Source organism: Veillonella fallax (assembly GCF_020687175.1).
In the GTDB taxonomy this organism is placed as follows: Bacteria; Bacillota; Negativicutes; order Veillonellales; family Veillonellaceae; genus Veillonella; species Veillonella fallax.
Genome location: NZ_JAJEQD010000001.1, coordinates 1 through 57,671, shown reverse-complemented (window position 1 = coordinate 57,671; position 57,671 = coordinate 1). Strand labels below are relative to the sequence as shown.

Sequence of the window (57,671 nt, the reverse complement as noted above, 5' to 3'; positions counted from 1 at the left end):
AATGCTCTAACATCTTTACAAGTTCCCCACTTTCTTCTCCAATAGAGATCATTTGCCAGATAAAGGAATTTCCAATACTCTCAGTTCTCAGGCTCTCTTCAAAAGAATGGCCTGATAATAATTTTGCCTCTACCTTTTCACTACATTCGGCACCATACATATTGCCCCATAAAGGTCTTGTAATATTCATAGTGTGAATAATAGAAATTCCAGAATCTAACAAAAGCGCCCAAACTTTTAGCATACTTGTATAGTAAATGCAGGTCATCCATTGGTATTGGTGAGCCAACTGCCAAAGCCAACGATGTACTTTGCGTTTTATACTATGTTCATGATATGCAAAGACCATAGCCCCTAGGACTACACAATGCAGAATAACAACCCCTAAGGGATGATTCTTTAGCCCTTGTCCTAATGCAAAGAGGGCTCGCGTCATCACTGGTAATGTAATATGCATGGTAGTAAAAACCTTTTCAAAGGATGGAATAATAAACAAGATGGTAACAAGAAAAAAGATATTCATTAATACAAGTAAAAATAATGGATAGGAAATAGCACTGATAACCTTTTGCCGCAGCTGTCGCTCCCAATCATAGTGACGTGATATATATTGCAAGCTTTCTCCTAATGTACCTGCAGCCTCTCCACTTTCCAATAAAGCCAGTGCAATGGCAGGACAACCTTCACTCCGCAATGCTTGAGACAACGTTTGACCACGCTCAATCGATTCATATAAGGCTGTATACAAAAGGCCTCTCTTTCCATGACATAATAACTGTAATGCTCGTCGTAAAGGCACGCCAGATTCGATGAGTAGTCCTAATTGATAGGTTACATCTACCACCATAGTATGATTCCACTTATGTTTCTTCTTATTTACTTGTAAAGTGATTTTATAAATCTTATAGCCATCTCGTTTTAACCGTGTGCCAACCTCCTGTTCTGAATCCGCCCATATTAAACCTTTTATCGTTTCGTTATTCTCATCTTTTACGACATATTCATAAGCCTCCATACCTTCACCTACGATAATTGTTGATCCAATAATGTATGCAGTTGTTGCTGAGAGCCATATTGTACCTTCGCATCTCGTACGGCCATCTCTAGTGTTTTCATAGGTAGTTGTGTTTCTTGAATAGAAATGATTTGTGGTTCCTTACGAGTACGTATCAAATTCGCTACCGCATGCGTGTTTAGCAAAATATCCCGAATGGTAATGAACTTTTTATTCCATCGAAGGAGCCGTTGACATATAACGGCACGTAGTACTTGTGATATTTGACTACGCACCTCCTCTTGTTGTTCTCCAGGGAATAGTGAAATCATACGGTGAACAGCCATTACAGCCCGCTGTGTATGCATAGTTGCCATCACAAGATGACCTGTTTCTGCTGCATGAAGTGCAGCCTCTAAGGTTTCACGATCTCGAAGTTCCCCCACCATAATGACATCTGGATCCTCCCTCAATGCATCTCGAATACCATCAGACATAGACTTAATATCTGCACCTAATTGGCGTTGATGAATTAACGATTTCTTAGGTTTAAACTCAAATTCGATGGGGTCTTCTAAGGTGATGATGTGACGCTCCATTGTTTGATTTATATAATCAATACAGCAAGCTAAGGTAAAACTTTTGCCACTGCCCGTAGGACCACAGACGAGCAATAAACCATCATGAGATTCACATAATTTTTGTAGGAGTTGACCTTCACTATTATCATCCAGTTTAAGTTGTTGATGACACAATAAGCGCAATGTGCCACATATAGTTTGATTAGCTCGATACAGATGAACACGAATACGTACACCACAACAGGAACAAGCCTCATCAAGAGATTGCCATTCATACGATGCTATACCACAACGTCTCAAAATATCTTCAATCAACGTAGTGGTACATACAAATTGAGTGGCCTTTAATCCATCACCATGTCTCAAATAGATAGGCTCACCACATTGTAGATGAATATCTGTTGATGATAAGTGTATAGCCTCTTCAACAATAGTTTCTAAACTTTCACTATTACAGCATGAGTCCACAACGATGCACCTCCTCTATAGATGTAACATGCTGAGCTACGGCCTCACGGGCAGAATCTTCTAAGGACAGTAATACATGTGCCTCTAATTGATCCCACTGAGCCAAATTAGTAGGTATCTCTAAGTATTCAAACAGAGCAGTCCGTCCGTGATACGATGTACCATCAAATATTCTAACTAGACGCTGTGCAATAGCCCCCATCAAGGTGGCGCGTATTAAATACGGTTCTACCCCCATATCCATGAGCCGCGTTACGACGCCTATAGCTGTATTGGTATGAATGGTGGATAATACGCGATGTCCGGTTAATGCTGATTTAACAGCCAGCTCCGCCGTCTCCTTATCACGAATCTCACCAATCATAATCGTATCTGGATCTTGCCGCAGCACAGACCTTAACCCTTTTGCAAAGGTAAAGCCGATTTTTTCGTTAATACCAATTTGAATGGCTCCTTTAATTTCTGCCTCTACAGGATCCTCAAGGCAAATAAGCTTTGTTTCTTCTAAATTCAACATGCGGAGCATCGCATATAAGGTAGCAGTCTTGCCGCTTCCCGTAGGTCCACAGATAAGTAACAATCCATAAGGACGTTTTAATAGCTGTTCAATATGATCAAAAATATCTGCACGCATACCTAACGCTTTTAGATCTTTATGACTTCCTTCATTACCCATGAGCCGACAGACTAATGTCTCACCATATAGACTAGGCAATGTGGATACGCGCATTGTTACCGATGTATCCTTATGACTCCATGCCCAACGACCATCTTGAGGCAATCTCTTTTCACTAATATCTAACGTACTACATACCTTGATACGGTTAATAATAAGTTCTGCCTCTTCATTTGATACAGTCATATGCGTTTGTAACAATCCATCTTGTCGTAATCTAATTTGTACACCACTTTTAGTTGGATCAAAGTGAATATCGCTGACATGATGCTCTAATGCATACAGAATAATATCGTCTAATGTTACATCTACATACATGGTCACCTCCTATACCTTGCGGTATGTTTTTACCTCACACTAGCGTATGGCGTTATATGGTTCGACATCACATCTTTAATTCCTCTTTTATTTTTGAAAATCCACGAAGCGAAAACTTTTTTATTTTAGGCATACAAAAAAGGCGCCCCGAAGGGCGCCCTTATTGGATTATTAGATATAACGTAACTTATTTTAAGTTATAGAAAACGTCATTACCTTTATATTGAGCTGTTTCGTATAACATTTCTTCAATGCGAAGCAATTGGTTATATTTTGCTACACGTTCAGAACGAGCAGGTGCACCTGTCTTAATTTGACCAGCATTTACAGCTACCGCAATATCAGCGATAAATGTATCTTCTGTTTCACCAGAGCGGTGAGATACTACACATGTATAGCCAGCGCGTTTAGCAAGCTCCATAGCATCGAATGCTTCTGTTAAAGTACCGATTTGGTTAACTTTTACAAGAATGGAGTTACCTACACCAAGCTCAATACCGCGAGCCAAACGTTTTGTGTTAGTTACGAATAAATCATCACCAACAAGTTGTACGCGATCGCCAAGGCGTTCTGTCAACAATTTCCAGCCATCCCAATCTTCTTCAGCAAGACCATCTTCGATGGATACGATTGGGTATTTACCTACTAAGTATTCATAGAACTCTACCATTTCAGCAGCTGTTTTAACTTTGCCTTCACCAGCTAAATTGTATTTACCATCTTCATAGAATTCGGAAGATGCAGAGTCAAGAGCTAATTTGAAGTCTTTACCAGGTTCATAACCAGCCGCTTTAATAGCTTCACAAATGACTTCTAATGCTTCTTCGTTAGATGCTAAGTTTGGTGCAAAGCCACCTTCATCACCTACGGCAGTGCTAAGGCCTTTATCATGAAGTACAGATTTCAATGTATGATATACTTCTGCACAGCTACGAAGAGCTTCTGCGAAGGAAGTTGCGCCGACAGGCATGATCATAAATTCTTGAATGTCTACGTTATTATCTGCATGTGCGCCGCCGTTCAAGATGTTCATCATAGGAACTGGTAATTCTTTTGCGTTGAAACCGCCAAGGTATGCAAATAATGGCAAATCTAAAGATTCAGCTGCCGCACGAGCTACAGCCATGGAAACACCAAGAATTGCATTAGCACCAAGGTTAGATTTATTGTCTGTACCGTCTAATTTCAACATCAAGTTATCGATAGCTACTTGTTCAGTCGCATCATAACCAATAATGGCAGGACCGATTTTAGCATTAACATTGTCGATAGCTGTTAATACACCTTTACCAGAGTAACGGGATTTATCACCATCACGTAATTCTACAGCTTCAAACTTACCTGTAGAAGCGCCGGATGGAACAGCTGCTGTTGCAATAGTACCATCTTCTAAACATACTTCAACTTCAACAGTTGGATTACCGCGGGAATCTAAAATTTCTCTTGCAATGACTTGTTCAATTACTGCCATTTCTTCACCTCATAAAATCTAATGGAATGACTGTCATACGACAATCATTATATATTGAGCTAAACCATATAGGTTATAACTCTAATTAACTATAAATATAGTGAAAACTCTATATTATGCTTTTTTTACCAAACTATGACCAGTCATAGATTTTGGTTGATCTATGCCAGCCAAGTCTAATAATGTTGGCGCAATATCACATAATTTACCAGATTCTAATGTAGCTGATTTTAGAGTATCACTCATTAAAATTAACGGTACCAAGTTCGTTGTATGTGCTGTATGCACCTTACCTGTTTCATGGTTAACCATAAGCTCTGCATTACCATGGTCTGCGGTAATCAACAAATGACCCTTTTTATTACGTATAGCCTCTACGATTCGACCTAAACAAGTATCTACTGCTTGCACTGCTTTAACAGCTGCTTCAAAGCTACCTGTATGACCGACCATATCTGGGTTTGCAAAGTTCAAGATAATCATGTCATATGTTTCATCTTGAATAGCTTGTACAACCTTATCAGTCACTTCATAAGCGCTCATCTCAGGTTGTAAATCATAAGTTGCCACTTGAGGTGATTTTACAAGGATGCGGTCCTCGCCTTCAAATGGTTCCTCTTTACCGCCGTTGAAGAAGTACGTTACATGGGCATATTTCTCTGTTTCAGCAATACGCAATTGACGATAGCCACCTACACTGAGTACTTCGCCTAATGTTTCTGACAAGATGTCTTTTTCGTACACAATATGAACTGGTAAGCCATCTTCATATTTGGTCATGGTCGCCATATACAAGGATAATGGTTCACGGTTAAAGCCATCAAATTCTGGCAATACTAAGGCTTTTGTAAGTTCACGCCCACGGTCTGGACGGAAGTTACAGAAGATAACAGCATCACCATTCTTGATAGTTCCTTCAGTGTCAATCACTGTAGGAAGAACAAACTCATCAGCTGCATCCTTATCATAAGATTGTTGTACCGCTTCACAAGCTGATGCGGCACTTTCACCTTGACCATGTACAATAGCATTGTAAGCAAGTTCCACACGGTCCCAACGATTATCCCGATCCATTGCATAATAGCGACCACTAACGGTGGCAATTTTACCACAGTTTAGCTCTGCCATATATGCTTCTAAATCTTTGATATAACCTTGTGCGCATTGAGGTGCTACATCACGACCATCGAGCAATGCATGTACATATACATGTTCAATACCATTGTCATGAGCGCCTTTAATAACAGCCTTGATATGTTCTAAAGAACAATGCACATTGCCATCAGAAACTAGGCCAATAAGATGTAAGCTTTGTTTTTTGCCTACTTCATACAGTTCCTTTATAACAGGGCGATTATAGAACTCGCCAGACTCAACGTCTTTAGTAATACGAGTTAAATCTTGGTACACAATACGACCAGAGCCAAGGTTTAAATGACCAACCTCAGAATTCCCCATTTGGCCTTCTGGAAGGCCTACCGCTAGTCCTGATGCTTCTAATTTTGTATGTGGATACGTATCCCATAATTGATTAAAACAGTGCGGCTTCGCCTGTACCACAGCATTGGTTGTATCTGATTGATCTCCCATGCCAAAGCCATCTAAGATGACTAGCATTACGGGAGCCTTTAATTTAGCCATTTTTAACCTCATATTAAGCGCCTATTTGATTCGCCGCTTTAATAATATCAATAAATTCATCAACTACTAAAGATGCACCACCTACGAGTGCCCCATCAATATTAGGTTCTCCAAGGATTTCGAGAGCATTTTCAGATTTAACACTACCACCATATTGGATGCGCACAGCATCAGCAGTCTCATCATCGTATAAAGAACGTATGTAATCGCGAATTTCTTTACATACCTCTTCAGCTTGATCAGCAGTTGCTGTTTTTCCTGTACCGATAGCCCAAATTGGTTCGTACGCAACAATCAATTGGCTAACTTGTTCCTTAGGAACATCAACCAAAGCACCTTTAAGTTGAGACGTAATCCAGTCAAGAGTATGACCGGACTCACGTTGTTCTAAACTTTCACCAACACAGACAATAGGTGTCAAATTATGATGGAATGCACTTTTAATTTTTGCATTTACAGTCTCATCTGTTTCACCATAATATTCACGGCGTTCAGAGTGACCAATGATAACATAATTAACGCCTACCTCTGTAAGCATAAGTGGTGAAATTTCACCAGTAAATGCACCAGCATCATGATAATCCATGGTTTGTGCGCCTACTGCAATAGCTGTATCGCGTGTTAATGCTACTGCACGTTCAATAGCTGTAAAAGGCGGGCAAACAACTACATCACAGGATAATTCCATATCTTGTAACACGCTGTTAAACGCTTCGATCAGGATAGATCCAGACGCAATGGTGCCATTCATTTTCCAATTTCCTGCAATAATGGGTTTTCTCATATTATGCCTCAGACAATGCAGCAATACCTGGTAGGATTTTACCTTCTAAGAATTCCAAGGATGCGCCACCACCTGTGGAGATATGGCTAATCTTGTCTGCTAAGCCACTTTTTTCAATAGCCGCTACAGAGTCACCACCACCAACGATAGTCATCGCATCGGATTCAGCTACAGCTTTTGCTACCGCATTTGTACCAGCTGCAAAGTTTTCCATTTCAAATACGCCCATAGGACCATTCCAAATAATAGTCTTCATTGGCGCCAATGCTTCTACATATAGCTCACGTGTTTTAGGGCCAATATCTAGAACCATCCAACCATCTTCAATATTTTCAACGTCAACGATTTTAGTGTTAGCATCGTTGCTGAAAGCATCAGCTACTACAGCATCGATTGGAGTCAATAATTTAGCCCCTGCTACACGTGCTTCCATAACAAGGTCTGTAGCGATAGCTTCTTGACCTTCTTCAAATAAGGAGCTACCAATGTTACAGCCTTGTGCTTTAATGAAAGCATTAGCCATACCGCCACCGATGATCATGACATCAACTTTAGGTAATAAATTAGAAATTACAGAAATTTTATCTGTTACCTTAGCACCACCGATGATAGCTGCCATAGGTGTTTTAGGATGTACAACCGCTGCACTTAATGCTTCAATTTCTTTTTTGAGCAAGAAGCCTGCTGCCATAGGAATATAGTCAGCGATACCAACTACGGACGCTGCATTACGGTGAGAAACACCAAATGCATCGTTAATAGCTACATCAGCAAGAGATGCTAATTGTTTAGCAAACTCAGGATCATTTTTAGTTTCTTCATTGTGGCAACGCAAGTTTTCAAGCATCAATACATCGCCAGGTTGCAATGCTTTTACAGCTTCTTCAACCTTATGGCCAATGCAGTCATCTACGAATGCTACTGGTTTATTAATAAGCTCAGATAAATGTTTTGCACATGGTGCTAAAGACATTTCCGGTTTTCGTTCCCCTTTTGGACGACCAAAGTGAGAAGCAAGAATAACCTTTGCCCCTTTTTCAATTAAATAATTGATAGTAGGCAATGCACTACGAATACGAGTGTCATCAGTGATGATACCGTCTTTCATAGGAACATTAAAATCAACACGAACAAATACTGTTTTGTTGTCTACTTGTAAACCATCGATTGTTAGTTTCATCAAAGCCTCCCGATTATAAGCCTTTGCTTGCTACGAATGCTGCCATATCGATAAGACGTTCGGAGTAACCCCATTCGTTATCATACCAAGAAACAACTTTTACCATGTTGCCATCCATAACCATTGTTAAATCAGCATCAACAATGGAGCTACGAGGATCAGAGCTGAAATCACAGGATACCAATGGCACATCGGATACACCAAGAATACCTTTTAATTCGCCAGCTGCTGCTTTGCGGAATGCTTCGTTGATTTCTTCTTTTGTAGCTGGTTTTTCAAGTTCGCAAACAAGATCTGTAGCAGATACATCTGGAGTAGGAACGCGCAATGCAAAACCGTCTAATTTACCTTTTAATTGAGGCAATACTTTTGCAACCGCTTTTGCTGCACCAGTTGTTGTAGGAATGATAGACATTGCTGCTGCACGAGCACGACGAGGGTCTTTATGACGTGCATCAAGAATTTTTTGGTCATTTGTATAGGAATGAATTGTAGTCATCATACCACGTTTGATACCGAATTCATCGCATAAAACTTTAGCAAATGGAGCCAAGCAGTTTGTTGTACAAGATGCATTAGAAATAATATGATGTTTTGCAGGATCATACATATCTTGGTTAACGCCCATAACCATAGTTAAGTCTTCGTTTTTACCAGGTGCAGAAATCAATACTTTTTTAACAGTAGGTTGATTCAAATGAACTTTTGCTTCTTCTGCGTCACGGTATTTACCAGTACATTCCATAACGATTTCAACGCCTTCTTCAGACCAAGGCAATTTAGAAGCATCGCGGTCATGGAATACGCGGATTTTTTTACCGTCAACATAGATATTGTCATCATCAAATGTTACTTCATTAGGGATTGTGCCATGAACAGAGTCATATTTTAACAATAATGCAGTACCTTCATTATCGCCAGTAGCATTGATTGCTACAACCTCTACGTCAGGATTATTAATCGCTGCACGTACTACACATTTACCAATACGACCAAAACCGTTAATACCAACTTTTACTGCCATTGTTAGATCCTCCTAATAACAAAAATATTCTAACAAAATATTTAACTACTAACTTCATTTATAATGCTGAAATTTGTAACAATTGACGCATGCCTTCTGCAGCTTGCTCATCGATGATTAGTATGCCTTTTTGACAAGCTCTCATAACACCTATAATGGCACTCGATTTATCTTGTCCACCAGCCACAGCAATCACATTGGGAATTTTTGCAACATCAGGAAGAGATAAACCAATATTATTAGTGGAATAAATCAACTTACCATCTATATCGCAATATTGACCAAGAGCTTCGCCAACAGCATGATTATCTACTAACTGCTTACGCACATCATCAGCTATATGGCGTTGATCCGCCATTCTCATAGCTGTACCAATACCAAACAAGAGTACGTCAGTCCTACTAATAAGATCACCAATTTCCTTGATTTGAGGTTCGCAAGTCATGAGCATATGCAATGAGTCTTGTGAAAGTCCATCAGGCAAATGGAGCATTTTATAGGTACCGCGAAGCCGTTCAGCAAGTACCGAAGCAATTACGTTAGCTTGATATTCTACAACCTCACCAACGCCACCACGGGCCGGTACAACAATAGGATTAAATGGTAATACAGGCATTTCCTCAGCTACTGCAGCCATTGTACTACCACCACTGATGGCAACTACAGAGTCCGGTTCTAATAATTCCTGTAATAACTTTGCTGCTGCAAAGCCTAGTTTTTTTACCATCAACGTTCCTTCTGTAGGAGTGATGATAACCCTATCGATATGAAGTGCTTCAGTCAATCGATGTTCTAGCTCGTTAATACGATCTAATTCATTTAAAAAATTTCGCAACTTTGGAACAATTGCATATCCCTCATCAGTGAGAAAAATCCCTGGTTTATAAATGTCTACAAGACCATTAGCACGCATTAGCTCAATATGACTTCTTACGGTTCGCTCTGGAAGGTCCGTTGCAGTAGCTAATGTTCTACGGCCTATAGGCTCTTCATAAACTAGGTGGTTTAATATTTTGTATCGCTCCTTTAATACACTAACGATTTCAGGAACAATACGTTCACATATCATTAGAAACTCGTTCATCGGGTCCCTCCTTTACCCGTTGGGATTGTATGAATCGTTTTTCGTCCCATGTGAACAAAATTCGTCCCACCTAAAATAAAAAAATACTTTTACATTTGTATTGTATACCCTATGTAGATTTTATTCAAGACTTTATACGTAGAAAACGACATAATTTAGGGATTTTATACAACTTTGTACCTAAATTATGTCGTTTGTATATGTTTATTTTATTTTGTACCGAAGATACGGTCACCAGCATCGCCTAAACCAGGCAAAATGTAACCATGATCATTAAGTTTTTCATCAAGAGCCGCTACGTAAATAGGAACTTCAGGATGTTCCTTATTTACTGCTTCCACACCTTCAGGAGCCGCAACAAGACACATTAATTTAATGTTTTTAGCGCCTTTTTCTTTTAGCAAGGTAATAGCTGCTGCCGCACTACCACCAGTAGCGAGCATTGGGTCTGTTACGATGAAGTCGCGTTCACCTACGTCAGAAGGTAACTTGCAGTAGTATTCTACTGGTTTTAATGTTTCTGGATCACGATATAAGCCGATATGACCAACCTTTGCAGTTGGAATCAAGTTAAGCATACCATTTACCATACCTAAACCAGCACGAAGAATTGGAATAATGCCCAATTTTTTACCTGCAATACGTTTGCCAGTCATTTTAGTTAAAGGTGTTTGAACCTCTACATCCTCTAATGGTAAGCTACGTGTAATTTCATAGCCCATCAACATCGTAATTTCATCAAGTAATTGTCTGAAATCTTTAGAGCCTGTTTCTGCATCACGCATCAATGTAACTTTGTGTTGAATCAATGGATGTGTCATAACATTAACTTTCATGACTGTCCTCCTATAAATAATTTATATACCCTATCGGTATCCATTTAATATTCATATTTACTCTATCACAGATTGATAAATCATGCCATAAAAATATTAAAAGGGATGTGATAATACACATCCCTTTTATCGTATTTAAGCCTTATGTAATTTTAATAAGATTAATCCAAAGATTAGTACAATGGATACGCTTCGCAAAGTGCTGCTACGCGTTTGCTTGCTTCTTCATGAACTGCTTTATCTTCAGGATTTTTAAGAACAGTTGCAATGATATCTGCAATTTCTTCCATATCTTTTACTTGTAAGCCACGTGTTGTAAGCGCTGGTGTACCAAGACGGATACCGCTTGTTACAAATGGGCTAGCAGGATCGAATGGAATTGTATTTTTATTACATGTAATACCTACTTCATCAAGTAAATGTTCTGCTTCTTTACCTGTTAAGCCAGTATTGCGTACATCTACCAACATAACGTGAGTATCTGTACCACCAGAAACGATTGTTAAGCCTTTTTCTTGCAATGCAGCAGCCAATGCTTTTGCATTATCGATAACTTGTTGTGCATATACTTTGAATTCTGGTTGTAATGCTTCACCAAATGCAACAGCTTTAGCAGCGATAACATGCATCAAAGGGCCACCTTGAATACCAGGGAAGATTGCTTTATCGATTGCTTTAGCATATTTTTCTTTGCAAAGAATCATGCCACCACGAGGGCCACGCAATGTTTTATGAGTTGTGGTAGTAACGATATCAGCATATTCTACTGGGTTTGGATGTAAACCTGCTGCTACAAGACCTGCAAAGTGAGCCATATCTACCATGAAGATAGCATCAACTTCATGAGCTACATCAGCCATTTTTTTGAAGTCGATTTGACGGCTGTAAGCACTACCACCAGCGATGATCAATTTAGGTTTTGCTTCTAATACGATTTTACGGAACTCATCATAATCGATTTGTTGAGTTTCTGCATCTACACCGTAAGGTACTACGTTGAAATATGTACCAGATACGTTAACTGGAGAACCATGTGTTAAGTGACCACCATGGGACAAGTTCATACCCACAATAGTATCACCAGGTTGTAATAATGCGAAATACACGCCAAAGTTTGCTTGAGAACCAGAGTGAGGTTGTACGTTAGCATGTTCTGCACCGAACAATCGTTTTGCACGTTCAATAGCTAATGTTTCGATAACATCAACATTTTCACAACCGCCATAATAACGTTTACCAGGATACCCTTCTGCATATTTGTTAGTCAATACGCTACCTTGAGCTTCCATTACTGCTTGAGAAACAAAGTTTTCAGAAGCGATCATTTCTAATTTATCGCGTTGGCGTGCTAATTCTTGATTGATAACAGCTTGAATATTAGGGTCTTGTTTTTCTAAGAAACTCATGAGTATCCTCCTCGTGCAAAACGAATATATATAAGTAATGATGTATTATTTCTCTAATGCTTTAATTTTCTCTACACGGCGTGCGTGACGACCACCTTCGAACTCTGTTTCCATAAAGATGGCTACAATATCGTTAGCTAGGCCAGGACCAATAACGCGTTCCCCCATAGTGAGAATATTTGCGTCATTATGTTCACGACATGCATGAGCAGAGAATGTATCATGACAAAGAGCAGCGCGAATACCAGCAATCTTATTTGCTGCAATACCGATACCAATACCAGTACCACAAATCAAAATACCTCTGTCTGCTTGACCAGATACGACAGCATTTGCCACAGGTACAGCAATATCAGGATAGTCGCAAGAATCAGCCGTATGACAGCCAAAATCCTCTACTTCATGTCCCAATGCATTTAATAATTCCTTAACGGATGCTTTTAAATGTAATCCGCCATGATCACAACCGATTGCAACTTTCATAATTTCATCTCCTACGCCTTCTGAGGCACTGATCTAAGACCAGCCTCTACTAAGTGATAAATTTGTTCCGCACATTTATTATATACGGTTTGATCAGATCCATATGGGTCAGTAACATCACCATCTTGACCACCCCACTCGGAAATCGTTTTGATTTTACCTTCCTCAAACGGGAATTGTCGAAGTAGTACAGATTTGTGATCTTTCGTCATACCAATGATAAGATCTGCTGCATTCACGAGTTCCATTGTCAATGGTCTCGATTCATGATCAGAAATATCTGCAATGGAACGGATAGCTTCAACGGCTTGTTCAGTTGGCTTTGCTCCATAGGCGGCAAATAGACCCGCTGATACAGTCGTCACATCCTTATGTTGCTCCGCTGCAAGGGCCCGTGTAATACCTTCAGCCATAGGGCTACGGCAAGTATTACCGGTACACACAAATAAAATATTCATAATAACATCCTTACTTAATCACATTTTGTGATTACTTTATACATTATAGCAAATTCATCCAATATGTAAAGACATATTTCTATTATCAGTGGACATTTTTATGCTAGTAAATTTACTTATAAATGATATGATGACTAGATGCCTTTTCCATACGATTCATAATAGCAACGCCAAAACCATCATCATTAACACCTTCTGCTAAGATTAAGGTAACATGATTTTCGTTAAAATGTAATAGGCTTTTGTAAAAGTCATGGCCTAATGATAAGGCATCACCATGATGGCCAAAACAATGGCACATAAAGCGTGTATCGTCTTTAATCAGGTCGTATGTTTCATGACTGACCAAACAACCGATAGGACCTTCTATACCTTCTGAAAGCTCCTTAAACGTAGATGCTATAATCTCTGGATCACCTACAACAACTGTCATAGGTGCATCAGGCGCATAGTGCGTATACTTCATACCAGGAGCCTTAGGCTTAGTGGTAGCATTAACTAGCGCAGTATCATACTCAACAGTAGCCACAACATTTTCAAGTTGAGCTTTTGTAATTCCGCCCGGTCTCAATATAATGACCTTATCATCATGTACTTCCACTACAGTTGACTCTACACCAATCGTACACGGACCAGCATCTAAAATATAGGAAATACGGCCATTCATATCATGGTAAACATCTTGTGCCGTTGTAGGACTTGGACGACCAGATATATTTGCACTAGGAGCCGCTACAGGTACACCAGCGCGTTCTAATAATGCACGGCATACCTTATGATCAGGGCACCGCAATGCCACGCGAGGTAATCCACCAGTAGCACGATCTGGCACTAAATCAGATTTAGGCAATGTAATCGTTAAAGGACCTGGCCAAAATGTATCCATTAATAGTTGTGCCGTATTTGAAACCTCTGTTACCAAAGGTTTTATACTTTCACTATTAGGAACATGCAAGATAAGAGGATTATCTGAAGGGCGACCTTTTGCAGCATAGATTTTATCCATTGCCTCTGGATCAAGACCATTAGCACCGAGTCCATATACAGTTTCAGTAGGAATGGACACCAATTCCCCATTACGTAAAGCGCGAGCGAGCATATCTAGTTCTTGTTCTGATGGATTTGTAATAATTTGAGTATCCATATTATCCCTCATATACTGCGGTTACAACACGGTTATTACCACCAAGATCAGCGATACACTGAATGTTAGAGTAATGACCAGCTTCTTTTAATAAAGCCTTTACCTCTTCTGCTTGATCGTAACCTATTTCAAAGGCTATACGGCCTTGTGGTTTTAAATATGTACCGCACGCTTTAGCTAAAATACGATAGAATTCTAATCCATCTTCACCACCAAACAAGGCAATATGAGGCTCATTTAATACATCCTGAGACAATAATTTAGCATCCCCTGTACGGATATATGGTGGATTCGATACGATAAGATCAAACTTTTCAGCTTTACCATCTAAAGCAGAAAACATATCGGACTCTAACAATTGAACACGATTATTTAAGTTAAATCTTTCACTATTCTCCTCAGCCACTGTCAAGGCATCCGTAGATATTTCAAGACCTACACCACACGCATTCGGCAAATAGTGTAATAGACTGAGTAATATCGTACCAGGGCCCGTACATACATCAAGTATACGCACATCGCTATCTTTTGGATACGTGCCTAGTATATGCTCAATCAAGGTTTCTGTATCAGGTCGTGGAATCAATACCTTATCATTAACCTTAAAGGTCAATCCCATAAAGTCTTTTTCCCCAATTATGGCCGCTACACAATGCCCCTTAGCTCGTTGTTGAACGAGAGGTCTGAAAGCATCTAGCTCCTCTTGAATAAGCGGTTGGTCATAATGGGTATATAGATAAATACGATCCTTGCCTAAAACGTGAGAAAGCAGTACTTCCCCATCAAGTCGAGGTGTATCCATCTCCTTGCTTTGAAAGTACTGCTCTGTCCACTGGAGAATACGACCGATTGTCCAAATCTCCTTATACATTTGTATTAGCCTCCTGCATTTTTGCCGCTTGGTCAGCTGCATTTAAGGCTTGAATGATTTCATCTAGATCGCCATTTAAAATAGCATCTAATTTATACAATGTTAAATTAATACGATGGTCTGTTACGCGACCTTGAGGGTAGTTATAAGTACGAATACGTTCACTACGGTCGCCGGTACCAACTTGGCTCTTACGGTCTGCGGCCATGCTAGAAATAGCCTCTTGTTCAGCTTGGTCTTGCAATTTAGCACGCAATACACGCATAGCTTTTTCACGGTTTTGTAATTGAGAACGTTGGTCTTGGCATGCGACAACGATACCAGAAGGTAAGTGTGTAATACGAACAGCAGATTCTGTTTTATTGATATGCTGACCGCCCGCACCACTTGCACGATATGTGTCGATTTTCAAGTCTTTTTCATTAACTTCAATATCAACATCTTCCATCTCTGGTAATACGGCTACTGTAACGGTAGATGTATGCACACGGCCTTGTGTTTCTGTAGCAGGTACACGTTGTACGCGATGTACACCAGATTCAAATTTCATCTTAGAATATACATTTTCACCATCTACAGAGAAAATAACCTCTTTAAAGCCACCAAGTTCTGGTTCATTAGCATCGATAATCTCACAACGCCAGCCTTGGCTTTCCGCATATTTTGTGTACATGCGGAACAAATCGCCTGCGAACAATGCCGCTTCATCACCGCCAGCACCACCACGAATTTCGATGATGATGTTTTTATCATCATTAGGATCCTTAGGCAATAAAAGAATTTGCAATTTCTCTTCTAATTCCTCTTTTTGAGGTTTTAGCTCTTTCAATTCCTCTTGTGCCATTTCGCGGAATTCTTCATCCATGGATTTATCTTCAATAACTTCCATAGCTTCATCAATACCAGCTAATACTTTTTTATAAGTACGGAATGTTTCAACTGTTTCAGATAATTGAGCATGTTGACGTGTTAATTTACGCCACTCATCTTGGCGCGCAATCACTTCAGGGTCACTGATGCGCTGCTCCAGGTCCATAAATTTATCTTCAATAACTTGTAATTTATCTACTAGCATGTTTATTCCTCTTCATAAGCATCACTCTCAGGAGGGCGAACCTCTTCAAGAGCTCGTATAGCTACTTCAATTTGATCATCTTCTGGTTCACGTGTGGTCATGTATTGTAATGCAAGACCAGGTTTGATAAGAGCTTGCACAAAGGAATGCTCACTACGACCAGCAAGACGAATGACCTCGTACGCAATACCTGCCACTACTGGCATAAGAAGTACGCGGCTTACGATACGTTCTAACAAATTAGGCCAACCTAAAAAGGCAAATACAAAGATACTTACAACCATAACGATAAGTAAGAAATTTGTGCCACATCGCGGATGTAAGCGACTTTGTTTGCGAACATTTTCTACAGTGAGAGGCAAGTCTAATTCATAAGTATGAATCGTTTTATGCTCTGCCCCATGATATTGGAAAACTCGTTGAATATCCTTTGTAAGTCCAATTCCCCAAATATAAAGTAGGAAAAGAACTAAACGAATGACACCTTCAATGAGATTTAATACAACATGATTATCCTGTACACCAGGAATAAATTTTACGATAAATGTAGGCAATGCCAAAAATACAGCTATCGCAAAGATGGTGGAAATAACCATAGTAATGGCAATTTCACTATTAGACATTTCTTCCTCTTCATCACCAGCGGCCTTAGCAGAGAAGGACAATGCCTTCATACCAATTACGAGGGATTCATAAAGAGCTACACAGCCCCGAAGAAATGGTTTTTTCAAAATTGGATATGTGTCAGCAATAGATTTTGTAGGCTCTTTTTGAACTACAATGGTTCCCGCTGGCTCTCGTACAGCTGTTGCTGTAATGCCAGGGCCCCTCATCATGACACCTTCGATCACAGCTTGTCCACCGACAAACTTTTTAATACGTTCTGTGTTCACAAGAGCTCCTCTCATAAACAAATAGAGGCAGAGCTCATAGCCCTGCCCATAGATGCTACATTACATGACAAATTATTTGCCGTAACGTTTGTTAAATTGTTCAATACGACCACGAGCTTGAGCTGCGCGTTGTTGACCAGTGAAGAACGGATGGCATTTGGAGCAAACGTCTACACGAAGGTCTTCTTTTACAGAGCCAGTTTTGAATGTGTTGCCACAACCGCAAGTTACTGTAGCTTCTTTATAGTCTGGATGAATACCTTGTTTCATTCTATACACCTCTTTCCGACAATCAATATTATTCTTATAGATTATAGCATGACACTTGTACAAATGCAAGTTGCCAATACTATTCCTTGGATGCTTGTTTTTCTTCAATAGACTCAGCTAGAATGGTCTCTAAGTCACTTTCATTAAGGATATCACGCAATGCGATGAGCTCCTCTAAAGAAAGGGTAATACCTTTCTTCATGCTTGTATATTCACTATCCCAAGCGCGAAGGTCAAACTTAGGATTATATTTGCCCCAGCTAGTACATGTTAATTGTTTTTTCCAACCGTCTTTATCTTCAGATAAAGTACCGATAACTTTGAAGATTTCAAAATTAATAACTGCCATGAGTCAGTCCTCCTTTCTTACACATCTGTGTAGTATGGTTCATACCTACTATATTTAGTAGTTCATATTTTTTAGGATACGATATATTTTAAACTAAATATCAGACTTTTACAATTAGTTTTTATAATCGCTATAGTCTTCAATATCAATAGATGTAGTAGGAGGCATTACTTGAGCACCTAATTCATCTACCGTAGATTTCCAATTTGTAGCTGCTTCTGTAACAGCCTTGATATAGGCTTCATCAGCAGCCTGTACAGATGAAATTAATTGAGCTTCATTATTAACATCTAATACGCGGCGACGCACGCTGCTAAGCATATAGCCGAAAGACTCATCTGTTTGAACGAGCATGGAAATCTCTTGAATCAATGTTTGACCCGTAGTACTACAGAAGTATGCATACCACATATATGCCAATTCAGCATCTGGGAACATCCAGTAAATATCCTCTGCTGGTGCCTCTGTAGTAATATCTACATCTACATGATCCGCGTAACGTTTGAATGTTAGGAAATAAGCACCACTTTCCACAAGAGCATTACGTCCTAATGCAGAAACTCGGCTGTCGATACAGTAAATACCATCTTGACCTAAGGCTACATCAGTTTGACCGCCTGGCAATAAAATAGAGCGTAAAGACAAGCCATAATTTAATACTGTGAATACCGGTAATTGAGCAAATACACCATGAGGCAATGGAATATAATTAATCGTTTTCCACTCATCTCCTACGCGTTCACGCAAGCCAACGCGCATCTTTTTAACATCGTATTTACCATATACAATTTCATAAGCCCCTAATGGAGTCCATTCACGGATTGCTTCTACACGCTTTTGATTCAAGAAGAATTGCAATGCCATATTATTTAAGCCCAATTGGTTTTGTGCCATTGTAGCAGGTAAGAATAATTGTGCAGTCCCTTCTGGAACAAGATTATGTAGTCCATTTGCCACTTCTTCCACAATATCTTCAGAGGATTGGAACATGCCAACCGTACCTGTAAAGATATGGTCAAAATAGCTACGATGAGGCCATTGATTAATAATTTGTGCCATTGGGTATAAACGTGTCAAAATGCTATAGCACACTGGAGACGCCGTATAAAGAACGACTTTTTTATCTTCATAAGATTGAAGAATCTCTTCAACCATGCCTGCATATTCTTCTACATAAGCGTAAAGAACGAGTTCTCCCGTTTTGCTATGGGCTTCGATACTTTCACGAACAGGAGTTTCCCAAATAGTGCCTACATCTAGACCATCCAAGATACCTGTATCGCTAATGAAATCAAATAATTCAACTCTAAAGGATGGACCATATAGAGCTTGGAATGTATTCAAATCATATGGAACAGGACCAAAAGACTCGACTGTGGATTTTTCTGCTAACGCATATAAATCATCTGCTGTTACACCCCACTCACGGGAGCTAGCATTACTAGAAATCAATTGATCTAGTACTTTAAAACGCATTAACTCATTTACAATATCAATTCCCTCAATGCCATGAGTCGCACAAAGGGCAATAAATTCTTCGTTATTTACTTTCATATTAAACCTTTCCCGCCGAAGGGCATACATGATTTAAAAAACATTCTTCACATAAAGGCTTACGAGCCTTACATAATTTACGGCCATGATAAATCAACCAGTGATGAGCAGCAGCCCAATCCTCTTTAGGGATAGCCTTTTGCAATTTCTTCTCCATCTCTTCTGGAGTTTTAGCAATACCCAATTTTAATCGATTAGCTACACGGAATACATGGGTATCTACCGCAATGGCAGGCGTACCGAACAATACGGACACCACCACGTTAGCTGTTTTACGACCCACACCTGGTAATTCTACTAGTTGATCAAATTCTCGTGGTACCTCACCATGGTATTGTTCTACCAAAATTTGACAGGTAGCAATTAAGTTTTTCGCTTTAGACTTATAAAGACCGCAATCTTTAATAAGAGTTTCTAGTTTTGTAACCCCTATTTCAAGCATTTTAGCAGGATGATTTAATTCAGGGAACAATCGTTTCGTAACAATATTAACCCTTTCATCCGTACATTGTGCAGATAAAACAACGGCTACTAATAATTCAAATTCATTTGTATACTCAAGGGCAGGTTTTGCATCAAAATAATGTTCTTGCAATAATTTTAATTGCTCTGCCTTTATCGCTTTTGTTACACGCATACAGCTCTCCTTTCTCACTTGTGAAAGTACAGACGCGTACAACTTATATCTTACCATACGTATTCATTTAGTTCTATGTTATAATAAATCATGTTATTCTAATATAGAATACAGGAGGTCAATATGAGTAATATTAACGATACATTAAAGCGCATAAATGAACTAGCAGCAAAGAAAAAATCTGGACAACAACTAACACCAGAGGAATTAGCAGAAAAAAAAGAACTTTATGAAATCTACTTATCATTCATTCGAGGGCAAATTACAGATACTTTAGATCGCGTTGAATTTGTAGATCCAGAAACCGGTGAACGAACAGCTCCTAAACGAGCTTTAGAAAATTTAGCTAAAGAAGCTGACCAAGATATTAAAGAACATAAAGATATTCATTAATATATAAAGCGTACGCATAAATGATAAGTCAATTATGCGTACGCTTTTCTATTACCCACAAAAAGTCCGCTTGATATATCAAGCGGACTTTAGTATTAGTAAAACTTATGTATTATAGCTTGCCAAGACGTTTCATAGCATTGTAAATTTTTTCAGCAAGGCCTGTCATTTGGAATTTAGGAATACCACATGCTGCAACGCGAATACCGTTAGCTAGAGCAATAACATAAATATGCTCTTTCTTCAATTCTTCACAGATAGCATTAGCAGAATCTGTAGGAATCGTAATGAAGAAGCCACCACGGTATGGTAACATAGGAAGACCTACTTGTGCTGCTTCTTGTTTAAAGATATCTGCACGATCGCGGATTAATTGATAGTAGCTATTGCGTTCAGCTTCATATTCTTTAAACTTAGCTGGATCAGCCACAATATTTGCCATTGTACGCATTGCTGGACGACAAATATTAGACCATGTAGCACGGCTAGTAGATTTGTTGATTTCTAAGAATTCATCAGCAATTTCTTCGTCATCAGAAATACCAATCAAAGCCCCTACACGTTGACCATACATAGTGAAGCCTTTAGACAAGCTATAGCAAACACATGTAAGAATCTCTTTTGGCAAATGACTAAATTTACTAAAGAATGAACGAACCTCTTCTTTTTTACCAGAGTAATCAAGGTAAGCCACATCAATGCCGATGATCACATTATTGCGACCAATAGCAACGAGTTCTTTTAAGAAGTTAAGAATGGATTCCCAGTCTTTATCCTCAATTGAGTAGCCTGTTGGGTTATTACCAGGTGTATTAAACAAAATTACCACATTTGTTTGTTTAGCAGCTAATTCATTTACACGATTTTGGAACGCTTCATGGTTAAAGTTATTATGTTCATCAAATAAAGAATACGTAACAAGTGTACGACCTACATCACTGCAAATTACTCGATAGGCACCCCAGTACCAATCAGCAGTCAACACTTCATCACCAGGTTCTGTGTAGTTATGAACTAAGTGATGAATACCGCCAGTACCACCTGCAGTAGCAATACTACGGATATGACCTTCTGGACGAGATTGTCCAAAGCATTCTTTCTCTGCAGCAGCAAGGAACTCGGGTACACCTGCGATTGGTGCATAGCCAATATGTTCAGAGTCAGGAAGGCTTAAATATTCATCTTTAACGGTTTTAAGGAATACTAATTTACCATCTTCATCATGAATCGCACCTAATGTACCGTTAACAACGTTCTCACGACCATTTTCTTTAGCATCAGCTTGGGCTTGGCCAGCAGTTACAAAGATTACATCTTTAAGTTTTTTCCCTTTTGCATGCTTTGCAGCAACACTTGTCATAACTTACACCATCCTATCTAAAATGAATTATTACATATTTATCATACCTAAACTTATTTAATTATACAATGAGTATTTAGAAAATATATTGTATACATAAGAAATAATACTGATTATAAGCTGATTTATTATAAAATTAAGGTATATAGGATATATACAATATCCTATACAAAATAAATTTATAAATAACATCCCTACAGATATCTATTTTTATAAACGTACAAAAAAAGACCACTCATTAGAGTGGTCTTTAGTTATCCTTAGAAGGAGTAGCCTACACCAGCGTGTAAACCTTTTGCAGTTTTATCGTTGTTGTTTACGCTATATTTATCATAGCCATAGTATACGTTCAAGTCTACATCAGGGCGAACTTCATATTGAGCACCTACTTGGTAAGTTTGCTTAATATCATTACCCCAACCAGCTTTAGCAAAGCCGTTAACTTTTTCTGTCAATGGTACATGGCCAATAACACCTGCTTGGAAACCTAATTCAGTATCATTTGTACGAATTGCAGTACCAGCACCATATACGTTTACGTTTGGATGCACTTTATATACCAATGCTAATTGATGATCTTTAATGTCGCCATTTTTTGCATTCAATTTATCATAGGAATATTGTACAGCTGTTTTATCGGAAAGATCGTGTTGCAAAGAAACACCGAAACCATCGTTGCTATTGCCGCCACCTTTAGATACATGTTGTTTAAATGCATAATCAGCTTGTACTTTAGTGGAACCATCGCTAATTTTTGTTACAGGTGCTGCTGCGAATGCGCTACCTGCCACAACTGTAGCTGCTAGAGTTAATAATACTAATTTCTTCATTTGTACCTCCTATACACATATCTCAAGATATGTCTTACTAAGTTACTTATTTACGAATGTTTTAATTATACACTCTATAAATTAGCGTTTCATGAATACAGGGATATCAGGGATACCGCTGTTTGTTGTTGTAGTGGATGCTGGACGAGATGTTGTAGTTGTTTTACCGAATTCTGGTACGCTTTTAGCGTTATTGCCAAAACCAGTTGCTACAACCGTAACTTGAACTTTATCGCCTAAGCTTTCATCGATAACAGAACCGAAGATGATATTTGCATCAGGATCTGCTGCATCAGAAATAATTTGAGCTGCTTCATTCACTTCAAAAATACCCAAATCGGAGCTACCAGAAATGTTAAGCAAGATACCTTTTGCACCATCAATGGAAGTTTCCAACAATGGGCTATTAATTGCCATTTTAGCAGCGTCTGCAGCACGGTTTTCACCTGTACCTTCACCAATCCCCATCAATGCTTCGCCTTGATTAGTCATGATAGTTTTAACGTCTGCAAAGTCAAGGTTGATTAAACCAGGAATTTGAATCAAATCAGAAATACCTTTGATACCTTGACGAAGAACTTCATCAGCTTTACTAAAAGCATCAGATACGGAACATTTTTTGTCTACTACTTGTAATAATTTATCATTAGGAATAACGATGATTGTATCAACTTTTTGAGTCAAGAACTCAATGCCTTTTTCTGCTGCAGCACGACGACGTTTGCCTTCAAATGCGAAAGGTTTAGTTACAACGCCTACTGTTAATGCACCAACTTCTTTAGCACATTCAGCTACGATAGGCGCAGCACCAGTACCAGTACCACCGCCCATACCAGCAGTTACGAATACCATATCAGCACCTTCAAGTGCTTTAGTGATTTCTTCACGACTTTCTTGAGCTGCTTCTTCACCGATTTGTGGGTTAGCACCTGCACCAAGACCTTTAGTAACTTTTTCACCGATTTGAATTGTTACATCCGCCTTGGACAATTCAAGCACTTGGTTTTCTGTATTAACAGCTAAAAATTGAACACCTTTAATTTGGTTATCAACCATACGATTAACGGCGTTATTACCGCCACCACCAACACCGATAACTTTAATATTTGCAAAATCAGACATTGAACTTCCTCCTCTTATCGTTATCTATTGCATCAATATACGTCCCAATGTATCGATTTATATACTGACTATCTTATAACAATTACATTTATTTTACACTAAAATTTAAAAACTTTCCACTATATAGAATGTGATTTATTAGAACCGCTTAGTCATAATTATCTTGCGTATAGCGCCTACATTAATAAACACACGCAACCCAAAACCAATAAGGGCTACATAGTAAAGATTAATGCCTATTAAATCACCAACATATACAAGAATAACAGCTAACACCATATTTGAAAAGAACCCAATTACAAAGTTGCTAAGATTAAAGGTTCTTTCTAGTGCCGCTCGACTACCGCCAAACACTGCATCTAATGCCGCTAGGACAGCTACTGATGTATAGTTCGAGTAACTAATAGGGATATGAAGTGGTGCTATCCATCCTAAGGTAGCCCCTATGATTAGGCCAATGATGGCAAAGATATAGATGTTCATTCTTTACCTCCTAACTCATTAGGCTTCATATGTTCTTCTCTAAAAGTACCTGTGAAAGCAGGAATCGCTACATCCTCTTCTTGCTTTATAGTTACCTTTATACCCCAATGTTTAAGCGAATCTACTACACCACCACGCATAGTTAGCGCCGAATTTAATGTCTTTGGATCTCCAATAGCTTTTACCGTAAAAGGAGCGCCAAAGACCTTACCATTTACAGTAATAGTTGGTCCTGAACATCGTATTTCAGACGTTCCTATAAGGCGTTGATCATTAATAGCTATTGCTTCAGCCCCACCAGCCCGTAATTCATTAACAATCCTAAGAATATCTTCATCATGAATTACATACAAATTGGGATTTTCACCACTTTGAACAGGCTTTAAGCTATCTTCAATCAAAACGCTAACACCTGGACCTTTAACATTTGTTAAAGCCGCTTTCATCATGAGCTGTTCATCAGCTTTACCATCGCCATTAGCGCCAGTTTTTTTTAGTGATTCAATTTGCTTTAATAAAGCATCCCGTTCACTCTGGGCCTCTCGCAATTGTACTGCTAAATCACCAGCCCGTTGTAAGCGAATATTTTCTTCTATATTATCTTGCGTCATCTTATATTGGGTTACAACCATAAACCCCAATATACAGCTGACTATGGCAATTGCCCACCGTTCGTGTCTCACGACAATCATCTACCTTTTATTTTCAACATGACCTTATTTATCTTGTTTTTGTCTCATCCTTCTTAGTAGATGAATTTTCTGTAGTCGGTGCTCCATTTTGATGCTTTTTGCCTTCTGGCATCACATCGGTTTTAATGTACGGTGACGAAACATTTACATCTATATACTGTACATTACCATGAGTCTTTTTAATATCTTGTAACATCGACTGAGTTAGCTCTGCTTTTTTTGCTAAGTCTTTGCCATCTCCCAGTCGAATCTGCACACCTGAAACAGTATATGCCATTATTGCATCAGGATCTCCGATATTAACCTCTGCAATATTCTTGAATGTCTCCTCATCAAGAGAGTTCAAATATTCAAGAGCAGCCAATATCGGCTTATCTACCACCGTATCTCCTAAGAGTATATTTCCAGCTTTTACACCAGAAATCATAGGCACCGATGTATCTTGAATAGCAGGCTCAGATGCAATCACTTGACCTTTACCATCAAGGGTCAAATATCCAAACTGAGCGGGTACAACGGCAACAGCCTTGCGTTCCACCACATTTACCACCATTGTAAGTGGCAACTGATAGCTAATTTGAGCCTCTTCGACACGTAAGTCTTTCGACAATCTAGTTTTTAATTTTTCTGTACTAATTTGCAATATATTAACAGGTTCATGTATATCACCTGCTACCATTACATCTTGTACAGTTACCTTATCCGATCCAGTAACTTTTAAGGATCCAAAAGGAATAGGTAGTGTAAACAACCCCACCAACACGAGAGTAACTGCACCACCGATTTTTAACACTCGTTTTCTAAATACAGCCCGTTCATCACGAACAGGTGTAGAAGACTGCATCTCCCCAGAGTTGGATGGATGGTTTTGCTTATCATCCATAGTTAACTCCTTATCTTCTATTAGCCCTTAAAATTTCCCTATACTAGCTGTTAATAGAATTTTTTCACATAATGTTGGGAAGTCGATTCCCATTTCTTTAGCTGCTTTTGGTACTAAAGACGTTGCTGTCATACCAGGCACAGTGTTATATTCAAGAACATACATCTTATCGGCATGATCTGTCATAACATCAACACGAATAACCCCACTGCCTTGTACTTCGCGATATACAAGTTCCCCAATGCGTTGCATTTCAGCAGTCATTTCTTCACTAATAGGTGCTGGCACTAAATACTCTGTAGCACCTACAGTATACTTACTCTTGTAGTCATATTCACCAGAATGTGGACGAATTTCAATAACAGACAATGCTTTACCATCTAAAACAGATACTGTAAATTCACGACCATCAAGGAATTGTTCTACCACGAGAATAGGGTCATATTTAAGAGCTTCTGTTACAGCCGCTTCTAACTGAGCTTCATCGCGAACGATAGTAACCCCAATACTAGAACCTTGAGTGGCAGATTTCACAACTACTGGAATTGTAAAATCTTTACGGATGTGTTCAATAATAGCCTCTGCAGATTCAAGATTGCCATTGAAGGACTCGGAAGCCGCCGTAGGAATATTGGCACCTTTAAACACATCTTTACTTACTTTTTTATTCATCCCTACTGCATGAGCCATAATACCGGACCCAGTGTATGGAATTTCAGCCATTTCTAATAAGCCTTGTAATGCACCGTCTTCACCATAACGGCCGTGAATGGCATTGAATACTACTTCACCACCGAGGGCTTCAATATCTTTTAAAACAGTACGTGGATTAAGTTCTAATGTTTGGGCATTATAACCTTTGCTTTCAAGTGCTTCCGCAATAGCAGCACCAGTACGGCGAGATACTTCCGCCTCTTTGGAAGGACCACCCATCAATACGATTATTTTTTTATCTTTCATTGTAAGCCTTCCTCCAATATAGTTAATAATTTTGGTCCATATTGATTAATAGAACCTGCGCCCATGGTGATAACCAAGTCATTAGGTCTCACTACTTTAGCTAATACTTCAGGTAAATCGTCAACAGACGGCACATAATTTACATCTTGACCTGTGGCCGCTTTAATAGCATTTGGAATCGTATGTCCATCAATTCCAGGGATTGGATCTTCGCCAGAGCTATAAATATCTGTCATATAGACTTCATCAGCGTTTGTGAAAGCAGTGGCAAATTCATCCTTTAGCAAGCTAGTACGAGTAAAGCGATGTGGTTGGAATACACAGATAACACGATGTTTTTCTAACTCTTTTGCAGCTTTCAACGTAGCTTTAATCTCTGTAGGATGATGAGCATAGTCATCAACAACCCATACACCGGCTACATGACCTTTCGTTTCAAAACGACGTTTTGCACCGATAAATTTACCTAAGCCCTTAGTAATGATACGTGTTTCTACACCACAGCAATCATGAGCCACAATAAAGGCAGCCAAGGAGTTCAATACATTATGTTCACCAGGAACACGCAAGCGAATACGCTCAATATTTACACCCTTATGATATACATCATAAACCAATGTAGAATCTACATAATGAATATTTTTAGCTACATAGTCATTATTATCGCTTAAGCCATATGTAATGAAGTTACGATTTACACGACTCATAATGTAGCGAATATTTTCATTATCACCACATACGATTGCTTTGCCAGATTCTGGTAAGGTTTCAACAAACTCACAGAATGCATTTAGCAAATTATCCATTGTTTTGTAATGATCCATATGATCATCTTCAATATTAGTAATAACAATTGTGTGTGGACGTAGTTTCAAGAAAGACCCATCACTTTCATCTGCTTCTACTACAGAAAAATGGCCTTTGCCAAGGCAACTACTACCTTTTAAATAATCTACTTCACCACCAATAATAACTGTTGGATCAGCATCTGCTTCTACTAAAATTTGACCAATCATTGAAGTAGTAGAAGTTTTACCGTGTGCGCCGGCTACTGCAATGCCATCTGTTACGTCTAACACAGCTTTTACAATATCGGAACGGTGCAAAATTGTAATACCTTGTTCTTTTGCCGCTACAATTTCAGGATTATCTTCACGAATAGCTGTAGAACGAACTACAGCATCAACGCCATTTACATACTCTTTATTATGACCAATATGAACGGTAGCGCCCATATTTCTGAACTTTTCAATAACTGCAGATTCAGTTACATCTGAACCAGATACATCATAACCTTTTTGAATTAAAATATTCGCTATAGCACGCATGCCAGACCCACCTATACCAATAAGGTGAATCTTATGAATACCGTCTAACATAAAACCTCTCCTTGTTACTTTGCAATAGATAATGCTAATTTTGCAATATCATGAGCCGCATTTGGTTTCCCTAATTGCAATGCTCGTTCTCCCATTTGTGACAATAAATCACGATTGGCCATAAACATTTCAATTTCCCCTATCAAATCATGAGCACTTAACATTTGATCAACGATCATATGAGCAGCCCCTTCTTGAACAAAGATACGGGCATTATATGTTTGATGATCTTCCGCTGCATATGGATATGGTACCAACACAGATGGAATACCTCGAACCGCCAGCTCAGCAAGACCGATAGCACCAGATCTAAAGACTGCTAAATCAGCTGCTGCCAAAGCTTTTGGCATATCATGTAGATATGGCAGAATCACTGAAGAATCACCTAAACCATCACCATCGGTAATACCAAGCTGAGATAACACAGATTTGTATTCTCCGTCCCCTGTAATATGGATTAATTTGATTCCTTTTGTTCCTTGAAAATGCTTATGTACATCAATCATAGCATTATTGATAGTTCGCGCCCCCCGAGAGCCACCTGCTATGAGAACTGTAAATGTGTCATCACTTAAATTAAAATAATTACGTCCATCAGCTCTAGTATCGACTAATACATCAGGGCGTACTGGGTTACCAGTATACACTACGCGTTTTGCCTTTGAAAAAGATGCTTCTGCATCCTTGTAGCCCACGGCTACTACATCAACAAAACGGCTTAGAATTTTATTTGTAATACCTGCAATGACATTTTGTTCCTGTATCAATGTTGGAATGTTGCGTAATGCTGCAGCCATGAGAATAGGACCACAGACATAACCACCAGTACCAATAACTACATCCGGCTTAAAGTTAGAAATGATTGTATTGGCTTTCACAAGAGAGAAAGCAGTCTTACCTAACGTCACCAACGTACCAAAAGATAATTTACGTTGCAAACCTTGTACGGGTAATGTAGTAAACTCAATGCCTTCTTTAGGCACTAAGGTTGCCTCTAAGCCCTTTTCAGTTCCTACATATAAAACCTGTGCATCAGGGTTCTGCTTCATAATTTCCTTATATATAGTTATTGCTGGATATATATGTCCACCGGTGCCACCACCTGAAATAATGATACGTTTCATTAATGGTGTCTCCCTTCTTGCAACATATGAACACAATTTTTGAAATCATCGCCACGTTCTTCAAAACAGCTATACCAATCAAAGCTTGAACATGCTGGTGATAATAATACAATATCACCTTGGTCAGCCAATTTATAACCTTGTTCAACAGCATCTTTCATAGATGAAGCTCTGTAAATAGGCTGAACGCCAGTCTCTTTTGCAGCAGCTTCAAATCGATCCGCCGCTTCCCCCATAAAGATAACAGCTTTTGTATGATCTTTAACAAGCTGCATAAAATCTTCTAATGGAGTCATTTTATCATGACCACCAGCTAATAAAATAACTGATTGATCAAAGGATTCTAATGCTTTTACAACAGAGTCAACATTAGTAGCTTTAGAGTCATTATAGAATGTAACGCCATCAATCGTTTTAACCCGTTCTAATCGATGTTCAACACCATAGAACTCGCTAATAATGCGATGGATAGTTTCTACTGGCACACCTAACGCATAGGTTAAAGCGATAACAGTTAAAATATTTTCAATATTATGACTACCTGGAATATGAATATCATCGCTTCCAATAACAGGCGTTGCCTTACCATCCTTTGTTACATAACATTGTCCTTTATCATAGTAGGCACCATTTGGTACCACTTGATGTTGACTAATTTTAAGGATATGGCTAGGCACACGATGTTCCATATCTGCCACAATTGGATCATCAATATTAAGCACCATAAAATCTGTGCTCAATTGATTTTCAAAGATTCGTTCCTTTGCAGCAATATAATTTTCCATCGTCTTGTGACGAGCTAAATGGTCTGGTGTAATATTGAGCATAATAGCACCAATCGGTCTAAAATGCTTAATTGTTTCTAATTGATAGCTAGATAGTTCAGCTACCAAGAAACCATCTACTGGCATGGAATAGGCAACTTCACTGAGGGAATCCCCTATATTGCCACCAACGCGAACTGGTTTTCCAGTTCCTTCCAATACCTTAGTTAATAATGTTGTAGTAGTAGTCTTACCGTTTGTACCAGTAACGGCTACAATTGGAGATTTAGATAACTCATAAGCTACTTCAACTTCACTAACTACATCAATACCACGCGCTTGAGCAGCTTTTACAATGGGAATATCTAGAGAAATACCTGGAGAAATAACAATACGATCCACGCCATCAAGCAAGGATTCGTCTTGTAGACCTGTAATAATCTCCACACCCGCTGATACTAGTCTTTTTTCCTCATCTGCAGGCAGTGCAACAGGCTTATAATCATTTAACACTACATGGGCCCCAACTTGAGCTAACACCCAAGATGCGCCTATACCGCTGGCACCAGCGCCCAGAACAAGTATATGTTTGTCTCCGTATTCCATCTGTATCACCTAAATTATCAACAAAAATAATGTATTCCTATCTTATAAGCATACCATTATTTGCGGCTTCCGTTAAGTATTATCTTACAAAGTTATAGTCGCTAAAATGACACCAATAACAGCTAATACAGCACCACCAAACCAGAAGCGATTAACAACAGTTTGTTCAGCCCAACCAGACAACTCAAAATGATGGTGAATAGGGCTCATTTTAAATACTCGTACACCACGAGTTTTAAAGGAAATAACTTGAATAATAACGGATAACGCTTCCATAACAAAAATACCGCCAATTACAACGAGTAACAACTCTGTTTTTGTAAGAATCGCCATCGCTGCAAAAGCGCCACCTAAGGCTAAAGAACCTGTATCCCCCATAAATACTTTTGCAGGGTTTACATTGTATACCAAGAAACCAAGGCATACAGCGGCTACAATGGCACCATAGTAAGCAACGCTTTCAGCGCCAATAGAATTTGTTGTGGATGCAGCCATAAGGCCGATAACGGAAAAGGCAATGGCAGCTACAGCAGATGTACCACTAGCTAAACCATCAAGACCATCTGTAAGATTTACGGCATTCGTAGCACCTACGATAATTAAAAATGCCAATACATAATAAGCCCAACCTAATTGAAGGTGAATATCTGCTACAGGAATCCACAATGTGGTAGGAATAACCATAATTTCAGTAATACAGTAACAGAATATTGCAGCCAAAATAAATTGACCTAGTAATTTTTGCTTTGCTGTCAAACCAAGATTACGTTTTTTTACAGCTTTTACAAAATCATCAAAGAAGCCCAATAAACAATGTCCTAATGTTAGGAATAATAACATACCAGTACCCACATTCCACGGTGCAAATAAAGCAACCCCAATGACGAGGGCTACCATCATGAAAGCGCCACCCATTGTTGGTGTACCAGCTTTCGCTTGATGACTTTCTGGACCTTCTTCACGAATACTTTGTTGTGCGTGCAAAGAACGCAACATAGGAATAGCAAATTTACCTAGCACTACCGTAATAATAAAGGTTACTACGAAGGCTAATAGAATGTGATATATCATACGAATCCTCTACTCATTAATAAACAGATGACGGCTAGATATAACTAGCCGTAACCTTTTATTCACGATCTTTCAATTCTTCAACAACTCGTTCCATCCGCAAACCACGGGAGCCTTTGACTAGGATAACATCCCCTTTTTCGCGAATATCACTGTATGCATTGGCCATTTCCAAATAGCTATTACAACGGAATGTAGTTAAGCCTGCTTTTTTAGCTTCTTTAGCTATAAAGGCAGCAGCATCACCAAATGTGAAGACAACACTATAACCTTCTTCAGCTAGCAATTGACCAATTTCACGATGCGCTTGTTCAGTATAATCACCAAGTTCAAGCATATCACCAAGCATAGCAATTTTACGTTTACCTTCTAGCTGCCCCAAAGCTTTTATCGCTTCAGCCATAGAAGAAGGATTTGCATTATACGCGTCATTTAAGATAACAATATCTTCAAATGGTACGATTTCTTGGCGCATAGGAGTGCCTGTAAATTCACTTAAGCCCTTGCGAATCGTATTGGACTTAATGCCTAGCACACGACCAGCTACAATTGCTGCCAATGCGTCATATACATTGTGTTCACCAATCATAGGCAAGAAGATATCAAATACTTCGTCATAACATTTGCATGTAAATTTAATACCATCTTTTTTATAACGCAAATGACTGCCAATACATGTGGCATTACGTTCGATACCATAGGTAATCGTTTTACCTTTGGCAAGACTATCCATAGCTTTAACATATGGATCATCTTCATTGAGAATAGCCACACTATATTCAGGCAAGCAACGAATTAACTCACCTTTAGCTTGTGCGATGGCTTCACGAGAGCCTAATAGCTCAATATGGCTAGTACCAACATTGGTAATAATACCCATAGTTGGTTCTGCAATCAGCGCAAGCTCCTCGATTTGACCAAGGCCACGCATGCCCATTTCAACAACACAAGCTTGATGTTCTGCAGTTAAACGCAACAATGTTTTTGGCAAACCAATTTCATTGTTAAAGTTTTTCTCAGTTTTCAAAACATTAAATTCGGTACCGAGTACAGCAGCTACCATTTCCTTTGTTGTAGTTTTACCAGAAGAACCAGTAATAGCAACTACAGGGATATCAAATCGACGACGGTGGTAACGTGCTAAATTTTGATACGCTACCAATGTATTATCTACTTCAATGCATACGATGCCGTCCACTGCACGGCCTTTTTCTACAATTGCACCAGTAGCGCCCTTTTCGATAGCTGTATTAATAAAATCATGACCATCAAAGGTATCGCCTTTTAAGGATACAAATAAAAAGCCTGATTCAATCGTTCTTGTATCAGTAGATACATCTAAAAACTTAATATTGTCGGTATGTGCACTCGTCCCTTGTGTGGCTTCTACCACTTGAGACAATGTAAATTCTGCCATATTAGATCTCCTTGAGGGCTGCTCGCGCCTCTTCACGATCATCGAAATGAATCGTTTTATCCTTTAAGATTTGGTAATCCTCATGCCCCTTACCTGCAATTAGTACAATATCCCCAGGTTTTGCATTTTGTATTGCATGTTGAATCGCTTCCCGACGATCAACGATAACTTCATAGTGAGAGCCTTCACGAAGGCCTTCTTTAACGCCTACCTCTACATCTTTCACAATTTTCACAGGATCTTCTGTGCGAGGATTGTCAGATGTAACATATACTACATCGCCATATTGTGCAGCAATACGGCCCATTATAGGACGTTTTGTAGCATCCCGGTCACCACCACAACCAAAGACTACAATAATGCGATTTTCTTGAATAGCCTTTGCAGTTTGCAAAATATTTTCTAACCCATCTGGTGTATGTGCATAGTCTACAACAACTGCAAATGGTTGACCTTCTTCAATAAGCTCAAAACGGCCAGGCACAGCGCTAAATGTTTTCAACGCCTTATCGATATCTTCCATGGAGATACCTTCTAATAAACAAGCGCCAATAGCAGCCAATGTATTATATACATTAAACAAACCAGTTGTATTCATAGCCACTGTATAGTCATTGCCATCATAGGATACAGTATAACGGCTAGATTTAGGCGTCATTTCAACATCATGAGCATTTAACGACCCTTTACCATCAATACTGTACGTAATGATAGGCGCCGTTGTTTTTTCAATTACACGATGACCATACTCGTCATCGATATTGATGATAGCCCCTTTACCAGATTTAGTTTGGTTCGGCGCGCTAACTTGTTCAAATAATTTACACTTAGCTGCCAAATAATTTTCAAAGGTCTTGTGAAAGTCCAAATGATCTTGTGTCAAGTTCGTGAATACTGCTGTATCATATTCAACACCAGAAACCCGACCTAATGCTAACGCATGGGAAGATACTTCCATGACACAATGGGTAACACCTTCTTCTACCATTTGATGAAGAATATGTTGTAAATCTACTACATCAGGCGTTGTATTATGAATTGGATAGGATGTATCACCAATCATAATATGAACGGTACCAATAACGCCTACTTTATGGCCTTGACCTTTCAAAATATGACGAATCATATGAGTTGTAGTCGTTTTACCATTAGTACCAGTAACACCGATCATACGCATGGAATTGGCTGGATAATCAAAGAAATATGGCACACAAGCCATCATAGCTTTTCGAGTATCCTCTACAGTGATAACACAAACATCACCACATACCTCTACCGGTTTAGATACAAGTACTGCTACAGCACCAGCTTCAACAGCTTTATTTACATAATTATGACCATCTACAGTGGCACCATCTAATGCAATAAATAAGCTACCTGCTTTTACTGCACGAGAATCAGCCGTAATATCTAATACCTCAACAGCTGTATTGCCTTCTACATGCGGTATTTGCAAAGTTTTTACTATATCTTGTAATTGTTTCATATACAATCTCCTTTACACGCAAAGGAAAGCAGCCCAATACGAGCTGCTTTGCCTGCTAGTCTATAATTTGCTGTTTCTCTTGTACAGTACGTTCAGTAACAGCGCTTTTTGTACTATAAACAAAAGAATCAGGCAAAACCATCCCTAGTTGTTGTTCTGCGATTTGTTGAATACGAACAGGAGACTTCAAAGAAGCCACTTCAACATCCAACGCATCATTATCCTTTGTTAATTGTACTACAGCTTGCTGTGTTTTAACTACTTCATAGCCTAATTTTGTGCTGTACGCATTCATAACCATCATGATAAGCAAAAATGCAACCAATGCAGCAATACCATATACAACCTGCCACATCATAGGGCTCAAATCTAGAGCCACATTTGCACTACGTTTTCTCCCTTGTGAAGCGACCAACACATCGCTTTTAACTTGGCCCACAACAGCCTTTCTCGCTAACATAAACACTAACCCCTTCCAATTCTACAACTTGACGGCTACGCGTAACTTTGCGCTTCTAGCCCTCGGATTAACCTCAATCTCCCCTGCACTCGGCTCTATAGCCTTATTCTTCGCCTTCACAACTGCCTTGTGGTTACAAACGCACATTGGCAATTCTGGAGGACATATACATGCTGTACTCAACTCTTTGAAAGTTTGTTTTGTAATTCGATCTTCCAAGGAGTGGAATGTGATAACCCCAATTTTCCCCTTTGGTTTCAACATGGATACAGCATCTACAAAACTATCATGCAAGATAGCTAATTCTCTATTTACTTCAATGCGAATGGCTTGGAACGTCCGTTTTGCCGGATGCGGTCCATCTTGACGCGCCTTCGCAGGTATTGCTTGCTTAATAATTCTAACTAACTCACCAGTGGTGGTAATTCGTTTTTCTTGACGTGCATTAATGATGAATTCAACAATGCGCTTAGCCCATCGCTCTTCACCATAGTCGCGGATAATTTGCAATAATGCTTCAGCATCATATTCATTAACAACCTCTTCTGCCGTTAATGGTGCGTCCTTATCCATACGCATATCGAGTGGGCCATCATTCATATATGAAAAGCCACGCTCTGGTGTATCCAGTTGATAGCTAGATACGCCAAGATCAAAGATAAATCCATCTACTTCATAGATGCCCTCATTATGGAGGGCTTCTTTTAAGTTAGAAAAGTTCGTCGGTATTGTTAATACCTGACATGTTAAATCAGATAAACGCTGTCGAGCTACGCTCAACGCATCTTCATCTTGATCCAACCCTATAATCATGCCTTCTGGGTCTAGCATCTCGCCCACAGCATGGGCATGTCCTGCACCGCCCAGAGTACAGTCCACATAGATGCCTTTTGGATTAGTTACGACGGAGTCCACCGTTTCGCGTAAAAGTACGCTGGTATGATTAAATTCCATCATAGCCTCCTATAACATAATCCCTTCTAGACCTTCGACAAGTTCTTCCATACTTTCAGCCACTTGATCATCATAGTAATCATATTTTTCGCGGCTCCAAATTTCAACGTGATCCCCAGCACCGACAATAACGGCCTGTTTATCAAGGCTCGCATATTCACGTAGTGGTACAGGAATGAGGACACGACCTTGTTTATCATATTCAAGCTCAGCGGCACTACCAAAAACAAAACGTTTTAAGGCACGTACGCTAGCTTTAGTGGAGGATTGTGATTGTAAAGCTGCAGAAATTTTCTTCCACGCTTCTTCGGTGTAAATAGCTAAGCAGTTATCTAGGCCCTTAGTAACAATGCATACTTCGCCTAGTTGTTCACGTATTTTCGCGGGTATAATCATCCGCCCTTTTGTATCAATGGTGTGATTATATTCTCCCATGAACATACGTATCACCGCCCTTTACCATTCCTTATCCACCACTATATGGTAAATTCTACCACAATTCCCCACCAATCACAATAAAAAATCCATTTTTATCCCACTTTTTTATATTTTTCTTTCATAATCTCTATTTTTCTCTTCTTTTCTTAGATACATATGTTCGAAATTAAATAATAATCGAATCATAAAAACCACTACCCACCACCAGGTGCCAAATTTTAGTTTTATCTATATCCAATCCCCACCACAATATCCCCATAAGTTCTGTAACACTTAAATCAAACGATATATTGGAATACAATCACCACAAATCCACACAAAAAGAAAACCGCGTAGCATTTCTGCTACGCGGTTTCTATACCTACGATAGATTATAGTGTAACCCATCGGTTGGGAGGCATATTATTTAGTTGTTTTTACAGCTGCTTTTGGAGCTTGTTGTGGTTGTTGTGCAATCACTTTATCAAGAAGTTCACGAATTTCTTTGTTTTGTGCTTGCAAATCAGCCACTTGATCCTCAAGAACTTTTACAGTTGCAGGGGATGCTTTAGGAGCTGTAGGAGCATTACCAATACCGATTGTTACACCAGCATTTGCCATTACGCTATGGTCACCACCATAAGCGGCACCAGCATGGATTAATAAATCAGGATTTGCATAATGTGCTACACCCAATGCAGTAGATGTTTTACCTTTGTAAGTACCAACAGCCGCCATAATTTGAGCTTTTTGACCTTCGTGGTATTCGATAGGTTTCAATGCTGCTAATGCTGCTGCATTAGCACCTACAACTTTAACATCGCGTTCTACGCTGCTAATGCGGCGAGAGTTTTCTGCGATTTGTGCATCATGTTGAACAAGTGTTGCATGATCTTGTAATGCAATGTTAGAAGCTTTCAAGCTGTAATTTGCAGCTTCTGCTAATGTACTGATATCTTGAGTATTTTTATTTACTTGCAAGCCCAATACATTAACTTTTTCATTGTTTTCTAATGCAATAGCACCAATGTTCTTAGTTAATGTAACATTTTCATCAACTTTAGTGTTTACATCAGCAATGTCTTGAGTATTTTTATTTACTTGTAAACCTAATACACTAACCTTTTCATGATTTTCTAATGCTAGAGTACCAACAGCTTTAGTTAATTGTGCATTTTCATTAACTTGTTTAGCTACTTCAGTTACACGATTATCTACTTTAGTAATATTTGTAACATTAGTATCTACTTTAGCATTTAGAGTGTTGATGTTTGTTGTATTTGTATTAACTTGGTTAGTTACTTTGCTAATATTACTTGTGTTTGTATTAACTTGGTTAGTTACATTTGTAATATTAGTTGTATTTTGGTTAACAACATTATTGATATTAGCAATATTAGTTGTATTAGTATTAACTTGTTTAGATACGTCGTTAATAACTTTGCTATGTTCATCAACTTTGTTAATTACTTTTTGTACAGTTACATTAGTATTTTGAATTGCTTCAGCATTTTGTTTGATCGCTGCTTTGTTAATATTGATGTTTTCAGTATTATGTTTGATTGCTTCAGTATTAACAGAAACTTGGCTTTGAACATTTTTAATGCGTTCTTCGTTAGCATTTGCTTTTTGAGTATTAGCATTAACTTGTTCTTTCACTTTGTTTACATCAGCGCTTACATTTTGCAAGTTCTTAATTGCTTCAGTATTTTTGCCAACTTGATCTTTCAAGCCAGATACATCAGTTTTGATATTGTTGATTACAGTATTTTGGTTATTAACTTTTACGTCAATATCATTTACCTTGCTATCGATATTAGTTACTTTGCTATCGATATTAGTTACTTTATTGTTAATATTAGTAACTTTGTTATCAATGTTTGTAACTTTAGCATCAATATTCTTCACATCGTTTTTAACGTTAGTAATATTGTTGTTTACAATATTGATTTTTTGATCAACTTTAGCATTGATGTTTGTGATATCAGCTTTTACTACTGTTACATCAGCTTTAATATTGTTTACATTCTTTTCAACGTTAACAACATTAGCTTTAATGTTATTAATATTGGAAGTATTGTTTTGAATGTTTACAGTATTAGCTTGGATGTTGCTATTTTGAGCGTTAATGTTTTGAGTAATATTTTCTACTTTTTGAGCTACATTAACGATTGTAGTATTGCCTTTACCAACTTGACCTTTCAAGGATTCAATAGCTTGAGAGTTAGCATCAACTTTACCAGTTAAGTTGTTAATAGCAGTTGTATTAGATTCAATTCGGCCAGTATTAGCATTTACCTTAGCAGTTACATCAGTAATGTTAGCTGTGTTACCAGCAACTTGTTTACTAATGTTTGCAATAGCTGTTGCATTGTTAGCAATGTTAGTTGTGTTATTTGTAACTTGTTTGCTTACATTAGCAATAGCTGCAGTGTTATTAGCAATGTTAGTAGTGTTGTTAGTTATATCTGTGCGGATAGCTTTGATATCTGCAGTATTAACATCTACTTTATTGCTGATATTTGTCACATTAGCTTTAATGTCAGTAATAGCTTTGCTATTATCAACAATTGCTTTTGCGTTAGCATCAACCTTAACATTTACTTCATTAACTTTGCTGTTAATTGTGTTGTTAATTACTGTATTGTTTTCAGCAATCTTAGCATTGATTGTGTTTTCAACATTAGTAACTGTTGTACCAACTTGGCCCTTTAATGCTTTAATAGCATCTTCATTAGCGCTAATACGTGTAGAGTTATCTACAATGTTACCTTGTAAGTAATCTAAGCGTTGATCATGACGATCTACACGTGCAGTAAGACCAGCTACATCACCTTTAACGCCATCAATCTTAACATTAACATCACCAATCTTAGTATTGATTGTGTTGTTGATTTGCTTATTGTTTTCATTGATTTTCACATCAATGTTTTTATCAACTTTGTTAATGATTGTTGTGTTATTTTCATTGATTGCATTAGCAATGTTTTGGTTAATTACAGTGTTATTAGCAGTAATCTTAGCATCAATATTTTGATCTACTTTATTAAGGATTGTAGTATTATTAGCTTCAATCTTATTATTGATAGTAGATTCGATATTAGTGATAGTAGTACCAACTTTACCGTTCAATTCAGCAATAGCTTTTGCATTCTTATCGATAGCAGCTTTATTATTGCCAATTAATGTACGGTTTTCGATAGCGATTGTACCAGCTACATTGATGTCTTTTTCGTTTTGGTCAACACGTTTTGTAAGACCATTTAAGTCACCTTTAACACCGTCAACTTTTACATTTACATTGTTGATTGCTGTTGTATTGTTCGCAATATTTGTAGTGTTTACTCTAACACTATCTTCTACTGCAGTAATACGTGTGGAGTTATCTACAATATTATCTTGTAAGTAGTCTAAACGTTGATCATGACGATCTACGCGACCTTTCAAGCCATCAATATCACCTTTAATACCAGCAACTTTAACATTTACATTGTTAATTATATTGTTAATTTCCTTGTTGTTTTCAGTAATTGCATTTGTGATATTTTGATTAATTACAGTATTGTTAGCTTCAATCTTAGCATCGATATTTTTATTAATAACTACATTGTTTTCAGTAATTTTGTTATTAATAGTAGTTTCGATATTTTTAACTGTATTACCAACTTGACCTTTTAATTCATCGATAGCTTTTTTATTGTCGCCAATGAATTTACGGTTTTCAATTGCAATTGTACCAGCTACGTTGATGTCTTTTTCGTTTTGTTCTACACGTTTAGTAAGACCATTCAAGTCACCTTTAACGCCATCAACTTTTACATTTACATTGTTAATAGCTGTAGTGTTATTAGCAATATTTGTAGTGTTGTTTGCGATGTTTGTAGCATTTTCAGTGATACGTTTGCTATTATCAGCAATTGCCACTACATTAGCTTGAATGTTTGTAGCATTGTTAGCAATGTTAGTAGTATTATTTTCTACTTTACCATTGATATTAGTAATTTGGTTTTTAATATCATTGATCACTGTAGAAGATTTACCTACTTGACCTTTCAATTCATCAATAGCTTTTGCATTAACATTAATATTTGTAGTGTTATTTGCAATAGCTACTTTGTTATCACCAATGAATTTGCGGTTTTCAAGAGCAATTGTGCCAGCTACATTGATGTCTTTTTCGTTTTGTTCTACACGTTTAGTAAGACCATTCAAGTCACCTTTAACGCCATCAACTTTTACATTTACATTGTTGATTGCTGTTGTATTGTTAGCAATGTTAGTAGTGTTAGCATCTACTTTTACATTAGTTGCATCAATACGTTTGCTGTTGTCTACAATAGCTTTAGCATTAGCATCAACTTTAACGTTTACGTTATTAATTGCTGTAGTATTTTTAGCAATATTAGTTGTGTTATTAGCAATATTTGTAGTGTTGTTTTCTACTTTACCATTGATATTAGTAATTTGTTTCTTAATATCGTTGATAACTGTAGAGGATTGACCTACTTGACCTTTTAACTCATCGATAGCTTTAGCATTGATGTTGATATTTTTAGTGTTGTTTGCAATAGCAACTTTATTATCGCCAATGAATTGACGGTTTTCCATTGCAATTGTACCTACTACATTAATATCTTTTGCATTAGCTTTCACACCATCTTCAACTACAGAGATACGTGTGGAGTTATCAGCAATATTATCTTGTAAGTAGTCTAAACGTTGGTCATGACGATCTACACGACCTTTAAGGCCATCTAAATCACCTTTAAGACCATTCAAGTCACCTTTAACGCCATCAATCTTAACATTTACATCACCAATCTTAGTATTGATTGTGTTGTTAATTTGTTTGTTATTTTCATTGATTTTTACATCGATGTTTTTATCAACTTTGTTAAGAATTGTAGTGTTATTAGCATTGATTTTAGCATCAATGTTTTGATCTACTTTATTAATGATTGTTGTATTATTGCTGTTGATTTTATTATCAATATTTTGGTTGATAACAGTGTTGTTAGCTTCAATCTTATTATCGATATTTTTATTAATAGTTACATTATTTTCTGTAATCTTATTATTAATTGTGGTTTCGATATTTTTAATTGTAGTACCAACTTGACCTTTTAATGCTTTGATAGCATCTTCATTAGCACTAATACGTGTAGAGTTATCTACAATGTTGCCTTGTAAGTAATCTAAACGTTGATCATGACGATCTACACGTGCAGTAAGACCAGCTACATCACCTTTAACGCCATCAATCTTAACATTTACATCGCCAACTTTTTTGTTGATTGTATTGTTGATTTGAGTGTTATTTTCATTGATCTTTACATCAATATTTTTATCAACTTTGTTAATGATTGTAGTGTTATTAGCATTGATTTTAGCGTCAATGTTTTGATCTACTTTATTAATGATTGTTGTGTTATTGCTATTGATTTTATTATCAATATTTTGGTTGATAACAGTGTTGTTAGCTTCAATCTTATTATCGATAGTTTTATTAATTACTGTATTGTTTTCGTTGATTTTATTAGTAATTGTATTTTCGATATTTGTGATTTGATTGCCAACATGACCTTTTAATTCATCAATAGCTTTTTTATTAGCACCGATAAGTGTACGGTTTTCAATAGCAATTGTGCCAGCTACGTTGATGTCTTTTTCGTTTTGAGCAACGCGTTTAGTAAGACCATCTAAATCGCCTTTAACACCATCAATTTTTTGATCAACTTTAATGTTATTAGCATTAATCTTAACATCGATGTTATTGTCTACTTTATTAAGAATTGTAGTGTTATTAGCTTCAATCTTAGCATCGATATTTTTGTTGATTACTGTGTTGTTTTCATTGATCTTATTAGTAATTGTATTTTCGATGTTAGTGATTTGTGTACCAACATGGCCTTTTAACTCGTTGATTGCTTTTTCATTATTGGAAATACGAGCAGAATTAGCATCAATACGTTTACTATTATCTGTAATAGCTTTAGCATTAACTTCAGTCTTAGCATTTACATTGTTAATGTTATTGTTAATAACTGTGTTATTTTTTTCAATCTTAGCATCAATATTACCATCTACTTTGTTGATGATTGTAGTATTATTAGCTTCAATCTTCTTATTGATTGTAGTTTCAATATTGGTAATTTGTGTGCCAACATGACCTTTTAACTCATCGATAGCTTTTTGGTTTGCACCGATAAGTGTGCGATTTTCCATTGCAATTGTGCCAACTACATTAATGTCTTTTGTATTAGCTTTTACACCATCTTCAACAATAGAGATTCGTGTGGAGTTATCAGCAATGTTATCTTGTAAATAGTCCAAACGTTGGTCATGGCGATCAACACGACCTTTAAGGCCATCCAAGTCACCTTTAACACCATCAACTTTTACATCAACCTTGTTAATTGCAACTGTGTTTGCTTCAACTTTATTGTTGATATTAGTGATGTTGTTTTTAATATCTTTAATATCTACTTGAACATTACCAATATTTTGACCAACTTTACCTTTCAAATCAGCAATATCTTTAGTATTGATATTAACTTGATTTTGAGTGTTAGCTACATCAGTTTTAATAGTTTTATTGTCTTGTTCAAGCGCCTGGATGCGACCTTCATGATTAACTAAAACTTTACCTTGATTATCAACTTTAGTGTTTAATTCAGTAATTGCAGTCGCATTTTTGTTAATATTTGTAGTGTTATTAGTAATGTTAGTAGTATTAGCATCAACTTTTGCACTTACATTATTTACAGTATTATTAATATTTGTAATATCAGTTTTAACGGCATTGATCTTAGTATCAACATCATTATTTACTTTATTAATAATAGTTGTGTTGTTAGCTTCAATTTTAGAATTAATTGTTTTGTTAACTTCACTGATAATGTTAGTTTTGCTATCGTTGATTTTAACATCTACATTGTGATTAACTTCGTTGATAATCTTAGTGTTATTTTCATTAATCTTATTATCAATTGTAGTGTTAATATTATTGATTGTTGTGCCAACTTTACCTTTCAATTCATCAATGGCTTTTTTGTTCTCATTGATAGCTTTTTTGTTATCACCGATAAGTTTACGGTTTTCCATCGCAATAGTATTGTTGAAAGTAATGTTAGCTGTGTTTTCTTCAACTTTAGCAGTTAAATCAGCAATAGATTTACTATTATTGTTAACATTAACAGTTAGATTATCAATTGCTTTTTTATTGTTGTTAACTTTAATATCAACGTTGTTGATATTTTGATTGAGTTCATTTTTAACATTAGAAATGTTAGTGTTCAACTCATTTTTCGTATTATTAATATTTGTTTTAATATCATTAATCTTAACATCTACATTTTTATTAACATTATTAATAATAGTAGTGTTATTATTTTCAATCTTCTCATCAACTTTGTTCAAAATTGTAGTGTTATTATTTTGAACTGCAGTATTAATATTTTGATTTACTTGATTAATAATATTGGTATTATTAGCTTCAATATGTTTTTTAACACTAGCATCAATGTTAGTATTTACATTATTAACAACATTATTTGTGATATTAGTAATTTTATTAGTAATTTTATTATCAATTTTTACATCAATATCGTTGTTAATTTTAGTAAATTTAGCATCAATATTATTGTTAATATTTGTGATGTCTTGTTGAATGTTAGTGATTTGAGTGCCGACTTTACCTTTTAATCCTTCAATATCTTTGCTATTTTTATCAACTTTAGCGTTGATATTAGTAATATTAGCATTAATATTTTTAATGTCAGTTTTTACACTCTCAACCTTATTATTTACAACGTTAATGTTATGTGTATTTTTCTTAACATTTTCAACATCAGTAGTTACAACTGTATAGTAGTTATTAATTACGGTATTACCAGTGGAACCGCCTTTTTTAGGGATTTGTTGTTGCTGCTGTTGTTGTGGCACTTGTTGTTGCCATTGTTGTTGCTGTTGTTGTGGCACTTGAGGACGTTGACGTCGTTGTTGCTGTTGTTGCTGTTGCTGTGGCTCTTGTTGTTGCCATTGTTGCTGCTGTTGTTGTTGCTGTTGGTCTAATTGTTGTGGATCAACTTGATGTTGATCTTGCATATGACCCCAAGCATTTTGATCAGGTGTTAACCATCTTTGGCTACCAATAAGATCAGCTCTAGCCCAATCCTCAGGGCTGGATGCATTAGCAACACCTCCAGAAAAGCTAGCCGCCAAAATAACTGCAGCTACAATTGTAGTTGCAGATTTTTGATGTGACTTAGCCAACTCAGACGTTACGACATAAGCGTGCTTAGTTGCACTCCAAACAACTTTGAATACCTTATTCATATTAAGTTCCCTCCCAACATTTGTGGCTCTCACCCCACAATGAAGAAATAAATCAAATATTGCACTCTTTTTCACTAAATATTCACAATATTTAACATAATACTACCATATATTATTTTAAACTTCCATAAAAAAATTAATAAGTTAAACTAATGTTTCATTTTTTCCTCATTTAAAAATACCTAAAAATCCGCTTGAATACTAAGTTATTAATAATATTGAATTATGTAAAATTAAATTTTATATTTTAATCTAATTTTATATTTATACGACACTTTTTATTTGCTTCTATAGAAAATATGAAAAAAACCTCATCAATGCATTGGATATACATTGATGAGGTCTTTTTTACTCTATCTATATAGATTTATTCAGATTATTAGAATTTAGATTCAATAGCACCTTGAAGATCGCCCTTTGGCAAGAAACCAATTTTACGATCTACTACTTCGCCATCTTTTAGGATAACAAATGTAGGCAATACTTCAACTTGTAAATTACGAGCTAATTCTGGTTCTTCGTCAGCATTTACTTTTACAAAGTTAGCTTTACCTTCAAGCTCACCTGCGATTTCTTCGATGATTGGCATCATACGTACGCAATAACCGCACCATGGAGCCCAGAAATCAATAACAGTTACGCCACCTTGATTTACTAAATCTTGATATTCAGCAGTTTTTAATTCTTTTAATTCGCTCATTATACCCTCCTACGGTAATTGAACTAATACACAATCTTGAATGACATGCAAGTTTAAAGCATGTGCTTTTTCAACAACAGATGGTTTATCCGCTCCTGGTTGTAACCACACAGTTGGAATGCCAAGTTCTTTACATTCATCAAGTGCAGCCAATCCCGCTGATTCTGGTACAACAAAATCCACAACAGCTGGTACAACAGGAAGTGCAGAAAGACTAGAGTAACATTTGTCTCCATCTATTTCTGCAACATTAGGATTAACTGGATATACTTCATATCCGTGATCTTTAAGACATTTATAAATCTTATAGCCGAACTTTTCGGTTTTATCAGTGGCTCCAATAACGGCCCACACCTTTTGATCTAAAGCTTGTTGAATTGTCATTTCGACCACCTCTTATATACTATTATAAATAAATATCGAATTTTGTCAATGTAATGTATCGAATTTTATAGTTAAAGAATTATACGCTTTTAGCAAACATTTTAGAACTAAAATCAATGTATCTAGTATCATTCAATGACAATTGTTTTTTGCCTCAAACTAGGAACTGAGAAGTCTAAATGAAGTAAATCAGAAAGGCTTATTTGTGGATGAGCATACCTAGCACCATCTATAAGCCCACCTGCAACAGCTAACTCGCCTAAAATCCTAGATGCTGACCATTGCTGTTCTCGTAATTCGCGGATTGTAATACTCTTTTGACGTTTAGATAGCCTATGTCCATCTGCATCTACCAAAAGTGGGGCATGACCATACTTAGGAACCACTATATTCTTATGGGGATAGCATTGTTGTAATGTATTATACAAATATAATTGCTGTCCCATTGTATCGAGTAAATCATCGCCTCGAATCACTTCAGTTATTCCCATAGCTATATCATCTAATACGACTGCCAAATTATATGCGTACATACCATCACCACGACGTAATACATAATCATCTAGTTCACCTTCCAAATGAATATGCTGCTTACCTTGCCATCGATCATCAAACTCAAGATCACAAGAATCTATAGCAAGGCGCAAGGATGGTTCTTTACTATTACATAACTCTTGTATTTCAACATCACGTAAATGTCGACATTTTCCATCATAACGATGCACCACTTCTCCTACATGAGGAGCTGATGCTATGGATTGCAATCTAGTTCTATTACAAAAGCAAGGATAAATTAGTTTTTCTAATCTGAGATGTTCTAATATGTCTGCATAATATGTTTGTCTTTCACTTTGCCAATAGGATACTTCTGGTCCACCTACACGAGGACCTTCATCCCATTCAAAGCCAAGCCATTCTAAATCATCTAGTAAAGCTTCCCCTAGTTCTCGTTTTGACCGTTGTAGGTCTATATCCTCCATACGTACAACATACGTTCCTTTTTGTTGGCGTGTGGAGATATATGATAAAAGTGCTATCCACACGTTACCTAGATGAATATATCCTGTTGGACTAGGCGCAAATCTACCTTTCATTAGAACTCTCCTATAGCAGAAAACAAGTGGCATATCCATTATGAATATGCCACTTATACATCCGAAGATATGTCAAACTAAAGTTATATCATTTATTGATATAAACTTATTTATCCTAAAGACACAATGTTATCAAACACATTACCAGCATCTTTAATCTTTTGTTCGTTACCCATTGTACAAATATGATTATCATTCAATACAGGTTCTACCACATCTGCTAATGCAACAATATCTTCTGGCTTACATGCGATTACTTGTTTACGGAACTCTACTTTGTCCTCTAATTTAGCACCGCTGAAGTACATCCCCATTGCACGAGGTCCACGCAATGCAGGTGTCATTGGCAAGTCTAAAGAACTCATAGTACCGATAATATACTTACGCATTTCACGATCAGTCAATGTGAAGTCACGAAGGTATTGAGGCAACTCTTTATATACATTCAAAGTTTCTAACAAGTTAGGATCACGATAACTGCAGAAAATCATATTGCCATCATCATAGAAATTAGCAAATGCTCCGTAAGCGCCACCTTGTACACGAATACGAATCCAAAGGTATTCATAACGTAAAATCGTTTCTAGAACACTCATTGGACCAACATGTTTGAAACCATGATCGATAAAATTACCACCTTGTGCTACGTATTGAACCTTACCAGCAGTAACAATACCATCATTGCCAGATAGACGAGTGATTTGTAATACATCATTACTTAATTCTGTAGTATCCCAAGTTTCAACAAAAGGTTTCATTAGGTTTTCAAAGGCTTCTAATTCACCTTCTTCACCAACAAACATAATATCTACATTGTTAGCGCGGAAAATTTTACGAGCTACTTCAGCTAATTTTTCTGGTAATAATGGCAATGCTGCAGGATTAGATGCTAGTTCACTAATTTTTTGATAATATCCTAAATTACCATTATCTCTAAACTTGCCAACTGCAGAAACTTGAGCCATAACGCGTTGACTTACGATGGAATTACCACGGCGGAATGCTTCATTATCCCAAATGGCTTTACTTTCTTGAACAAGTTCAGTCAAACGTTGATCATCGCTATAATCTGCTTTTTTTACGACTTCATTAATCAAGCGACATAAATCAGGTAATTTAGAATGTAATGCTTTCGCACGTACAATCATAAGAGGCGTAAATTCATCACGCTTACCATCTTTGCTGATGGCCGTAATATCAGAACTCAATCCCCCTAAATTCATATTAATATCTTTAGCCAGTGCTTCATAACCGCGTTCAGATGTATCAATACGACCAAGAATATCACTTAAAATATCAGCGTAGAATAGTTCCTCCTCAGTGAGGCAGTTCAATTTAAAATACAATCCTACATAATTGATACCTTTTGTAAAAGTAGGTACAAAATGAACTGTAGTATTGCCAATTTTACTTTCACGACGTTCTACGGCTTCAATATTAGGATTTAAATCAGACAACTCGAGCAAAGGAATAGACGCTAGAGCTTCATCACTATCTGGTGTTTCTTGACGAATTTTTAGGCGTTTAGTTTGTTCTACAATTGCTTCGATTTCTTCAGAGGTCATATTAGCTTTTACATTAGCTAAATGCTCTTTAACCTCTGCATCTTTACGCTCTTGAAGACCACGTTCAGGATAAATAGAAACAAGAACTTTATGGTTGTTATTCAAGATAGAATGACGAATTAAATCTTCGAAGTATGTACCTGCTAAGCCCTTTCGAATATTAGTTAATGCCTCTTCATAGTGTAATAATTCCAATGGATCATTATCATATAACCAATTATCCATCATACGAATAATATAGGCTAAACCGATAGGACGACCCCCAAAATCACTTTCACGAAGAGCAAATTCAATGCTATTTAAAGAAGCTTCTAATAACTCTTTATCTAAGCCTTTATCACATAACTCTTGTAATGTGGATTCTACAATACGTTGCAAGTCAGCTTGTTTATCTAGATTAGAACCTGTAGCTTGTACTGTCCACATAGGTTGACGAATGCTATCTAAATAGTAGCCACTAATGTCAGACCCGATACCGGCTTTTACCAACGCCTGTTTAAGAGGTGCTGCAGGGGATGTTAATAAAGCATGTGTTAACACTTCAAATGCCAAGCTATGTTCTGGTGTTACATCCGGCAATACGTAAGCAAAGGAATGCAATGTACGATTATCTGTTGGCTCCTCAGAACCTACGCTATATGGATAGCTCACTACTTTACCTTCTGTAAATGGAGCTTGTAGAGCTACCTCCGTATGAACGTCAATAGCATCAAAATGACTTAAGTACTCATCATTCAAGAATGCTAATTGTTCTTCAATATTCATATCACCATACAAGAAGATATAACTATTGGATGGATGATAATGAACACGGTAGAACTCTTGGAATTCTTCATATGTTAAGTCTGTAATATAATCAGGATCCCCACCAGAATCAACACCATAAGTTGTATCTGGGAAAAGCTCACGCATCATTTGGCGTTCTAATACAGAGTCAGGAGATGAGTAAACACCCTTCATCTCATTGAACACAACACCTTTGTAGGTAAGTTCATCGTCTGCATTTTCGAGCTCATAATGCCAACCCTCTTGCATTACGATTTCTGCATCTTCACGAACACGTGGGTAGAATACAGCATCAAGATATACGTCCATCAAATTATGGAAGTCTTTATCGTTCTTACTCGCTACAGGATACATCGTTTTATCCGGATATGTCATAGCGTTTAGGAACGTGTTTAAAGAACCTTTTACAAGTTCAACAAATGGCTCTTTTAATGGGAATTTGCGAGAACCACATAGAACGGAGTGCTCCATAATATGTGCTACACCTGTACTATTATGAGGTGTTGTTCTAAAAGCAATATTGAATACTTTATTAGAATCTGGTGAATCGATATAAATTAAACGAGCACCAGACTTTTCGTGCTTCATTTCATAAGCGGTACCATTGATCTCATCAATGCGCTCAATGCGGTCAAGGCGAAAGCCAGAATAAACCTTATTTATTTCCATGCTGTCCCTTCTTTCTATATAAATATAATTAATTTCATGCTAACAATTTATTATAACATATCGACGACCCTATATATAGATGTTAAGAATAATTATCGAAATACAAAACCCCACAGGCATACAGCCCATGGGGTTCATTTTATTTATTATGTTGCATTTGCCACTTTTGATTGCGGCGCAAGGTTAATAAGCCTTCTAGCACTGCTTGGAATTGTACAAAGCTCAATGTATAAGGTGGGTACATATCAGGTACCACCTTATAAGAAATAGTAACTTCGGCCTTATCATAATCATAGAATATGCCATGTAAATTACTCACAGTAGTATAACCAGTTTGAGCTTGCTCCAATGTTGGAATAGGCTGATTTTTAAGATTTCCTAGTAGATCGCTAATGAAACCTTCCTTACGACCTTGGTCATTAAGCATTTCATCCATAAAACTACGTAGACTATCCATGAATTAACCTCTTTGGTCTAACAATAAGCCGTTGTGAATTACACGAACAGCATCTTTAACGCGATTTTCAGCAACAAGGCAAGAAATACTAATTTCAGAAGTAGAAATGATTTCAATATTGATGCCTTCTTGGCTCAAGATATCAAACATTTGAGCAGCTACGCCTGGTTGACCTAACATACCTGCACCAATGATAGAAACCTTTGCCATTTTTTCGTCGATGTTTACAGCTTCGATATCAACAGTTTTTTGTAATTCTGCTAATACTTCACGAGCTAGTACAACATCATCCATAGCTACTGTGAAGATAAGGTCAGTTTTAGGTTCACCTACGGCACGGATAGATTGAACAATCATATCAACGTCCACATTTTTTGCAGCCAATGCTTTAAATACAGTTGCTGCCACACCTGGTTTATTTTCAACGCCTACAAGGGCTACTTTTGCTGTATTAGTATCGTCAGCTACGCCAGTAATTACGTGTTTATTTGCTTCCACAGTATAATCCTCCCGAATAATAGTACCTGTTTTGTCACTAAATGTTGAACGTACGTGAATAGGTACACCATAACGGAAACCCATTTCTACGGCGCGAGGTTGCATTACACCTGCACCAAGACGTGCCATCTCAAGCATTTCGCCATATGTTACTTCTTCTAATTTGAAAGCCTCTTTTGCAACGCGAGGGTCTGTAGAGTAAACACCTTCAACATCTGTGAAGATTTCACACACATCAGCTTTCATAGCACCTGCCAATGCAACAGCAGTTGTATCGGAGCCACCACGACCTAAAGTAACCATGTCACCATATTCAGTAATACCTTGGAAACCTGCCACAACTACGATATTACCTTCATCCAAAGCTTCAAACACGCGATTTGGATCAACGCCCAAAATACGGCCTTTATTAAATGTATCACTACTTGTAATACCTGCTTGGTCACCTGTTAAGGACATCGCTTTATGACCACGTTCGTTGAATGCCATCGCCATCAATGCAATCGTTACTTGCTCACCTGTAGATAACAAGCGGTCCATTTCACGACCATAAGGCTTAGATGTTACCTCTTTAGCCAATGCTACCAAGTCATCTGTTGTATCGCCCATAGCAGATACAACAATAACGATTTTATCGTCTTCTTTCTTCTCACGAAGGACGCGATCAACAATATTAAATATTTTTTCTGGTGTAGCTACGGAACTGCCACCAAACTTTTTAACGATTAAGGCCACAATAATCCCTCATTTAACTTATTCTACTAAAAATCAATATGCATATACTTTACCATAAACAAATAGCACTGTAAAGGGATATAAGGCATTTTATCCACCATATAAAAACAAAATTCTTTTGAGTGCGGACATAATTTTAGTGTGATTATTTCAGTTATCCTTACAATTTACATACAAAAAGACCAGCCCTAAGGCTGGTCTTTATTAGTTGATTAAGTTAATTAAGCAACTGTGATTTCTTTTTCGGATTCCCACAAACCGTGGATGTTGCAGTAGGATACAGCAATCAATTTACCAGATTTGTTCAAGGAAACTGCCAAAGAACCTTCAGAAATTGCGTGTACAGGGCCTTCGTTTGCAGTTGCGCCGTCACCATGTACGTTGAAGGAAACTTCACCAACTTCGAATGGCAATTGAGTACCTTCAGCTACGAAGTACAATTTAATCCATTCAATGTGATGTTCTACAGTGTTAGGATGTGCAATGTCTTTACCAACGGACAATGTTACGTGGAAAGTTTCACCTGCTTTTACAGTGTCAACAGTTTCAATAACAGGAACGTGTTTTTCAGTAGCGAAATCGCCGGATTTAATGTAATCATGTACAGCCATAGTTAACCTCCTGGTTAGTCTTATATACATACTTAATGTCAAGAATATTTAGCACCTTGTGCTTATGACTATATTATACATTTTCGATATAGTTTTAGCAAGAACTTTTTCGAAAATTTTAGATTTAATTATTCCTATGACGTATAAGTTAAAACTCTATACCTTTAGCAGCCTTAATACCCTTTTCATAAGCATGCTTTACTACCTTCATCTCTGTTACCGTATCGGCAATGTCAAGGATTTCAGGTTTAGCATAACGGCCTGTCAAAATTACGTGTAAGCGCTCAGGTTTATGTTTAAGCATATCTACTACAGAATTCACATCAATAAGCTCATAATTAATGGCATTATTGATTTCATCCATAATGATGAGGTCCCATCGATCTGAATTTACTTCTTCTACTAATGTTTGCCAAGCCTCTTGAGCTGCCTCTTTGTGACGTGCCAATTCAGCCTCGCCTACTTCATCTCGTTTATAGTAAATAAATCCCTTCCCCATGGAACGAATTTCTACTTGGTCCCCTAATTTAGCAAGACCTGCTAGTTCGCCATAGCCATTACCACTTTTGATAAATTGTAAGATTAAAACCTTAAGGCCTTGGCCAACAGCGCGTAATGCAACACCTAATGCTGCTGTTGTTTTACCTTTACCATTGCCGGTATTAACTAAAATTAAGCCTCGTTCACTCATAATTAGCTCCTTTTAGCTTTATACTTAGCACATATATCAATGAAATGTTGCGCCCCTTCATCAGAACCAGCAAAGTTCAAATGTAAATACGACGCTAACACATTGTCAGTCGCATAACCACCATCATAGGATTGAGGTTTGCGGCCACCTTCTAAGTGGAATGCCCATGGGAAATTCTCTACAGTTGGCTCCATGGTGGAGAAATGGAACTCGTGACCTCGAAGAGATGTATCAGCAGAGCCTAACAAGGTATCTCGCTTAGCTGTAGCCGTAACATATCCTACTTTTTGTAGCTTTTGTTGCATAATGCAATTAGCCGGTACAATACCTACCGTATCATATACGGTACCCTCGAAATCGTGGATGCTTTCACATAAATACATAAGGCCACCACATTCAGCATAAATAGGCATACCTTTTTCGTTGGCTTGACGGATAGACTCCTTCATCGACTCGTTACTAGAGAGTTGGAACAAGAACATTTCAGGGAATCCACCACCAAATACTAGGCCGTCCACATCAGGAACTCCAAAGTCATTAAGCGGGCTAAAGTATACGATTTCAGCACCTTTTTCCTCTAAGGCGGCTAAACTTGCTGGATAGTAGAAAGAGAACGCCTCATCATAAGCTACACCAATTTTTACACGCTTTTCAACAGACTTAGGATCAACTGCATCTGGTAACTCAATCGCTGGCGCACTAGATGCAATCTCTAATAATTGATTGAGATTAACCATTTTTTCAACAGCTTCACGAATCGTATTTATGGCTTCTGTTGGATCGACTTCAGTAACAGGTGTAAGGCCTAAATGACGCTCAGGAGAGTGCATACGGTCATCGCGATAAATAGCACCAATGACTGGAACACCAATCTTGTCCATGCCTTCACGAACCATGCGCTCATGATTAGCAGAGCCTAAGCGGTTAAGAATGACACCACCAAAGTTTACCTCTGGGTCATAATCACGGAAACCTTTAGCAATGGCAGCTGCACTTTCACCCATCGCCTTACAATCGATAACGAGCACCACCGGTGCATTCAATTGTTTCGCAATTTGGGCAGTAGAACTAACCCCTTCGCGACCGCCATCATACAAGCCCATAACACCTTCGATAATAGCAAGGTCAACACCATGCGCCATAGTAGCAAAGAAAGGATTTAATTTGTGAGGTGGCACGAGCCACGTATCTAAATTATAGCTATCACGACCGGATGCAATTTTATGAAAGCCCGGATCAATATAATCCGGGCCCACTTTAAAGGATTGCACCGTACGTCCACTATTTGTATAAGCAGCTAATAAACCTGCTACGATTGTTGTTTTACCTACACCAGAGTTTGTACCTGCAATGACAACACGTGGAATCTGTACTGTGTTCATAGATATTACCTCGTAATACGACGTGTTTGTTAACGGTCCTTACGTTTTGCAAGGATTGTAGATAAGTAGTTGAGTTTAGTATCTTTTGGCATGTTATCCAAGCCTACGTATACTTGCTCATCAGGCAAACCTACACGGCTAATCATAACCGCATCATCTGCCATGTTGTGTTTAAGCAATGTTTCTTGTACTTCATCAAAGTTTTTATATACTTTCATGATTACCGCATCATCAGCTACGGCTAATACAGCATCGATTTTTTCTTTAGGTGCTGTAGCAGGAACGATAGCTAGTACTTCTTCTTTCTCTACGATTGGATAACCAAGGTGAGAACCAATAGCACAGAATGCAGTAACGCCAGGGATTGTTTCGATTTCATGACCTGTATTTTCGATCAAACGATATACATACATGTATGTGCTGTAGAACATAGGGTCGCCCAATGTTAAGAATACAACGCTTTTACCTTGATCTAAGTAGGACAAGATAATGCGTTTTGCTTCTTGCCAGCCTTCCTCTTGTGTAGCATCATCCAATACCATTGGGAATACTACAGGAACGATTTCTGTATGTTCTTGAATGTATGGGGATGCAATATTAAGTGCTACAGAACCATCTTTCTTTTCTGTTTTAGGTGTGATGATAATATCAGCTTCACCTACGATGCGAGCAGCTTTCACAGTCATCAATTCAGAATCACCAGGGCCTACGCCAATGCCATATAATTTTCCTTTCATGGGGTTCTCCTATTCTTATAGTTACAATCTATTTATAAATTTCATATCTTTTATTATAACTAATTTATACAAGATATACAAAGATACTATTTAATATTTGGAATTGCAGGACGATGTGGACTGCGTTTACCATACAAATCATCGATACAATCCTGCACATGTTGACGGAAGATATCGTGAATCGATTCATATTCACCAAGGGCACTATGAATTGGTTTAACTTCATAACCCGCTCCAGCAAGTTCATTGACAACGCTATCTTCTTCATCACCAAAGAGATCATTTTGTGCATGATCCCCAAGTACCAATAATAATGGATGCACATAAATTGTGTTTGGCCGTTTGCCATCAAGCCATTCCCAAGGCATAGCTACATCTGCCACATATGGTGCATTTTCTAGTACTGCAACACGCACATTCGTAAGACCATCACGAATTAATTTAAACTGTAAATTCCCATATGAAGAATTGCCAGAACCAAGGCCACCATGACCGACCAATAATAAACCATCATCTTTGGAAATATTGAGTGGCTTAATAAAACGATCAATCAAGATTTGATAATCATCAGGATGCTCTTCTTGGCCCATGTAGTACACGAGTGGTCTGCCTACGCGCAACACTTCCAGTTGGCCCTCTTCTTCATGAGCGAGAATATTATTTTTCAACTTATCAAACTCTTCACCACCTGTAAAATGTAGGGGTTGCACATAAATATGTGTATAGCCTTCTTGAATAAGTTTTTCTAATGCACCTTGTTCAGTAGGAATCTCAATCCCTCGTTCACGCAACCGCTTAACGATGATACGAGAGGAAAATGCTAATTCCACCGTATACTCTGGATAGGATTTACGGATATACTCCACAACGGAGTCAATATTATGTTCACGAGCACTGTCAACAGTGGACCCAAAGGCAACAACTAAGATAGCTTGTTTCATGAAAGTCTCCTTATCTATTTAATAATGTATCTTAATCATACCATAGACAACACGTTAGGGGCATACCATGGGACGTATAAAATAGATATTATAAATATCTTTCATAGTAAAAGTAAAAATCCTCCTCATTGGATTGCCAACAAGGAGGACTTTTACTTATGTAAAGGAGTGTGATGAGATGTATGTCTAATTATGTGAGAGACTAAATTAAGAAATCATACCTTGCGCTTCCATGCGAGAATTCGTCATAACAGGTTTTACAGATTCACGGGGCATGGGACGCTTCCTGTCGGACATGCGAATAGCTTGACCTAAATGTTTCAAGAATAAATCTTGTACATAAGGATTTTCACCAAGGCCTTCATTCCAAATATCTACATTGTATCCTTCTTCAGCAAGCAATGCATAAATGGAATCAGAACGGTCACCGCCAAGGTAGTCCATCAAATGTGTAGAACCAATGAGAGCTAATGGTACTACTAGTAAATCTTTATGGCCCATACGGTCTAATAATGTAAGCGCTTGTTTAAATGTAGGGAAACCATTTGTGGTAAATACTACCACATTTGGTGCGGCCCCATACATAGCTTTCAATTGTAATGTACTAAACTCTAATTGGTTTTGACCATTTGCCATGAGTACTACAGATTTATTAAGCGCCTTTGTATTAACATGACGCACGATGCTTTCTAATGTAGCTTCATAATCGTCAGCATAATTTTTTACACCTAATGATGTAAGCAATGGTTTACCAATGTTCACTTGTGTGAAACCATATTCATTGCTATGTAAAAACTTTAATGCTTGTTTACGCATTTGTTGGTAACACTGATCTGCTACCAATGTTACAGATTGAATGTATACCTCATCGATGCCCATGCGAGCAAAATCCTGCATAGCCTCTGTGAAAGAAGAAATCTTATCATCATACTTCTCGTTCCACTTCTCTACTAATGCATCAGATAAGAATACACGGCGCACCTCCATATCGCTATACATGGAACGTACTTTTTTCTCTATACTGCCGATGGATTTCTCCACAGCATCTTGATAAATTGATCCAAAGGATGCAATAATTATGCCTTTCATATGTGACCTCCATATCGCTCATACATGATACAACCCTCATAACTGAAAATTGTTATCAACTACTATGTAATAATAGTACAAGATTCACGAATATAAGTCAATGAGAAAAAATATCAAAATCAACCAATGTGATGTATAGTTACACACATGCCCCATAAAAGAATAAAAAATATAATGATAAACCTAATTCTATTTATAAAAGTATCACACATTCTCTTATCACTAAATATAACCTTACCAGAGTGACTGTTCCGCCATAGATCAAGTACACAAGCAATACAAAGGTATTTAATATAAAGATTACACTACCACTTTAATATAATCATAACCACCCGTAGAACGGGTGGTTTGCTCTGACCCTATAAGGGTCTTTCTCTAGTGGCGGCCCTCTAAAGAG

At 37.6% G+C, this 57,671-nt stretch carries 51 protein-coding genes (1 of these 51 running past the window's edge); 1 reads left to right on the top strand and 50 read right to left on the bottom strand.

Translation table 11 applies throughout. The annotated features are described in order from the left end of the window. The 21 genes from LKD20_RS00255 to nth form a co-directional block, all read right to left on the bottom strand. Positions 1–1,015 carry the 5' portion of a type II secretion system F family protein gene (locus LKD20_RS00255; RefSeq protein WP_227720208.1) on the bottom strand. It extends 161 nt beyond the left edge of the window, so the window shows 1,015 of its 1,176 coding nt (coding positions 1–1,015); its start codon is at positions 1,013–1,015; its stop codon lies off the left edge, out of view. Between the two features lie 8 nt (positions 1,016–1,023). Then, complete coding sequence (locus LKD20_RS00250; RefSeq protein ID WP_227720206.1) at positions 1,024–2,043, bottom strand: type IV pilus twitching motility protein PilT; 1,020 nt, start codon at positions 2,041–2,043, stop codon at positions 1,024–1,026. Next, entirely contained in the window at positions 2,027–3,037 is a 1,011-nt protein-coding gene (locus LKD20_RS00245) for a GspE/PulE family protein (protein WP_227720204.1), read from the bottom strand. The genes LKD20_RS00250 and LKD20_RS00245 overlap by 17 nt, the downstream gene beginning before the upstream one ends. A gap of 187 nt (positions 3,038–3,224) precedes the next feature. Then, positions 3,225–4,508 (bottom strand): phosphopyruvate hydratase, encoded by a 1,284-nt coding sequence (gene eno / locus LKD20_RS00240; RefSeq protein ID WP_105089317.1) that lies wholly within the window; start codon positions 4,506–4,508, stop codon positions 3,225–3,227. 114 nt (positions 4,509–4,622) lie between these two features. Then, positions 4,623–6,149, bottom strand: coding sequence for a 2,3-bisphosphoglycerate-independent phosphoglycerate mutase (gpmI, locus tag LKD20_RS00235; RefSeq protein ID WP_227720202.1), 1,527 nt, complete (start codon positions 6,147–6,149; stop codon positions 4,623–4,625). Between the two features lie 13 nt (positions 6,150–6,162). Next, complete coding sequence (gene tpiA, locus LKD20_RS00230) at positions 6,163–6,933, bottom strand: triose-phosphate isomerase (RefSeq protein ID WP_005386282.1); 771 nt, start codon at positions 6,931–6,933, stop codon at positions 6,163–6,165. A gap of 1 nt (position 6,934) precedes the next feature. After that, positions 6,935–8,113 (bottom strand): phosphoglycerate kinase, encoded by a 1,179-nt coding sequence (locus LKD20_RS00225; RefSeq protein WP_227720195.1) that lies wholly within the window; start codon positions 8,111–8,113, stop codon positions 6,935–6,937. A 13-nt stretch (positions 8,114–8,126) separates the two neighbouring features. Continuing rightward, positions 8,127–9,137, bottom strand: coding sequence for a type I glyceraldehyde-3-phosphate dehydrogenase (gene gap / locus LKD20_RS00220; protein ID WP_005386278.1), 1,011 nt, complete (start codon positions 9,135–9,137; stop codon positions 8,127–8,129). A 58-nt stretch (positions 9,138–9,195) separates the two neighbouring features. Next, positions 9,196–10,221 carry a sugar-binding transcriptional regulator gene (locus LKD20_RS00215; RefSeq protein ID WP_227720193.1) on the bottom strand — a complete coding sequence of 342 codons (1,026 nt, stop codon included), beginning with the start codon at positions 10,219–10,221 and terminating at the stop codon, positions 9,196–9,198. Positions 10,222–10,430: 209 nt separating this feature from the next. Further along, a complete protein-coding gene (gene upp / locus LKD20_RS00210) occupies positions 10,431–11,057 on the bottom strand; it encodes a uracil phosphoribosyltransferase (RefSeq protein WP_105089321.1) in 627 nt (208 codons plus the stop codon). Positions 11,058–11,230: 173 nt separating this feature from the next. Next, on the bottom strand, positions 11,231–12,463 hold the full coding sequence (gene glyA / locus LKD20_RS00205) for a serine hydroxymethyltransferase (protein ID WP_105089322.1): 1,233 nt from the start codon (positions 12,461–12,463) through the stop codon (positions 11,231–11,233). Between the two features lie 45 nt (positions 12,464–12,508). Beyond that, positions 12,509–12,946, bottom strand: a complete 438-nt coding sequence (rpiB, locus tag LKD20_RS00200) for a ribose 5-phosphate isomerase B (protein ID WP_227720191.1) — start codon at positions 12,944–12,946, stop codon at positions 12,509–12,511. 11 nt (positions 12,947–12,957) lie between these two features. Then, positions 12,958–13,404: a low molecular weight protein arginine phosphatase gene (locus tag LKD20_RS00195; protein WP_227720189.1), complete on the bottom strand. Its 447-nt coding sequence runs from the start codon at positions 13,402–13,404 to the stop codon at positions 12,958–12,960. A gap of 112 nt (positions 13,405–13,516) precedes the next feature. Further along, complete coding sequence (locus LKD20_RS00190; RefSeq protein WP_227720187.1) at positions 13,517–14,548, bottom strand: L-threonylcarbamoyladenylate synthase; 1,032 nt, start codon at positions 14,546–14,548, stop codon at positions 13,517–13,519. Between the two features lies 1 nt (position 14,549). Beyond that, a complete protein-coding gene (gene prmC, locus LKD20_RS00185; protein WP_227720184.1) occupies positions 14,550–15,419 on the bottom strand; it encodes a peptide chain release factor N(5)-glutamine methyltransferase in 870 nt (289 codons plus the stop codon). Beyond that, positions 15,412–16,494, bottom strand: coding sequence for a peptide chain release factor 1 (prfA, locus tag LKD20_RS00180; protein ID WP_005386269.1), 1,083 nt, complete (start codon positions 16,492–16,494; stop codon positions 15,412–15,414). The genes prmC and prfA overlap by 8 nt, the downstream gene beginning before the upstream one ends. A gap of 2 nt (positions 16,495–16,496) precedes the next feature. Further along, positions 16,497–17,402, bottom strand: a complete 906-nt coding sequence (locus LKD20_RS00175; protein ID WP_227720490.1) for a DUF1385 domain-containing protein — start codon at positions 17,400–17,402, stop codon at positions 16,497–16,499. A gap of 57 nt (positions 17,403–17,459) precedes the next feature. Next, on the bottom strand, positions 17,460–17,657 hold the full coding sequence (rpmE, locus tag LKD20_RS00170; RefSeq protein WP_004696185.1) for a 50S ribosomal protein L31: 198 nt from the start codon (positions 17,655–17,657) through the stop codon (positions 17,460–17,462). A 79-nt stretch (positions 17,658–17,736) separates the two neighbouring features. After that, positions 17,737–18,006 carry a YdbC family protein gene (locus tag LKD20_RS00165; protein WP_005386267.1) on the bottom strand — a complete coding sequence of 90 codons (270 nt, stop codon included), beginning with the start codon at positions 18,004–18,006 and terminating at the stop codon, positions 17,737–17,739. A 114-nt stretch (positions 18,007–18,120) separates the two neighbouring features. After that, a complete protein-coding gene (locus LKD20_RS00160) occupies positions 18,121–19,560 on the bottom strand; it encodes a hypothetical protein (protein ID WP_227720182.1) in 1,440 nt (479 codons plus the stop codon). A 1-nt stretch (position 19,561) separates the two neighbouring features. Next, a complete protein-coding gene (gene nth / locus LKD20_RS00155; protein ID WP_005386264.1) occupies positions 19,562–20,197 on the bottom strand; it encodes an endonuclease III in 636 nt (211 codons plus the stop codon). A 123-nt stretch (positions 20,198–20,320) separates the two neighbouring features. Between nth and LKD20_RS00150 the strand changes: the two genes are divergently transcribed. Beyond that, positions 20,321–20,590, top strand: a complete 270-nt coding sequence (locus LKD20_RS00150) for a DUF896 domain-containing protein (RefSeq protein WP_105089329.1) — start codon at positions 20,321–20,323, stop codon at positions 20,588–20,590. 112 nt (positions 20,591–20,702) lie between these two features. On the opposite strand, the gene LKD20_RS00145 is transcribed toward LKD20_RS00150, so the two are convergent. From LKD20_RS00145 to LKD20_RS00005, 29 genes are all read right to left on the bottom strand, one after another. Beyond that, on the bottom strand, positions 20,703–21,950 hold the full coding sequence (locus tag LKD20_RS00145; protein ID WP_227720180.1) for an aminotransferase class I/II-fold pyridoxal phosphate-dependent enzyme: 1,248 nt from the start codon (positions 21,948–21,950) through the stop codon (positions 20,703–20,705). 260 nt (positions 21,951–22,210) lie between these two features. Further along, entirely contained in the window at positions 22,211–22,780 is a 570-nt protein-coding gene (locus tag LKD20_RS00140; protein WP_105089331.1) for an outer membrane beta-barrel protein, read from the bottom strand. 81 nt (positions 22,781–22,861) lie between these two features. Further along, the gene (ftsZ, locus tag LKD20_RS00135; RefSeq protein ID WP_005386247.1) at positions 22,862–23,902 is read right to left on the bottom strand and encodes a cell division protein FtsZ; all 1,041 of its coding nucleotides are present in this window, start codon (positions 23,900–23,902) and stop codon (positions 22,862–22,864) included. 138 nt (positions 23,903–24,040) lie between these two features. Beyond that, positions 24,041–24,385 carry a small basic family protein gene (locus LKD20_RS00130; RefSeq protein ID WP_227720174.1) on the bottom strand — a complete coding sequence of 115 codons (345 nt, stop codon included), beginning with the start codon at positions 24,383–24,385 and terminating at the stop codon, positions 24,041–24,043. Further along, entirely contained in the window at positions 24,382–25,077 is a 696-nt protein-coding gene (locus LKD20_RS00125; protein WP_119206183.1) for a DUF881 domain-containing protein, read from the bottom strand. The genes LKD20_RS00130 and LKD20_RS00125 overlap by 4 nt, the downstream gene beginning before the upstream one ends. A gap of 28 nt (positions 25,078–25,105) precedes the next feature. Further along, complete coding sequence (locus LKD20_RS00120) at positions 25,106–25,960, bottom strand: cell division protein FtsQ/DivIB (protein ID WP_105089334.1); 855 nt, start codon at positions 25,958–25,960, stop codon at positions 25,106–25,108. A gap of 27 nt (positions 25,961–25,987) precedes the next feature. Beyond that, positions 25,988–26,920 (bottom strand): D-alanine--D-alanine ligase family protein, encoded by a 933-nt coding sequence (locus LKD20_RS00115; RefSeq protein WP_119206182.1) that lies wholly within the window; start codon positions 26,918–26,920, stop codon positions 25,988–25,990. Next, a complete protein-coding gene (gene murC, locus LKD20_RS00110) occupies positions 26,917–28,299 on the bottom strand; it encodes a UDP-N-acetylmuramate--L-alanine ligase (protein WP_005386239.1) in 1,383 nt (460 codons plus the stop codon). The genes LKD20_RS00115 and murC overlap by 4 nt, the downstream gene beginning before the upstream one ends. Positions 28,300–28,313: 14 nt before the next feature. Further along, positions 28,314–29,423, bottom strand: coding sequence for an undecaprenyldiphospho-muramoylpentapeptide beta-N-acetylglucosaminyltransferase (gene murG, locus LKD20_RS00105; protein ID WP_105089337.1), 1,110 nt, complete (start codon positions 29,421–29,423; stop codon positions 28,314–28,316). After that, positions 29,423–30,793, bottom strand: coding sequence for a UDP-N-acetylmuramoyl-L-alanine--D-glutamate ligase (murD, locus tag LKD20_RS00100; RefSeq protein ID WP_227720171.1), 1,371 nt, complete (start codon positions 30,791–30,793; stop codon positions 29,423–29,425). Before murD ends, murG begins: the two co-directional genes overlap by 1 nt. An 84-nt stretch (positions 30,794–30,877) precedes the next feature. Next, entirely contained in the window at positions 30,878–31,864 is a 987-nt protein-coding gene (gene mraY / locus LKD20_RS00095; protein ID WP_005386234.1) for a phospho-N-acetylmuramoyl-pentapeptide-transferase, read from the bottom strand. A gap of 58 nt (positions 31,865–31,922) precedes the next feature. After that, positions 31,923–33,281: a UDP-N-acetylmuramoyl-tripeptide--D-alanyl-D-alanine ligase gene (locus LKD20_RS00090; RefSeq protein ID WP_227720170.1), complete on the bottom strand. Its 1,359-nt coding sequence runs from the start codon at positions 33,279–33,281 to the stop codon at positions 31,923–31,925. Position 33,282: 1 nt separating this feature from the next. Further along, the gene (locus LKD20_RS00085; RefSeq protein WP_227720168.1) at positions 33,283–34,767 is read right to left on the bottom strand and encodes a UDP-N-acetylmuramoyl-L-alanyl-D-glutamate--2,6-diaminopimelate ligase; all 1,485 of its coding nucleotides are present in this window, start codon (positions 34,765–34,767) and stop codon (positions 33,283–33,285) included. Between the two features lie 55 nt (positions 34,768–34,822). Continuing rightward, positions 34,823–35,227: a cell division protein FtsL gene (ftsL, locus tag LKD20_RS00080; RefSeq protein WP_005386230.1), complete on the bottom strand. Its 405-nt coding sequence runs from the start codon at positions 35,225–35,227 to the stop codon at positions 34,823–34,825. A gap of 21 nt (positions 35,228–35,248) precedes the next feature. Beyond that, positions 35,249–36,181 (bottom strand): 16S rRNA (cytosine(1402)-N(4))-methyltransferase RsmH, encoded by a 933-nt coding sequence (rsmH, locus tag LKD20_RS00075; protein WP_227720166.1) that lies wholly within the window; start codon positions 36,179–36,181, stop codon positions 35,249–35,251. Positions 36,182–36,190: 9 nt separating this feature from the next. Next, complete coding sequence (gene mraZ / locus LKD20_RS00070) at positions 36,191–36,622, bottom strand: division/cell wall cluster transcriptional repressor MraZ (protein WP_039969108.1); 432 nt, start codon at positions 36,620–36,622, stop codon at positions 36,191–36,193. Positions 36,623–37,021: 399 nt separating this feature from the next. Further along, positions 37,022–44,935, bottom strand: a complete 7,914-nt coding sequence (locus tag LKD20_RS00065) for an ESPR-type extended signal peptide-containing protein (protein ID WP_227720164.1) — start codon at positions 44,933–44,935, stop codon at positions 37,022–37,024. A 379-nt stretch (positions 44,936–45,314) separates the two neighbouring features. Next, positions 45,315–45,635 carry a thioredoxin gene (gene trxA / locus LKD20_RS00060; RefSeq protein WP_005386226.1) on the bottom strand — a complete coding sequence of 107 codons (321 nt, stop codon included), beginning with the start codon at positions 45,633–45,635 and terminating at the stop codon, positions 45,315–45,317. Between the two features lie 9 nt (positions 45,636–45,644). After that, positions 45,645–46,019: a CoA-binding protein gene (locus tag LKD20_RS00055; RefSeq protein WP_227720162.1), complete on the bottom strand. Its 375-nt coding sequence runs from the start codon at positions 46,017–46,019 to the stop codon at positions 45,645–45,647. A 128-nt stretch (positions 46,020–46,147) separates the two neighbouring features. Continuing rightward, on the bottom strand, positions 46,148–47,113 hold the full coding sequence (gluQRS, locus tag LKD20_RS00050; RefSeq protein WP_227720160.1) for a tRNA glutamyl-Q(34) synthetase GluQRS: 966 nt from the start codon (positions 47,111–47,113) through the stop codon (positions 46,148–46,150). 110 nt (positions 47,114–47,223) lie between these two features. Next, on the bottom strand, positions 47,224–50,133 hold the full coding sequence (locus LKD20_RS00045; RefSeq protein WP_227720158.1) for an insulinase family protein: 2,910 nt from the start codon (positions 50,131–50,133) through the stop codon (positions 47,224–47,226). A 139-nt stretch (positions 50,134–50,272) separates the two neighbouring features. Then, positions 50,273–50,590, bottom strand: coding sequence for a hypothetical protein (locus LKD20_RS00040; protein WP_005386222.1), 318 nt, complete (start codon positions 50,588–50,590; stop codon positions 50,273–50,275). Positions 50,591–50,593: 3 nt separating this feature from the next. Further along, the gene (locus LKD20_RS00035; protein WP_227720151.1) at positions 50,594–51,823 is read right to left on the bottom strand and encodes an aspartate kinase; all 1,230 of its coding nucleotides are present in this window, start codon (positions 51,821–51,823) and stop codon (positions 50,594–50,596) included. Positions 51,824–52,044: 221 nt separating this feature from the next. Continuing rightward, positions 52,045–52,434: a class II SORL domain-containing protein gene (locus tag LKD20_RS00030; RefSeq protein ID WP_227720150.1), complete on the bottom strand. Its 390-nt coding sequence runs from the start codon at positions 52,432–52,434 to the stop codon at positions 52,045–52,047. Positions 52,435–52,582: 148 nt separating this feature from the next. Beyond that, the gene (cobO, locus tag LKD20_RS00025; RefSeq protein WP_227720148.1) at positions 52,583–53,125 is read right to left on the bottom strand and encodes a cob(I)yrinic acid a,c-diamide adenosyltransferase; all 543 of its coding nucleotides are present in this window, start codon (positions 53,123–53,125) and stop codon (positions 52,583–52,585) included. A gap of 2 nt (positions 53,126–53,127) precedes the next feature. Then, positions 53,128–54,507 carry a cobyrinic acid a,c-diamide synthase CobB gene (locus tag LKD20_RS00020; RefSeq protein ID WP_227720146.1) on the bottom strand — a complete coding sequence of 460 codons (1,380 nt, stop codon included), beginning with the start codon at positions 54,505–54,507 and terminating at the stop codon, positions 53,128–53,130. Between the two features lie 29 nt (positions 54,508–54,536). Further along, positions 54,537–55,244, bottom strand: coding sequence for a precorrin-2 C(20)-methyltransferase (gene cobI, locus LKD20_RS00015; RefSeq protein WP_105085826.1), 708 nt, complete (start codon positions 55,242–55,244; stop codon positions 54,537–54,539). 86 nt (positions 55,245–55,330) lie between these two features. Further along, positions 55,331–56,185, bottom strand: a complete 855-nt coding sequence (locus tag LKD20_RS00010) for a sirohydrochlorin cobaltochelatase (protein ID WP_227720142.1) — start codon at positions 56,183–56,185, stop codon at positions 55,331–55,333. Positions 56,186–56,392: 207 nt separating this feature from the next. Further along, positions 56,393–57,274: a sirohydrochlorin cobaltochelatase gene (locus LKD20_RS00005; protein WP_227720139.1), complete on the bottom strand. Its 882-nt coding sequence runs from the start codon at positions 57,272–57,274 to the stop codon at positions 56,393–56,395. Between the last annotated feature and the right edge of the window lie 397 nt (positions 57,275–57,671).

What these genes read in the sequence shown, in the direction of transcription:
- LKD20_RS00245 (WP_227720204.1), bottom strand. Translation starts at nt 3,037, where the DNA reads ATGTATGTAGATGTAACATTAGACGATATTATTCTGTATGCATTAGAG.
- eno (WP_105089317.1), bottom strand. Translation starts at nt 4,508, where the DNA reads ATGGCAGTAATTGAACAAGTCATTGCAAGAGAAATTTTAGATTCCCGC.
- gpmI (WP_227720202.1), bottom strand. Translation starts at nt 6,149, where the DNA reads ATGGCTAAATTAAAGGCTCCCGTAATGCTAGTCATCTTAGATGGCTTT.
- tpiA (WP_005386282.1), bottom strand. Translation starts at nt 6,933, where the DNA reads ATGAGAAAACCCATTATTGCAGGAAATTGGAAAATGAATGGCACCATT.
- LKD20_RS00225 (WP_227720195.1), bottom strand. Translation starts at nt 8,113, where the DNA reads ATGAAACTAACAATCGATGGTTTACAAGTAGACAACAAAACAGTATTT.
- gap (WP_005386278.1), bottom strand. Translation starts at nt 9,137, where the DNA reads ATGGCAGTAAAAGTTGGTATTAACGGTTTTGGTCGTATTGGTAAATGT.
- LKD20_RS00215 (WP_227720193.1), bottom strand. Translation starts at nt 10,221, where the DNA reads ATGAACGAGTTTCTAATGATATGTGAACGTATTGTTCCTGAAATCGTT.
- upp (WP_105089321.1), bottom strand. Translation starts at nt 11,057, where the DNA reads ATGAAAGTTAATGTTATGACACATCCATTGATTCAACACAAAGTTACA.
- glyA (WP_105089322.1), bottom strand. Translation starts at nt 12,463, where the DNA reads ATGAGTTTCTTAGAAAAACAAGACCCTAATATTCAAGCTGTTATCAAT.
- rpiB (WP_227720191.1), bottom strand. Translation starts at nt 12,946, where the DNA reads ATGAAAGTTGCAATCGGTTGTGATCATGGCGGATTACATTTAAAAGCA.
- LKD20_RS00195 (WP_227720189.1), bottom strand. Translation starts at nt 13,404, where the DNA reads ATGAATATTTTATTTGTGTGTACCGGTAATACTTGCCGTAGCCCTATG.
- LKD20_RS00190 (WP_227720187.1), bottom strand. Translation starts at nt 14,548, where the DNA reads ATGGATACTCAAATTATTACAAATCCATCAGAACAAGAACTAGATATG.
- prmC (WP_227720184.1), bottom strand. Translation starts at nt 15,419, where the DNA reads ATGTATAAGGAGATTTGGACAATCGGTCGTATTCTCCAGTGGACAGAG.
- prfA (WP_005386269.1), bottom strand. Translation starts at nt 16,494, where the DNA reads ATGCTAGTAGATAAATTACAAGTTATTGAAGATAAATTTATGGACCTG.
- LKD20_RS00175 (WP_227720490.1), bottom strand. Translation starts at nt 17,402, where the DNA reads ATGAGAGGAGCTCTTGTGAACACAGAACGTATTAAAAAGTTTGTCGGT.
- rpmE (WP_004696185.1), bottom strand. Translation starts at nt 17,657, where the DNA reads ATGAAACAAGGTATTCATCCAGACTATAAAGAAGCTACAGTAACTTGC.
- LKD20_RS00165 (WP_005386267.1), bottom strand. Translation starts at nt 18,006, where the DNA reads ATGGCAGTTATTAATTTTGAAATCTTCAAAGTTATCGGTACTTTATCT.
- LKD20_RS00160 (WP_227720182.1), bottom strand. Translation starts at nt 19,560, where the DNA reads ATGAAAGTAAATAACGAAGAATTTATTGCCCTTTGTGCGACTCATGGC.
- nth (WP_005386264.1), bottom strand. Translation starts at nt 20,197, where the DNA reads ATGCGTGTAACAAAAGCGATAAAGGCAGAGCAATTAAAATTATTGCAA.
- LKD20_RS00150 (WP_105089329.1), top strand. Translation starts at nt 20,321, where the DNA reads ATGAGTAATATTAACGATACATTAAAGCGCATAAATGAACTAGCAGCA.
- LKD20_RS00145 (WP_227720180.1), bottom strand. Translation starts at nt 21,950, where the DNA reads ATGACAAGTGTTGCTGCAAAGCATGCAAAAGGGAAAAAACTTAAAGAT.
- LKD20_RS00140 (WP_105089331.1), bottom strand. Translation starts at nt 22,780, where the DNA reads ATGAAGAAATTAGTATTATTAACTCTAGCAGCTACAGTTGTGGCAGGT.
- ftsZ (WP_005386247.1), bottom strand. Translation starts at nt 23,902, where the DNA reads ATGTCTGATTTTGCAAATATTAAAGTTATCGGTGTTGGTGGTGGCGGT.
- LKD20_RS00130 (WP_227720174.1), bottom strand. Translation starts at nt 24,385, where the DNA reads ATGAACATCTATATCTTTGCCATCATTGGCCTAATCATAGGGGCTACC.
- LKD20_RS00125 (WP_119206183.1), bottom strand. Translation starts at nt 25,077, where the DNA reads ATGATTGTCGTGAGACACGAACGGTGGGCAATTGCCATAGTCAGCTGT.
- LKD20_RS00120 (WP_105089334.1), bottom strand. Translation starts at nt 25,960, where the DNA reads ATGGATGATAAGCAAAACCATCCATCCAACTCTGGGGAGATGCAGTCT.
- LKD20_RS00115 (WP_119206182.1), bottom strand. Translation starts at nt 26,920, where the DNA reads ATGAAAGATAAAAAAATAATCGTATTGATGGGTGGTCCTTCCAAAGAG.
- murC (WP_005386239.1), bottom strand. Translation starts at nt 28,299, where the DNA reads ATGTTAGACGGTATTCATAAGATTCACCTTATTGGTATAGGTGGGTCT.
- murG (WP_105089337.1), bottom strand. Translation starts at nt 29,423, where the DNA reads ATGAAACGTATCATTATTTCAGGTGGTGGCACCGGTGGACATATATAT.
- murD (WP_227720171.1), bottom strand. Translation starts at nt 30,793, where the DNA reads ATGGAATACGGAGACAAACATATACTTGTTCTGGGCGCTGGTGCCAGC.
- mraY (WP_005386234.1), bottom strand. Translation starts at nt 31,864, where the DNA reads ATGATATATCACATTCTATTAGCCTTCGTAGTAACCTTTATTATTACG.
- LKD20_RS00090 (WP_227720170.1), bottom strand. Translation starts at nt 33,281, where the DNA reads ATGGCAGAATTTACATTGTCTCAAGTGGTAGAAGCCACACAAGGGACG.
- LKD20_RS00085 (WP_227720168.1), bottom strand. Translation starts at nt 34,767, where the DNA reads ATGAAACAATTACAAGATATAGTAAAAACTTTGCAAATACCGCATGTA.
- ftsL (WP_005386230.1), bottom strand. Translation starts at nt 35,227, where the DNA reads ATGTTAGCGAGAAAGGCTGTTGTGGGCCAAGTTAAAAGCGATGTGTTG.
- rsmH (WP_227720166.1), bottom strand. Translation starts at nt 36,181, where the DNA reads ATGGAATTTAATCATACCAGCGTACTTTTACGCGAAACGGTGGACTCC.
- mraZ (WP_039969108.1), bottom strand. Translation starts at nt 36,622, where the DNA reads ATGTTCATGGGAGAATATAATCACACCATTGATACAAAAGGGCGGATG.
- LKD20_RS00065 (WP_227720164.1), bottom strand. Translation starts at nt 44,935, where the DNA reads ATGAATAAGGTATTCAAAGTTGTTTGGAGTGCAACTAAGCACGCTTAT.
- trxA (WP_005386226.1), bottom strand. Translation starts at nt 45,635, where the DNA reads ATGAGCGAATTAAAAGAATTAAAAACTGCTGAATATCAAGATTTAGTA.
- LKD20_RS00055 (WP_227720162.1), bottom strand. Translation starts at nt 46,019, where the DNA reads ATGACAATTCAACAAGCTTTAGATCAAAAGGTGTGGGCCGTTATTGGA.
- gluQRS (WP_227720160.1), bottom strand. Translation starts at nt 47,113, where the DNA reads ATGAAAGGTAGATTTGCGCCTAGTCCAACAGGATATATTCATCTAGGT.
- LKD20_RS00045 (WP_227720158.1), bottom strand. Translation starts at nt 50,133, where the DNA reads ATGGAAATAAATAAGGTTTATTCTGGCTTTCGCCTTGACCGCATTGAG.
- LKD20_RS00040 (WP_005386222.1), bottom strand. Translation starts at nt 50,590, where the DNA reads ATGGATAGTCTACGTAGTTTTATGGATGAAATGCTTAATGACCAAGGT.
- LKD20_RS00030 (WP_227720150.1), bottom strand. Translation starts at nt 52,434, where the DNA reads ATGGCTGTACATGATTACATTAAATCCGGCGATTTCGCTACTGAAAAA.
- cobO (WP_227720148.1), bottom strand. Translation starts at nt 53,125, where the DNA reads ATGAGTGAACGAGGCTTAATTTTAGTTAATACCGGCAATGGTAAAGGT.
- LKD20_RS00020 (WP_227720146.1), bottom strand. Translation starts at nt 54,507, where the DNA reads ATGAACACAGTACAGATTCCACGTGTTGTCATTGCAGGTACAAACTCT.
- cobI (WP_105085826.1), bottom strand. Translation starts at nt 55,244, where the DNA reads ATGAAAGGAAAATTATATGGCATTGGCGTAGGCCCTGGTGATTCTGAA.
- LKD20_RS00010 (WP_227720142.1), bottom strand. Translation starts at nt 56,185, where the DNA reads ATGAAACAAGCTATCTTAGTTGTTGCCTTTGGGTCCACTGTTGACAGT.
- LKD20_RS00005 (WP_227720139.1), bottom strand. Translation starts at nt 57,274, where the DNA reads ATGAAAGGCATAATTATTGCATCCTTTGGATCAATTTATCAAGATGCT.